General features: G+C 40.5%; 39 protein-coding genes, 2 pseudogenes and 2 riboswitches (1 of these 43 running past the window's edge). Of the genes and pseudogenes, 34 read left to right on the top strand and 7 right to left on the bottom strand.

The annotated features are described in order from the left end of the window. The 10 genes from ACIQYG_RS23090 to gnd all read left to right on the top strand — a co-directional run. On the top strand, positions 1-31 hold the end of the coding sequence (locus ACIQYG_RS23090; RefSeq protein ID WP_402842973.1) for a hypothetical protein. It extends 269 nt beyond the left edge of the window; only the last 31 of its 300 coding nucleotides appear in the window; its start codon lies beyond the left edge, outside the window; the stop codon is at positions 29-31. A 239-nt stretch (positions 32-270) separates the two neighbouring features. Continuing rightward, positions 271-1266: a LacI family DNA-binding transcriptional regulator gene (locus ACIQYG_RS23085; protein ID WP_402842970.1), complete on the top strand. Its 996-nt coding sequence runs from the start codon at positions 271-273 to the stop codon at positions 1264-1266. A gap of 192 nt (positions 1267-1458) precedes the next feature. Beyond that, on the top strand, positions 1459-2907 hold the full coding sequence (locus ACIQYG_RS23080) for a sucrose-specific PTS transporter subunit IIBC (RefSeq protein ID WP_402842967.1): 1449 nt from the start codon (positions 1459-1461) through the stop codon (positions 2905-2907). 68 nt (positions 2908-2975) lie between these two features. Next, positions 2976-4448 carry a sucrose-6-phosphate hydrolase gene (locus ACIQYG_RS23075; RefSeq protein WP_402842964.1) on the top strand — a complete coding sequence of 491 codons (1473 nt, stop codon included), beginning with the start codon at positions 2976-2978 and terminating at the stop codon, positions 4446-4448. A gap of 16 nt (positions 4449-4464) precedes the next feature. Further along, positions 4465-5439 (top strand): carbohydrate kinase family protein, encoded by a 975-nt coding sequence (locus ACIQYG_RS23070; RefSeq protein WP_057277268.1) that lies wholly within the window; start codon positions 4465-4467, stop codon positions 5437-5439. 219 nt (positions 5440-5658) lie between these two features. After that, positions 5659-6156, top strand: coding sequence for a PTS sugar transporter subunit IIA (locus tag ACIQYG_RS23065; protein WP_054397421.1), 498 nt, complete (start codon positions 5659-5661; stop codon positions 6154-6156). A gap of 807 nt (positions 6157-6963) precedes the next feature. Continuing rightward, a complete protein-coding gene (locus ACIQYG_RS23060) occupies positions 6964-7695 on the top strand; it encodes a GntR family transcriptional regulator (RefSeq protein ID WP_402842958.1) in 732 nt (243 codons plus the stop codon). Further along, the gene (gene gntK / locus ACIQYG_RS23055; protein ID WP_402842955.1) at positions 7688-9232 is read left to right on the top strand and encodes a gluconokinase; all 1545 of its coding nucleotides are present in this window, start codon (positions 7688-7690) and stop codon (positions 9230-9232) included. Before ACIQYG_RS23060 ends, gntK begins: the two co-directional genes overlap by 8 nt. 18 nt (positions 9233-9250) lie before the next feature. Next, on the top strand, positions 9251-10597 hold the full coding sequence (locus tag ACIQYG_RS23050) for a GntP family permease (RefSeq protein ID WP_402842952.1): 1347 nt from the start codon (positions 9251-9253) through the stop codon (positions 10595-10597). Between the two features lie 78 nt (positions 10598-10675). Further along, the gene (gnd, locus tag ACIQYG_RS23045) at positions 10676-12079 is read left to right on the top strand and encodes a decarboxylating NADP(+)-dependent phosphogluconate dehydrogenase (RefSeq protein ID WP_402842950.1); all 1404 of its coding nucleotides are present in this window, start codon (positions 10676-10678) and stop codon (positions 12077-12079) included. Between the two features lie 406 nt (positions 12080-12485). Here gnd and ACIQYG_RS23040 read toward each other — a convergent pair whose 3' ends face one another. Then, positions 12486-12833: a hypothetical protein gene (locus tag ACIQYG_RS23040; RefSeq protein WP_402842947.1), complete on the bottom strand. Its 348-nt coding sequence runs from the start codon at positions 12831-12833 to the stop codon at positions 12486-12488. A 1361-nt stretch (positions 12834-14194) separates the two neighbouring features. Here ACIQYG_RS23040 and ACIQYG_RS23035 point away from each other — a divergent pair. Both ACIQYG_RS23035 and ACIQYG_RS23030 read left to right on the top strand, forming a co-directional pair. After that, positions 14195-14887 (top strand): hypothetical protein, encoded by a 693-nt coding sequence (locus tag ACIQYG_RS23035; RefSeq protein ID WP_402842944.1) that lies wholly within the window; start codon positions 14195-14197, stop codon positions 14885-14887. A gap of 38 nt (positions 14888-14925) precedes the next feature. Continuing rightward, a complete protein-coding gene (locus ACIQYG_RS23030) occupies positions 14926-18111 on the top strand; it encodes a biotin/lipoyl-containing protein (protein WP_402842941.1) in 3186 nt (1061 codons plus the stop codon). A 137-nt stretch (positions 18112-18248) separates the two neighbouring features. Here ACIQYG_RS23030 and ACIQYG_RS23025 read toward each other — a convergent pair whose 3' ends face one another. The 3 genes from ACIQYG_RS23025 to ACIQYG_RS23015 are packed head-to-tail and all read right to left on the bottom strand — an operon-like array spanning position 18249 to position 22146. Beyond that, positions 18249-19463 carry a Ger(x)C family spore germination protein gene (locus tag ACIQYG_RS23025; protein ID WP_402842938.1) on the bottom strand — a complete coding sequence of 405 codons (1215 nt, stop codon included), beginning with the start codon at positions 19461-19463 and terminating at the stop codon, positions 18249-18251. Continuing rightward, positions 19447-20550: a spore germination protein gene (locus tag ACIQYG_RS23020; protein WP_402842935.1), complete on the bottom strand. Its 1104-nt coding sequence runs from the start codon at positions 20548-20550 to the stop codon at positions 19447-19449. Before ACIQYG_RS23020 ends, ACIQYG_RS23025 begins: the two co-directional genes overlap by 17 nt. Before the next feature lie 27 nt (positions 20551-20577). After that, on the bottom strand, positions 20578-22146 hold the full coding sequence (locus ACIQYG_RS23015) for a spore germination protein (RefSeq protein WP_402842991.1): 1569 nt from the start codon (positions 22144-22146) through the stop codon (positions 20578-20580). A 619-nt stretch (positions 22147-22765) separates the two neighbouring features. Between ACIQYG_RS23015 and pbp4b the strand changes: the two genes are divergently transcribed. Then, a complete protein-coding gene (pbp4b, locus tag ACIQYG_RS23010) occupies positions 22766-24136 on the top strand; it encodes a penicillin binding protein PBP4B (protein ID WP_402842990.1) in 1371 nt (456 codons plus the stop codon). A 159-nt stretch (positions 24137-24295) separates the two neighbouring features. Here pbp4b and ACIQYG_RS23005 read toward each other — a convergent pair. Both ACIQYG_RS23005 and ACIQYG_RS23000 read right to left on the bottom strand, forming a co-directional pair. Then, a pseudogene (locus ACIQYG_RS23005) lies at positions 24296-24805 on the bottom strand (ABC transporter transmembrane domain-containing protein); the annotation flags it as partial. Positions 24806-24857: 52 nt separating this feature from the next. Next, the gene (locus ACIQYG_RS23000; RefSeq protein ID WP_402842933.1) at positions 24858-25040 is read right to left on the bottom strand and encodes a hypothetical protein; all 183 of its coding nucleotides are present in this window, start codon (positions 25038-25040) and stop codon (positions 24858-24860) included. Between ACIQYG_RS23000 and ACIQYG_RS22995 the strand changes: the two genes are divergently transcribed. The 6 genes from ACIQYG_RS22995 (at position 25023) to ACIQYG_RS22970 (ending at position 33279) form a co-directional block, all read left to right on the top strand. Next, a complete protein-coding gene (locus tag ACIQYG_RS22995; protein WP_402842931.1) occupies positions 25023-25274 on the top strand; it encodes an iron chelate uptake ABC transporter family permease subunit in 252 nt (83 codons plus the stop codon). The two genes, ACIQYG_RS23000 and ACIQYG_RS22995, sit on opposite strands and share 18 nt — an antisense overlap. 233 nt (positions 25275-25507) lie before the next feature. Next, positions 25508-25957, top strand: a complete 450-nt coding sequence (hutP, locus tag ACIQYG_RS22990) for a histidine utilization transcription antiterminator HutP (protein WP_309077638.1) — start codon at positions 25508-25510, stop codon at positions 25955-25957. A gap of 114 nt (positions 25958-26071) precedes the next feature. Further along, positions 26072-27589: a histidine ammonia-lyase gene (hutH, locus tag ACIQYG_RS22985; RefSeq protein ID WP_402842928.1), complete on the top strand. Its 1518-nt coding sequence runs from the start codon at positions 26072-26074 to the stop codon at positions 27587-27589. A gap of 353 nt (positions 27590-27942) precedes the next feature. After that, positions 27943-29340, top strand: coding sequence for an amino acid permease (locus ACIQYG_RS22980; RefSeq protein ID WP_402842986.1), 1398 nt, complete (start codon positions 27943-27945; stop codon positions 29338-29340). 1001 nt (positions 29341-30341) lie between these two features. Next, positions 30342-31547, top strand: coding sequence for a quaternary amine ABC transporter ATP-binding protein (locus ACIQYG_RS22975; RefSeq protein WP_402842926.1), 1206 nt, complete (start codon positions 30342-30344; stop codon positions 31545-31547). A 4-nt stretch (positions 31548-31551) separates the two neighbouring features. Beyond that, entirely contained in the window at positions 31552-33279 is a 1728-nt protein-coding gene (locus ACIQYG_RS22970) for a glycine betaine ABC transporter substrate-binding protein (RefSeq protein ID WP_402842924.1), read from the top strand. 79 nt (positions 33280-33358) lie between these two features. On the opposite strand, the gene ACIQYG_RS22965 is transcribed toward ACIQYG_RS22970, so the two are convergent. Next, on the bottom strand, positions 33359-33541 hold the full coding sequence (locus ACIQYG_RS22965) for a hypothetical protein (RefSeq protein WP_402842922.1): 183 nt from the start codon (positions 33539-33541) through the stop codon (positions 33359-33361). A 355-nt stretch (positions 33542-33896) separates the two neighbouring features. Here ACIQYG_RS22965 and ACIQYG_RS22960 point away from each other — a divergent pair, with 355 nt between their 5' ends. The 15 genes and pseudogenes from ACIQYG_RS22960 (at position 33897) to ptsG (ending at position 57292) form a co-directional block, all read left to right on the top strand. Next, a complete protein-coding gene (locus ACIQYG_RS22960; protein ID WP_402842919.1) occupies positions 33897-34811 on the top strand; it encodes a nucleoside hydrolase in 915 nt (304 codons plus the stop codon). A 556-nt stretch (positions 34812-35367) separates the two neighbouring features. Further along, on the top strand, positions 35368-35658 hold the full coding sequence (locus ACIQYG_RS22955; protein ID WP_034306171.1) for a WXG100 family type VII secretion target: 291 nt from the start codon (positions 35368-35370) through the stop codon (positions 35656-35658). Between the two features lie 96 nt (positions 35659-35754). Beyond that, positions 35755-35994 carry an ESX secretion system protein YukD gene (gene yukD, locus ACIQYG_RS22950; RefSeq protein WP_053537134.1) on the top strand — a complete coding sequence of 80 codons (240 nt, stop codon included), beginning with the start codon at positions 35755-35757 and terminating at the stop codon, positions 35992-35994. A 71-nt stretch (positions 35995-36065) separates the two neighbouring features. After that, a complete protein-coding gene (essB, locus tag ACIQYG_RS22945; protein ID WP_402842915.1) occupies positions 36066-37415 on the top strand; it encodes a type VII secretion protein EssB in 1350 nt (449 codons plus the stop codon). A 30-nt stretch (positions 37416-37445) separates the two neighbouring features. After that, entirely contained in the window at positions 37446-41927 is a 4482-nt protein-coding gene (essC, locus tag ACIQYG_RS22940) for a type VII secretion protein EssC (RefSeq protein ID WP_402842912.1), read from the top strand. Then, positions 41920-44847: a type VII secretion protein EsaA gene (esaA, locus tag ACIQYG_RS22935; protein WP_402842909.1), complete on the top strand. Its 2928-nt coding sequence runs from the start codon at positions 41920-41922 to the stop codon at positions 44845-44847. The genes essC and esaA overlap by 8 nt, the downstream gene beginning before the upstream one ends. Continuing rightward, positions 44834-45316 carry a type VII secretion protein EssA gene (essA, locus tag ACIQYG_RS22930; RefSeq protein WP_402842906.1) on the top strand — a complete coding sequence of 161 codons (483 nt, stop codon included), beginning with the start codon at positions 44834-44836 and terminating at the stop codon, positions 45314-45316. Before esaA ends, essA begins: the two co-directional genes overlap by 14 nt. A gap of 369 nt (positions 45317-45685) precedes the next feature. Then, positions 45686-45915 (top strand): annotated as a pseudogene (locus tag ACIQYG_RS22925) (transposase); the annotation flags it as partial. A 151-nt stretch (positions 45916-46066) separates the two neighbouring features. Next, positions 46067-47023 (top strand): AAA family ATPase, encoded by a 957-nt coding sequence (locus tag ACIQYG_RS22920; RefSeq protein ID WP_402842903.1) that lies wholly within the window; start codon positions 46067-46069, stop codon positions 47021-47023. Between the two features lie 38 nt (positions 47024-47061). Then, on the top strand, positions 47062-48216 hold the full coding sequence (locus ACIQYG_RS22915; protein ID WP_402842900.1) for a DUF58 domain-containing protein: 1155 nt from the start codon (positions 47062-47064) through the stop codon (positions 48214-48216). Next, entirely contained in the window at positions 48213-50414 is a 2202-nt protein-coding gene (locus ACIQYG_RS22910; RefSeq protein WP_402842897.1) for a DUF4129 domain-containing transglutaminase family protein, read from the top strand. The genes ACIQYG_RS22915 and ACIQYG_RS22910 overlap by 4 nt, the downstream gene beginning before the upstream one ends. 36 nt (positions 50415-50450) lie before the next feature. Continuing rightward, positions 50451-50552: riboswitch (purine riboswitch) on the top strand. 142 nt (positions 50553-50694) lie between these two features. Continuing rightward, positions 50695-52251, top strand: coding sequence for a glutamine-hydrolyzing GMP synthase (gene guaA / locus ACIQYG_RS22905; RefSeq protein WP_283916613.1), 1557 nt, complete (start codon positions 50695-50697; stop codon positions 52249-52251). 224 nt (positions 52252-52475) lie between these two features. Beyond that, positions 52476-52577: riboswitch (purine riboswitch) on the top strand. Between the two features lie 103 nt (positions 52578-52680). Then, positions 52681-54012: an NCS2 family permease gene (locus ACIQYG_RS22900; protein WP_402842893.1), complete on the top strand. Its 1332-nt coding sequence runs from the start codon at positions 52681-52683 to the stop codon at positions 54010-54012. A 153-nt stretch (positions 54013-54165) separates the two neighbouring features. After that, positions 54166-55008, top strand: a complete 843-nt coding sequence (gene glcT, locus ACIQYG_RS22895) for a glucose PTS transporter transcription antiterminator GlcT (RefSeq protein WP_402842890.1) — start codon at positions 54166-54168, stop codon at positions 55006-55008. 214 nt (positions 55009-55222) lie between these two features. Continuing rightward, the gene (ptsG, locus tag ACIQYG_RS22890) at positions 55223-57292 is read left to right on the top strand and encodes a glucose-specific PTS transporter subunit IIBC (protein WP_402842887.1); all 2070 of its coding nucleotides are present in this window, start codon (positions 55223-55225) and stop codon (positions 57290-57292) included. Positions 57293-57671: the final 379 nt, after the last annotated feature.

Here is a 57671-nt window from a genome sequence, read left to right as displayed (position 1 = left end):
GCTATACCCATTTAGGAAGAGAGCTAAATAGAAAAGAAAGGATTTTTTCTCTCTTAATTGTTAGTTCTATTTATCATTGTATAAATGTAACCTCTTTACTAATTTCCATATTTTTCACCTCCTGCTTGGACGTGAATGCGTTTACATTTAAATTTGCCATGATAACGTTGTAAAATTTCCTGTTTAAATAATCAACTATATTCACCTCTTAATTTACTCAATATATTGGTGTATAATAAATAAATCCATATAAAGACGGAGATGAATGCTTTGGTTACAATTACTGATATCGCGAAGCTTGCCGGAGTTGCTAAGAGTACAGTTTCACGTTATCTAAATAATGGTTCTGTTAGTGAGGCAACGAAAAATAAAATCGAACGTGTGATAAATGAAACCAGCTATGCTCCTAATGCCTTCGCTCAAAGTTTAAAAGCAAAGAAAACTAATATAATCGGTACCATTGTACCGAGACTTGATTCATATGCTTCTTCTCATACGTTAATTGGCATTGATGAACAATTAAGAGAACTAAATTATCAAATGCTGATCTCAAATTCCGGTCAGGATTTAGATCAGGAAATTGAAAATATTTACACACTGGCTAAGCAAAAGGTTGCGGGAATGATTTTGCTTCCATCCCAAGTTACAGACGCCCATTTAGAGGCCTTCAAAGAGCTGCACTTGCCCGTTTTACTGGTTGGTCAGCAGCATGAAACAATTCACAGCATCATACACAATGATTATGAAGCAGCATATGATCTCGGAAAACATGTGCTGGAAAAAGGTCACCGTAAGATTGCTTTTTTGGGCGTAACAGGAAAAGATATTGCTGTAGGAGTCATGCGGAAAAAAGGATTTCAGCAGGCGATAGATGAAAAATCAGACTGTGAAGTAAGGTATTATGAAACAAGCTTCAGCATAACAGATGCATTAATCAATGTCCCCTCCATTATTGAGGAATTCACTCCCTCAATTATCGTATGTGCAACTGATAATATAGCGATTGGTGCTTTGAAAGCAGCCTATTTAAGAGGTTTAAAAATCCCAGAAGACTTGTCGATCACTGGATTTGGAGGTTATGAAGTAACAGAGATGATTCACCCAGGCATAACTACAGCGAAATTTTACTACAAAGAAGCAGGACAAATGGCAGCTAAAAGTATCGTAAAGCTTGTTAACGGGGAAGAATTACCAAAATTATCTCTATCAAAATATAAAATTATTGAAAGAGAAAGCGTTGACAATCGTTTACTACACCGATTATAATCAAAATGAAATCGGTTACCAAATATTTCCCTTCTAAAATGTAACCGGTTTCTGTGAATCAACTTGTTGATATTATATTTTTTGGTTTATTCTGGAACCGGTTCCGTTGCTTAATATATTCATATATTTTTTTGAATTCAAACGGAACCGGTTCCAAGTCAGCGTTTATAAACGTTTAAAAGGAGGATCATTATGAATTATAAAGAAGTATCCCAGGAAATATTGGAGGCAATCGGCGGGAAAGAAAATGTGGCAGCTGCAGCACACTGTGCGACTCGGCTCCGCTTAGCTTTACATGATGAAGACAAAGTCGATCAAGTAAAACTAGATGAGATGGATGCAGTAAAGGGAACATATTCAACTGGAGGACAATACCAGATTATTATCGGTGCGGGAACTGTTAATGAAGTATACAAAGAGTTTTCAAAGCTAACTGGACTTACTGAAATGTCGACGAAAGATGTAAAAGATGCTGGTTCGAAGAAAATGAATCCGCTTCAGCGCTTTGTAAAAATGCTTTCTGATATTTTTGTTCCTATTATTCCTGCAATTGTTGCCGGCGGTCTATTGATGGGGATTAACAACTTGCTCACAGCACCTGACTTATTTATCGCAGGGCAATCCATTGTCGATGCTAACCCGGGATTCGCAGATTTAGCAGCTCTAATTAATACATTTGCCAACGCAGCATTTGTATTCCTTCCAATCTTAATCGGTTTCTCTGCCACACAGCGGTTTGGCGGAAATCCTTATCTGGGTGCTACACTTGGAATGCTAATGGTTCACCCTGACTTATTGAATGGTTGGGGATACGGAGGAGCCTTAGTAAGCGGTGAAATTCAGGTCTGGAATATTCTCGGATTTGAAATTGAAAAAATCGGATATCAAGGCACTGTGTTGCCAGTACTTGTTGCTTCCTTTATTTTAGCAAAAATAGAAACGTATTTGCGAAAAGTCATTCCTTCTGCACTAGACAATATTCTAACACCATTATTGACAATTTTTATTACTGGTATCTTAACGTTCACAGTAGTAGGACCGATTACTCGTGCTACAGGGAACTTATTAACAGACGGTCTCATCTTCTTATATGATGGAACTGGTTTTATCGGAGGAGCTATATTTGGACTTCTTTACGCACCTATCGTTATCACAGGTATGCATCATAGCTTTATTGCTGTAGAAACACAATTACTTTCTGATATTTCAAAAACTGGGGGCTCTTTTATTTTCGTAATTGCAGCAATGTCCAATATTGCTCAAGGTGCAGCAACCCTTGCAGTTACTTTCATTACGAAAGATAAAAAAACAAAAGGTACGGCATCTGCAGCGGGTATTTCGGCTCTTTTAGGGATTTCAGAACCTGCAATGTTCGGTGTTAACTTAAAACTGAAGTATCCATTTATTGGAGCAATCATAGGTTCAGGAGTGGCTTCTGCTTTCGTCACCTTCTTCAAAGTAAAGGCGATTGCACTTGGCGCTGCAGGTCTACCAGGGATTATTTCCATAAAAACAGATACAATTATCTTTTATATAATTGGTATGGCCATTTCCTTTGCTGTTGCCTTTATCGCAACATTCAGTTTAGCAAATCGGACAGATAAAAAAGTTGCTGCCCTTTCTCGAAAAGAAGCAGCCTAATTTATTAATATGAAAAGGGCTGTTCGAAACAAGGAACAGTCTCTGATTTTTTAAAGGAGTCTGATCACATGGGATGGACAAAAGAACAGCGTTATCGCCGCGTTGAAGATGTTAATCAGGTAGAGCTGCAAAATTTGCAAACAAGAGTAAATGAATGCACATGGCGACAAACCTTTCATATACAGCCTTTATCCGGCCTACTTAATGACCCTAATGGCTTCTCTTTTTATCATGGCGAGTACCATTTATTCTACCAATGGTTTCCACTTGGTCCTGTACATGGGTTGAAGTATTGGTATCATACGAAATCAAAAGATCTTGTTTCTTGGGAAAATGCGGGCATCGGGATTGCACCGGATGATTATTATGACAGCCATGGAGCCTATTCCGGAAGTGCTATTGAATATGAAGGAAAACTATATTTATTTTATACCGGCAACACTCGTGATGAGAATTGGCAAAGACATCCCTATCAATGTATCGCCATCATGGAGAAAACGGGACAAATTGAAAAATTGACCCAACCATTCATTCGGGACGTACCAGAAGGATATACTAATCATTTCCGCGACCCGAAAGTTTGGAGAGAAAATGATACCTTTTATGCAGTAATCGGTGCACAGCGGAAAGACAAAACAGGATGTGTCGTCCTATATCGTTCCTCCAATCTAGTAAACTGGACATTTGTAGGAGAGTTACAAACTGACCTTGGAACTTTTGGATATATGTGGGAATGTCCGGATTATTTTGAACTGCAAAACTATGGTGTGCTGATGTTTTCTCCACAAGGTTTGGAGCCCAAGGGAGACCTTTACCACAATATTTATCAATCCGGTTATGTTATTGGCAGCAAGCTAGATACATTAACCCACTCATTATCACATGGCTCTTTTCAGGAGCTTGACAGAGGCTTTGATTTTTATGCGCCGCAAACAATGGTTAATCCTGACGGAAGGCGTATCCTTGTCGGATGGATGGGCTTGCCTGAAATCGACCTACCCACAGATAAAAATGGCTGGGCGCATTGTTTAACACTGCCAAGAGAATTATCTGTTCGAAACGGCAAACTGATTCAGCGGCCAGTGCAGGAACTTCAAGCGCTACGCAAGCAGGAAACTGAAGTAAAAGGTGTTTTGAAGAACACCAAGAACATGTATGAAGAGTTCAAAGGAGTATCCTATGAAATGGTATGTGAATTTGAAAACAACGATGCCGTTGAATTTGGTATTGAATTCAGGGCCGGTGATGATGAAAAAACGGTCATTAAATATGATACTGTAGAGAAAAAAGTCATTCTTGACCGCTCTTCTTCAGGTGAGACCGTTGGAGAAGCTTATGGAACAATCCGAAAATGCTTTGTGAATACCAAAAAAATTAAGTTTCATTTATTTGTAGATACCTCTTCTGTTGAGATTTTCATCAATGACGGTGAAGAAGTATTCACGAGCCGGATTTTCCCTCGTGAAAACAGAAATGAAATTCGTTTCTTTGCATTATCTGGAAGCACCACTTTTCAAGCAAAAAAATGGAGTTATGTATGAAAGCGAGAGGTAAGGTATGAGAAATTTATATGCAATCGGTGAAGTATTAATTGATTTTATCCCCCTTCAAAAAGGAATCGCACTAAAAGATGTAATGGAATTCGAGCGTGCACCAGGAGGCGCTCCAGCGAATGTTGCTGTATCAGTTGCCAGAAATGGCGGCAATGCATCGATAATTACTAAGCTCGGAATGGATTCATTTGGGGACTTTCTTTTAGAACAATTGCAGCAAGCCGGCGTGAAAATAGATAAAATTACGAGAACGAATGAAGCCAACACAGGCCTTGCTTTTGTATCTTTGCTTGAAAATGGTGAACGTGATTTCTCTTTCTACCGCAATCCTTCTGCAGATTTGCTGCTTCATGAGACTGAAATTAACGATAGCTGGTTTGCAAACGGAGACCTCCTCCACTTCTGTTCAGTCGATTTAGTGGAAAGTCCTATGAAGCATGCGCATGTGAAAGCCATTACTTCTGTAAAAGCAAAAGGCGGAATCATCAGCTTTGACCCAAATGTCCGCCTTCCGCTTTGGACTGATCCTGAAGAATGCCGGAAAACGATTTTAGAGTTTGTTCCAATGGTTCATATTGTGAAAATTTCTGATGAAGAGCTTGAGTTTATTACCGGGATTACTGACAAAGAAAAAGCAGTTTCTTCGTTATTTACTGGTGCTGTTAAAGCAGTAATTTATACAAAAGGAGCTCAAGGTGCCGAATTATATGTAAGAGGTAAAAAATACGAATCAACCGGGTATCGCGTGGGCGTACAGGATACAACAGGGGCTGGGGATGCATTTATCGGAGGCTTGCTGTATCAGTTATTGGAAAAAGACGTTCGGCAAGGAAATCTGGAAGAAGTTCTTGAACTTCATCACCAAGAAATTCTAAGCTTTGCAAACGCTAGTGGCGCTCTTACTACGACTGGAAAAGGAGCAATCTCTTCCATTCCGGCCAAAGAAGCGATTTATCAACTGCAGCAAATCGATCAATAATGGCGCCTGCCCTAAACGGAAAAGTACCGACCGATTGGCTTGCTTAGTTGATAAGGACCGATTAAAAGGCCTTGGAGCTGAGGGCGTTTTGGAGATAGGAAATAACATCCAGTCAATTTTTGGACCGAAATCAGACCAGCTAAAAGAACAAATCAAAAAAGTGATTGCTTAGAAATTTGCTGTTCAGCCAGAATATTAAAAATAATTGGAGGTATTACCTTGTTAAAAAACTTATTTGGAAAAAAAACAAAAATTTCGGAAATAAAATTAGTATCGCCAATTGAAGGAGAAATTTTAAAGCTTGAAGATGTACCGGATCCAGTTTTTTCACAGAAAATGATGGGAGATGGTATTGCTTTCTTTCCTATCGAAGGGAAGGTAGTGGCGCCGGCTGATGCAAAAGTCATCAATGTCTTCCCGACGAAGCATGCCATTGCATTGGAAACGGCAGAAGGGCTGGAAATATTGATTCATATTGGATTGGACACGGTTAACATGAAAGGAGAAGGGTTTTCCGTTTGTGTGGCAGAAGGGGACCAGGTTAAAGCAGGAGACATATTGGTCACCTACAGCCTTGAACTGGTAAAGGAAAAAGCATCAAGTACTATTACACCGATGATCATTACCAATGGAGACATTGTGACACATTTAGAGTATCACTATAGTGGACAATCTGTAGCCGGTAAAACGACCGTTCTGGTAGTTACCTTAAAATAGGAGAATGAGTAAAATAGAAGATTCTCGTTAAAGAACTAAAGTACATATGACCAAGAGATGTCCACCCCAGAAATGGGGTGTTTTTATTTTGACTAAGTTGGTATCATAACTTAACGGAATTGTGTTACTTTAGGTGATAATTTGCACTTACTTTAAGTGCTATTTTGCACGTATATTATTACTGCAGTTTTCCGGGGCTGCCATTTGGTGACCTTTTTGCTTAATGAACTAAAGGGGCAGGTAAGTTCGGAGCTGTCTTTAAGGCAGCTTTTTTTCTTTATGCAACTATCGGGCAGGTTATTTGCATAACGATTTGGATTTTTATGGTATGATTTTAAATGTTTAATCAAAAACACGAAAAACACTCTGGATGCTTCCAGGGGGTTTTTCGTGTTTTTGATGAAGTTCTTCATTAGTCATTTTGGTACGTACAAGCGCCGTATTGGCATTCACAAATATAATTTTATATTTCCCATCCCCATGATTTCTCAAACTGAAAGGATTATAAACTATAACCCTTTTTATTAAGAAGAGCATGTTTAATACATGCTCTTACTTCTTTTCTTAATGTTATAGATTGTCATTCTTGTGAGTTAATTGATTCGTTCGTAAAAGTACACATTTATGAACGGGGATTTTTTTTATGAAAAAGATTTCAACATTCGCTAAAGACAGATACTTCTAAACGTTCGACTTTGATTATATTGACGAGAATCCAGTTGAATTCAAAAAGCTTGCATTATTCATTATTATTATTATAAAATACTTGTATACAAGTGTACTTGAACTCTATAAGAAGGTGAATTTATGGCTGAATCAAAGGAATTTCTTTATCCTGTAAAATGGCTTTCAAAAGCTTCAGCTGGTGATCGCGTAACATCCGAGCTTAGAATGCGTATTATTTCGGGGATGATTGAAAGCGGTGCCATCCTTTCTGAAAATAAATTAGCTGCTGATTTCGGTGTAAGCCGCTCACCAGTTCGTGAAGCCTTAAAAATACTGGCCTCTGAAAATATCATCCGATTAGAACGTATGGGTGCGGTTGTCATTGGTTTAACAGAAAAAAAGTATGCAGAGATTTATGACGTACGTATACTCATTGAAACGTTTGTATTTGAACGTCTAGTGAGGATGAACACGAATGAATTAGTAATGGAACTAAGTAAAATATTGGAAATGATGAAGGTGTCCATAAAATACCTGGATGCTGATGAGTTTTCCTATCAGGATGTTCTATTCCACGAAACGATCATTCGATCCATCGATCATTCCTACATCCATATGATCTGGGATAATTTAAAACCCGTGATGGAAAGTTTGATTCTTCTATCCATGCGCAGCCGTTTTAAAGAAAAGTATGAAGACTTTACACGGATCATAAATAATCATCAACTTTATATTGATGCGATCAAAACAAAAGATCGAGACATCATGATTAAGTCGTTACATGAAAACTTTGATGATGTCCAAGGGAAAGTTGAAGACTTATGGATGGCCCAGCAGATGCTTTCAAAAGGAGTCGAACAAGAAAATGACTAGCTATATGTTAGGTGTAGACATCGGTACAACAAGTACAAAAGCTGTATTATTCACGATAAAAGGCGATGTCATTCAGCAAGAGAATATTGGTTATCCTCTTTACACACCGGATATGACAACAGCGGAACAAGACCCTGAGGAGATTTTCCAGGCTGTTCTGAAAGCCTTTTCAAATATAACGAAGCAGCATCCAGATAAAAAACCATCATTTATTTCATTTAGCAGTGCGATGCATAGTGTTATAGCTATGGATGAAAATGACCAGCCGCTAACCCCTTGTATCACTTGGGCAGATAATCGCAGTGAAGCTTGGGCCCATAAAATTAAAGATGAATTAGATGGACATGAAGTTTACAAACGAACCGGAACACCGATTCACCCGATGTCACCATTATCCAAAATCGCCTGGATCGTGAATGATCGCCCGGAAATCGCAACCAATGTTAAAAAGTATATCGGGATTAAAGAATATATCTTTAAAAAGTTCTTTGACCAATATGTTGTCGATTATTCCCTTGCTTCGTCGATGGGCATGTTGAATCTCAAAAACTTGGATTGGGATGAGGAAGCCCTAAGAATTGCTGGAATAACGCATGATCAATTATCTGAACTCGTACCAACAACAAAGATCTTTAACAACTGTGACGCGGATTTAGCCAAACAGATCGGGATTGACCCACAAACCCCATTTGTCATTGGGGCAAGTGATGGTGTCCTTTCAAATCTAGGTGTAAACGCTATCCGAAAAGGTGAAATCGCTGTCACGATTGGGACAAGCGGTGCGATTCGGACAATTATTGACGAGCCGAAAACAGACGAAAAAGGAAGAATCTTTTGCTATGCCTTAACGGAAAAGCATTGGGTGATTGGCGGGCCGGTAAACAATGGCGGAATGGTCCTTCGCTGGATTCGCGATGAATTTGCTTCTTCCGAGGTGGAAACAGCTAAAAGACTCGGAATCGACGCTTATGAAGTCTTGACCAAGATTGCCGAACGCGTAAGACCTGGCGCTGATGGATTGTTATTCCATCCATATCTTGCAGGTGAACGTGCACCATTATGGAATCCGGACGTAAGGGGTTCATTTTTCGGATTAACACTGTCGCATAAGAAAGAACATATGATTCGAGCGGCTCTGGAAGGAGTCATTTACAATCTATACACCGTATTTTTGGCCTTAACCGAGTGCATGGACGGTCCCGTGACCCGAATTCAAGCTACGGGAGGTTTCGCAAGGTCGGCTGTTTGGCGGCAAATGATGTCCGATATCTTCGAATCGGAAGTCGTGGTTCCGGAAAGCTACGAAAGTTCGTGCCTGGGTGCTTGTATATTAGGGTTATATGCCACTGGGGAAATTGATTCCTTCGAAGTGGTTTCTGAAATGATAGGCAATACCCACAAGCACACACCGAAAGCTGATTCTGTAAATGAATATAGGCAGCTGCTGCCGATTTTCATTAACCTTTCAAGGGTATTGGAAAATGAATATACTCAGATTGCGAATTATCAAAGAAACTTAATAAATGCTGCAAAGTAAAGACATGGAGGGATTACAATGCCATTAATTATTGTCGCTTTAGGAATTGTCGCTTTATTAATTTTAATAATGGGCTTAAAATTAAACACTTTTATTTCCTTGATCATTGTATCGTTTGGAGTGGGTTTAGCACTTGGGATGCCGCTTGACGGTATTGTCAAAACCATTGAAGCTGGATTAGGCGGAACACTTGGTCACTTAGCGTTAATCTTTGGACTTGGGGCGATGTTGGGTAAGTTGATTGCAGATTCAGGCGGAGCGCAACGCATTGCCATGACCCTTGTTAAAAAATTCGGTGAAAAGAATATTCAATGGGCAGTCGTTGCAGCATCATTTATTATCGGTGTCGCATTATTTTTTGAAGTGGGATTAGTATTATTGATTCCAATCGTATTTGCGATTTCAAGGGAATTAAAAGTTTCGATATTGTATCTTGGTATCCCAATGGTAGCGGCATTATCCGTAACTCACGGTTTCTTACCGCCGCACCCAGGGCCAACCGTCATCGCTGGTGAATATGGCGCAGACATTGGTCAGGTTTTACTTTACGGCTTCATCATTGCCGTTCCAACCGTTATTTTAGCTGGACCAGTATTTACGAAGATAGCTAAAAGATTAGTGCCTTCATCATTTACGAAAACAGGCAGCATTGCCTCTTTAGGGGAACAAAAATCTTTTAAACTTGAAGATACACCTGGATTTGGAATCAGTGTATTTACCGCGTTACTTCCGGTTATATTAATGTCAATTGCTACGATTATCACTTTGATGCAAAAAACGATGGGATTTGAAGATAATGGTTTACTGGCAGCTATCCGTTTCATTGGTGAAGCCGGTACTTCCATGTTGCTTTCCTTATTGTTTGCGGTCTATTCAATGGGATTGGCAAGAAAGATTCCAATGAAAGATATTATGGAATCTTGTACATCAGCAATCCTGCATATCGGAATGATGCTCTTGATCATTGGGGGCGGCGGAGCCTTCAAGCAAGTATTGATTGACGGCGGTGTAGGTGACTATGTAGCTGAATTATTCAAAGGAACATCATTATCACCAATCTTGCTTGCCTGGATCATCGCGGCAATCCTGCGCATTTCATTGGGATCTGCTACAGTTGCTGCGTTGACGACAGCTGGTTTGGTCATTCCGATGTTAGGTCAGACGGACGTTAACCTTGCTTTGGTCGTACTTGCTACAGGAGCGGGAAGTTTAATCGCTTCACACGTTAACGATGCCGGTTTCTGGATGTTTAAAGAGTATTTTGGCTTAAGCATGAAAGAAACATTTGCAACATGGACATTGCTTGAGACGATCATTTCAGTAGCTGGATTAGGATTCATTCTATTACTAAGCTTATTCGTATAGGCTTTCCCGGCAGTAAATCCCCGACTTATGGCAGGGATTTACTGCCTATTATTCTTACATAAAAGGAGCAGAAATAAAATGAACAATACAATTGGTGTCATTGGTTTAGGGGTAATGGGCAGTAATATCGCTTTAAATATGGCTAGTAAAGGGGAACAAGTAGCTGTCTATAACTATACCAGAGATTTAACGGATCAGCTTGTTGCTGAATTGGACGGTCAGTCGCTCCATCCGTATTACGAAATCCAGGACTTTGTTCAGTCACTGGAAACTCCAAGAAAGATTTTTCTAATGGTGACTGCGGGTAAACCGATCGATTCGGTGATCAATTCATTACTACCTCATCTTGAATCAGGTGATATTATCATGGACGGAGGTAACTCCCATTACGAAGATACAGAACGCAGATATGATGAATTGAAATCTAAAGAAATCAGTTATATAGGAATCGGTATTTCCGGTGGAGAAGTCGGGGCGTTAAAAGGACCTTCAATCATGCCAGGCGGAGATAAAGACGCCTATGAAAAAGTAGCTCCGATCCTGACTAAAATCGCAGCCAAAGTAAATGAGGACCCTTGTTGTACCTATATCGGCCCAAAAGGGGCAGGTCATTTTGTGAAAATGGTACATAACGGGATTGAGTATGCAGATATGCAATTAATTGCAGAGTCCTATACGTTTTTAAGAGAAAAGCTGCATTTAGAAGTTAATGAAATTGCTGACATCTTTGAAACATGGAATCAAGGCGAACTGAAAAGTTATTTAATCGAAATCACGGCTGATATCTTAAGGAAAAAAGATGACGTAACGGGCTTACCCTTGATCGATGTGATTCTTGATAAAGCAGGACAAAAAGGCACAGGTAAATGGACCAGCATGCAAGCGATTGATAACGGAATCCCAGCATCCATTATTACAGAGTCTTTGTTTGCTCGTTACATTTCCGCCTTAAAAGAAGAACGTGTTACTGCAGAAAACATTCTGACAGGCCCTGGGAACGTTGGGCAAAAATTAGATAAAAATGAGTGGATTGACTATATTAGACAAGCATTATATATGGGGAAAGTTTGTGCATACGCGCAAGGTTTCACTCAATATAAAATGACTTCTGAACTTAATGGCTGGGATTTGCCTTTAAAGGATATTGCGTTGATTTTCCGCGGTGGCTGCATCATTCGTGCAGAGTTTTTAAATGTCATTAGCGAAGCCTATCAAAAGCAGCCGAATCTGGCTAATTTATTGATCTCACCATACTTTGCTGAAAAGGTTACAGATTACCAAGTAGGATTGCGAAAGGTTGTCTGTGAGGGAATAAATTCCGGTATCTCGTTTCCAGCTTTAAGCGCTTCACTTTCTTATTACGATAGTTATCGTACAGGAATCTCAAATGCTAACCTCCTGCAAGCACAACGTGATTATTTTGGGGCACATACCTATGAGCGACGTGATTTAGCAGGAGTCTTTCACACAAACTGGCAGTGATGGAAAGTGATAAAAGAAACAGTCATTTTTCAATGACCGTTCATGAATTTAAAACATGTACCTTACTATAAGAGAGTTGCTTTGGCAGCTCTTTTTCTTAGGCTGTTTTCACATTCTTTGTTGCTATTTACCAAGTAGTGCGGTGTGGTTGATTTCCCCTCCAGATGCTCGCTTTCCGCGGGGCGGGCGGTGAGCCTCCTCGGCGTAAACGCCTGTGGGGTCTCACCTGTCCCGCTGCTCCCGCAGGAGTCTCACACTTCCGCTCCAATCAACCTTAAATAGTTTCGTTTTAAAAACAACAATCTTTACGAAAAGAGCCTTTTCTTATGTAAATAAAGGGGCAGGGCAGTTAAAAATTAAAAACAATAGAAATAATGCCTCTAATTAAAGAGGCTGAAAATTTTAGTTATGGCATTTTAATCGGTGTGTTTAATTGATCATAATCCCTATATGATCGATAGCATACCATTTTTTTATTCTTATCATACCCATCCAATTGCAAAATTTTGGATGGGTTGGTTTCTAAATAATAATGATACCCTTCCGTTTCTAAACTATAGAAGGCATAGGAAATTCCAAGCATTTGTTTGTTGGTGACTTTTGTATCAGGGTGATGTTGTATAAAATCAGCCAGTTGCTGTACAGATGTTGATGGAATGTCTGCGATATTAAATAATGTTTCCTTAATATTAGTCTTTACTTTATTCAAAGTAGTTTTTGCTTTATGTTTGATTTTGTTGGAACGTCTTGTCATAAATATCACTCCTACTCTGATTATAGTTAAAAGATTTATTATGTTATTTCCAATCAGCAAACGGAGTAAACACAAATTTGAACTTGGGAGAACTTCTAGTAAAAGAAAAAAACTGGTGGTAAAAATTGATAGGTGACAAATAATGTTTTTTGGAGAGGTTTAATACTCAGGTGAAGTGGTATATAAATGGTATCGGTTTATATCAGTTTCCCCTGCTGCCTTAACTTTTTTGATGATTGGGGTTCTTTACGAAAGAGTATCGTTTCATGAATAATGTCGACAGGCATCACATATTCTTCTTTTGATTATTACTAATTACTTTTGGATGAAAAAGGAGTGATATATCATGAGGCAAATGTGTATTTACTGTTTTAAATGGGCTGACATAGATACGATGACACCAATTTTTGACCAAGGTCGGGAGTTCGTCAATTATTATTGTGAAGATTGCGTTACTGCTGTTATGGATAATTTGTTTAAGCTCCCATCCAAACATGTATGCGAACAATCAAGAATCCACTAGCATCAAGCAATGCGATTTAAAAGTTAAGCGATTGCGCTGAAACAGCATAACTAGAGGCCATCTCAACCGAGAAGGGCTTTTTTTGTTCGGATTTGTCATCTTCTTAATAAAACCGCATTTTTAAAATTAATCTAGTCGACCCTTGTGGAACTTTGGTATATAGTCCTTTTTTCTTCTTTTTTATTTAAAGATGAATGGAAGGCATTAAATCTCCCTGTTATAGGGAGACCCTAACATGTGAAAGATTTAAATTGAAGGCCTCCCGCAGTTTACTGATGGGAGGCCTTTTCTTATCAAGTAATCCGGAGGTTTAACCCTAGTTATTTCAACCCACTTAAACAATATGAACATACCGAATATTATTAAGTGGTACTCATGAGGTAGTATATCGGATTGAGGAAAAGTATGAATTTGGATTAGCTATAAACAATAAAAACAGTTACGAAACTAAGCATTTAAGGGGAAGATTAACCTGTTAAAGGAATTCAATGTTTGTTATACTCTTGACGCTGATGTTAAGTGGGAGAAAATAAAAAAGGGATTGAGCAGTAAAAAAGAGGATGTTTTACAAGAAGTCTTAAAAAGGATGGAGCACTGTGAGTATTTTATTGTAAAAAGTGATAGTAAGAATCATATTATCAATACATCATTAATACGTTATATACGTATTTTTGAAAATAAGTAATCTCATTGCTGCTTTCTTGGAATATAAGTTATGGTTGTATTCTCCTAACAGTCTATCTGGGAGGGGATTTTTCTATGGCAAAAAAGGGGTAAACCTTTTCATTCATATACAGAGCGAGTCAGGTTGATTGACACTTTTGAAAGGAGTGTAAAGATGAATAAAGAATTGGATGATGGTTTTACTGAGGCATTAATGGTTTCCCTTCAAGACGAAAGAGTCATTGAAAAGATAAAAGCTATAGCAGAAGCGGGTCCGTATAGTCAATTGGGGGAACAAAAGGAACTGCTGAAAGAAAAAGAAAAAGAAATAGCAAAACTCCGACAAGAGATTGAGTCGAAGAAAGAAGAAATTAGTGAATACCAAATAAAGATTACCCATCTAAATGAGAAAATGGAATCCTATTATAATGAATTGCAAAAGAGAAGAGCAGACTATCGGGAAGCAGAAGAACTTCACGAAGCTGTTCAACAATTATCCGAAACCACGAAAAGTTCCTTAAAAGGAATCTTCAAGGGCGGTTCAGTGCAGGAATTCATTGTCTGTGGTGTACAATATGAAAACATTTCATCACTGTGGGATTTTATTAAAAACGAGATTATGGAAGGACGGGAGCAGGAAAGAGAGATTTTGCTCGCCCTTTTTCTGTATTTCTTTCAAGAATACAGTAAAACATACGATACCCCTTTATATAAAATCCAGGAAGTGAAAATGAATGAGGTCTTCAGAGAAGACTTGTACATAAGGACCATCAATAGCAAAATATCCGGGAACATTACGGACATCCTGCTGCCAGGATATATAAGCATTAATGGTAAAACCATTAAAAAATCCGTTGTGAGAATCTAGCAGGCGAAAAAGAGAATGATATAAAAGGAGAAATAACAATGACATCGATTATTATCCCAGAGATTGAAGAGGGCATTGAAAAAATCCTTCTTGTACAATGGTATAAGCAGCCAGGCGATTATATTACGGTGGGCGAAAGCTTGGCCCAATTCAGCTGTGAGGGCATCGAATTTGACCTTTTTTCAGAGAAAGAAGGCACCCTTAAAGAATTGAATGTAGCGGAGGACACTATAGTCAAGATTGGTGATCTGATATGTTATTTGGATTCTGGTGAAGATCTTTCAGAAGAATTATTAAAAGAAGTTGAAAAACAAGAAACGATAGAAGATAAAGAGCCGTTTGAGAACGTAACAAGTTTAGCTGAAAAAAATAACATAGACAGTTCCATTTACTTAATGAATAAGAGCGAAGAGCAGGTTCCATTTTCACCTGATTCCCAAACCGTTCCGGTCTCTGCCATTTCAATGACTTATGAAGAAGTGAGATCGCTAATCAGCCATTTATATCAGCGTGCCGAAGAAACCCTTTTTAAGGATGAAGCGAGCTTCTTTCAAGACATTAAAAAGATGCTCCGTTCCAGATGGGTTTACATGAATGACGGGAATGTTATATATGATCACAATATTGCGGCTTTATTCCCTTATAGAAAATACTATGAATTAATGGATGAAGATTTTGACTACAAAAAGCATCTGGACGTTTCCGGTTTTATAGGTGATGCCATGACGCGTGAAGAAACTGCCAAAAGTTTCAATACACCCGATCACCCTGTATATAAGAAAATAATAGCTCTGGATGATTACTCCGCGAGTAAAAATCCTTCCATTTCAAGGATATTTGCCAATCAAACGGCGAACTCTTCTAAATCAATAGCGTTTAAATCAAACGGGTACGACATTCAAAGCTTCGATGTAATAAATCAAAAAACGAATTTGCTGGGAAAAGGATTTTTCGTTCCTGTTTTCCGTTTGAATGGGGAAAATGCTTTTGAAATCAATGACCGAATGGCTCTCCATCTCTGGCTGGAAAACCGGTTAGTACCAAGTGGATTAAGCGCAGAAAGCCAGAAGGAGTATGATTATTTACTGGAATTGTATCAATTAAAGGGCTTAGATCATGAAAGTTTTCTTAAAGAATTGCCATCGATCGCTATCGATTCCAAAACGTTTTATGAGAAGCTTTTAAACTCTGAAAAAGTAAGAGCTGATATTGATACATATGATGAAAAGATGTTAACAGATCCAAACCGGGGACATTGGGATTTATGGCCTGTCCTCTCTGATGAAAAACCTTTAACGATAAAACTGAACGAAGAAATAATGGCCAGAAACCCTAAAATGGATATTAGGGAGGACGGCATAGTTGGCATTGATTTTGGAACGAAAAGTACAGTTGTCGTTCATCAAGAAGAAAGTGATTTTACCCTTCCCATGCGTATTGGGGTTGGCTACCTTAACACGGAAGTACAAGACTGGCATTATGAAAATCCAACCGTGATTGAATTTATTGACTTAGAACATTTCCTGGAGCTTTATCAAGGAAAAGAAGGAAGACCAGATACAAGGTGGCAGGATGTGACGGTTTCCCACAATGCTCTTAACAACTTGATGAATGGGAAGAGTGACCATTATTATTCCATATTGAATAATCTAAAGCAGTGGGCTGGAGAAAAGAATAACGAACTCCGATTAAAAGACAAGAAGGGATATGCGGTTGTACTGCGTTCCTTTTTGGACTTAACCGATCAGGAAATCAACCCAATCGAGTTATACGCCTACTACCTTGGTTTGTATATCAATAACCAGAACAATGGAATTTACCTCGATTACACCTTATCTTTCCCGGTGACGTATGAAAAAGAGGTAAGGGAAAAAATTCTAAAGTGTTTTGAGCGTGGGTTAAAAAAGACGCTGCCTATGCCGATTCAGCAGGATGAAGAATTAATGAAAAAGTTTCGTGTCACCGCTGGGGCGAGTGAACCTGCTGCCTATGCCGTCTGTGCGTTACAGGAATACGGGTTTGAACCGGAAGAGAATGAAAAAACATACTATGGTGTGTTTGATTTTGGTGGAGGAACGACAGATTTTGATTTTGGGATTTGGCGTGAAGCGGGCTTGAAAGAAGGCAGATATGATTATGTCATTGAGCATTTTGCAGCGGGCGGGGACCGTTATTTAGGTGGAGAGAACCTGCTGGAGCTTTTGGCGTTCCAAGTGTTTAAAAACAACCAAAGAACAATGCGTGAGCTAAACATTCCTTTTACCCTCCCGGCAGAATGTGTGAAATTTCCCGGAAGTGAAACACTGATTAATGAGTCACAAGAATCCTATTTAAATACGAAACAATTGGTGGAAAAATTAAGGCCGCTTTGGGAAAGGCATGAACGGTATGAAGAACAGTTTGGAAAAGGCATGATCCGGGCAGACTTGTTTAACAAAGCCGGCCACGCAAAACTCAATGTGGAACTTTTGATCGATCAAGATGAAATGGAACATCTGATTGAGGAGAGAATCGACAAAGGCATTAAAAATTTCTTTGAGTCTTTACGGCGCGCTTTTGCCCGGTCAGAACACAGCAAAATTAATAAAGTGAATATACTGCTTGCGGGTAATTCAAGTAAATCCCCGGTCGTTATGAATCTATTTAATAAATGGATTGAAAGGGAAGCACAGAACACTCAGAACTGGGGAGAAGTGTCTAGCGATCTTTTTGAGATTCTCCCGCCACTCGGGACAGCGGGCGCTTATATAAAGCAAGAAGAGAGAAACAGAGTGGTTAACCGAGATATAATAACTGCTCCTACAGGAAAAACAGGCGTTGCCTTCGGACTTGTACAAAGCAGGAAAGGCGGAAGTATAAAAGTTATTGACCGCGATATGGTGAATGGTGAATCGAAGTTCAAGTATTTTCTTGGCATCGGGAGAAAAGGGAAATTAAAAACAATGATTGATCAAGAAGAAGAGTATAACAAGTGGCATCTTTTCATTGATGCGTCAGAAGAGGATTTTGAAATTTATTACACAAGCCTGCCGGAAGCTAGTACCAACCAGCTTGATATTAAACAGGCACAGAGGAAAAAACTTCGAATTGAGCATGTGGATGATTCAGCTTTTGTTTATATTCGAACCATAAGCCCGACTGTTATCGAATATGTTGTTGCAGACGAAGGCTCGATTTTAAATGGGGGTTATTTATCTGAAATTAATAAAGTGGAATTAAGCTGATCTTTCGATGTGAAAATTCACGAAAAGGCCTCCCGAGTAATCTATGGGAGGCCTTTTCGCGCTCATCGCATTTGACCGTTTAATAGCTTCCCGTGGCACTTTATATGTCCTGGGGCTCTATGTGTATATCAGGAGGTTCACTTCTTTGATCCTCCTGATGTTCCATAATCATTAATGGTTATTTTTACATTGTAGTTGACCGGAGTTTCACTAAATGTTTGGTCCCAATCCTTTTTGACCTTATTCCATACTTTGGGGTGCTCAATTCTCAATCGATTTCCAAAACCAGCGACGTCCACTTGGTATTCATGTTGCATTTTTTCCAATACATTCCCCACCAGGCGTTTCACTTCTTTTTCAGATGATTTTTCTGCTTTTTTGAGAAATTCATTTTTAAAAGTATTTCCTGGAACTACCCAGTCTTCAGACAGTCTTCCCACTGATTCAATGTTTACATCAAAAGAGATGCTGTCTCCTTTAACTCGAGGAATGATATTGCTTTTCATGGACTCTATTTCATAAACGATCAGTTGGCCGGTTTCTTTGTCAAAGCTTTTCACTACACCTCCTTTTCCCTTACCTGTTATCCAAGTTACGCCCTCCAGTTCCTCTTCATTCAAAGTACCAGTCATTTTGTGTGTCTTTCCTTTGATCACGGCAGCTCCCGCAAATTTGACTTCCCCTTTCACTGATAGTACATTTTGCAAAAGAAAACTTGATTCTGAATTGAGCTTGCTCTCTATTTTAATAAGCGACATAGGAGGTAAAATCCTTGTTGTTCGAAAGGTATTTTCTACAATGCCAACAAGACGAAACGCGGGAATTTCTCCTGCAGTCTTTGTTTCCAGTGTTTTGCTTGCTCTTCCATTACTGATGAGCACAATACAGCTTGGTCTAAAATCATTATCACGAAAATTAAGATCAAGTAATTGTTCCAAACCATGTGATTTTGCAAGCTTTTCACTAATAACAATCACTTTCATATGGTGAGCGGTTAAAGGTTGTTCGCTTCTCAATGGTAATTCACGAGTCATCTGAAGGATAGAATCTCCCGTTTCAGAAACATTCAGATAAGATTTTTGTTGTGGCCCGGCTTGTTTCGTTGTTGAACTTGCTACTTGTGGAGTGATAAGTTGATAGGTTGAAGTAATCAGGTCTTTTTTTAAATATCCCTCCCCTTGTTCATTAAACTCTTTCTCAATGAAGGACTTCTTGCCTGTATCAAATGCCAAACCTATACCTAAACTTTGCTCTTCAATTTCATGACTGCTCCAGCATCCTGTAAGGGATAAGAACAAAAGAACGGAGAGGGAAACGAAGAGAGGCCGTATATTTTTATGTGTTTGTTTCATATTTTCCTCCCTTTACTCTTGAGATAATAAGCAGGAGAAGCGGGAGTAAACCAAATAAAAACAATGCAATATTGCCGACGAAATCTCCTAGTTTAAAGAGGTCATTGATATTTTTGGGAATCATGGCAATGATGTAAAGAATCGGAAGCAAGCCAAACATGAATGGGTGAATGCTCTTTTTCGAAAGTTGTGCCAGCCCTAAAGCAGCTGCATAGTAGGTGATTGAAAACGTGGCAAATATTTGCATGATCCAAACTACGAGCAATAAAGATTCAAACCGTTCAAAGATCAAACCGGCGACCTCAAAACTTCGGATAAGATCAAGTGTCGGCCATGTTCTCGTGACCACTCCATCAATAGATAATGCCCCGATAACCATTACGACCGTTATCACGTAAAAAATCAATGGAATGGAAACTCCAACAAGAACGGCTTTTACTGCTTTTTTTGGCGAATTCATAAACGGAATAAGCACTAACATGATTTCAGACCCTGTAAAAGCGAGAGCCGTTGTTTTTACTCCTTTAAGTACAGGGATAACTCCTTCTCCTAATACCGGACGCAGATTATCGATCTCAAATATTTTAAAGCTCATAAAGGCAACAACCAAAAAAAGGATAACTGTCAAAGGTAATATAATTTCAAAAAGACGGGCAATCGGGTTAATGCCGCCGATGATCAGATAGAGGCCCACCCACATAAACATTATAATAATTGCCCAGTTAGGCGTACCTTCAAGAAGTAAATACCTTATAACCTCGGCCATTGAACGGAGCTGAAAACTGGAAGTTGTAAGGAAATAACAGATTATAACTAAACTGAGTAACCCACCCACCCATTTTCCAACAATATCATTGATGTATTGATAAAAGGTTTTTTCGGGAAACCGTTGGCTTAATTTGACCATGATCACCCCCGCGATTATCGCGATAACTCCGCCTAAAATAACGCTTATCCATGCATCTGGTGTATGTACCTTTTCCGTAGATGCTCTGGGTAGGGTGAGTAATCCTGTACCGAGTATGAAGTTGATGACAATGACAGCTGCTTGAGGAGTTGTAATTCTGTCTTTCGGACTGAGAATCATTTTTTTAACCACCCTTTCACCGATAGGTTATCCTTTACGCATAGGGTTTTTTGTATGCATCATCTTTGGACGGCGTTTCATCATCATAAGCGGCATGCGAACCATCAGGTCTTTCCATTCACTTAAGCGATAAGGAACGGCTGGACTCAAATAGGGTACACCAAAGCTTTTTAATTTAACTAAATGGCTGGTCATTAAAAGAAAAAAGAGAATGACTCCGTATAATCCAAATGTGGCAGCACAAATCATAGCTGGAAAACGCAGAATCCGTAATGTAATCCCAATACTATAGTGCGGAATGGAAAATGATGAAATGGCTGTTAAGGCTACTACAATGACCAAAACAGGGCTAACGATCCCTGCCTGTACAGCAGCTTCCCCAATGATTAAACCGCCGACGATACCCATTGCGGGACCGATTGGCTTAGGTAATCTCAGTCCTGCTTCCCGCAAAATTTCGATGGATATTTCCATGAATAATGCTTCGATAAGTGCCGGAAACGGAACCCCGGACCTGGTTCCTATAATGGAGATGGCCAGTTTGGTCGGAATCAACCCTGAATGAAAAGAGATGAAAGCTATATACAAAGACGGTGTAAAGAGAGCCAGAATAGCTGCGAGGTAACGAAGCATACGTATGAATGTGCCAGGAATCCACCTTTCATAATAATCTTCTGGCGATTGTAGCATCATGCTTAATGTAACTGGAACGATCAAAGCGAATGGCGTCCCGTCTAATAAGATGGCCACTCGGCCTTCCATCAACGCAGCGATCACGCGATCAGGGCGCTCTGTATTCTGTACCTGTGGAAAAGGACTAAGGTAATTATCTTCGATAAGTTGCTCTACATAACCCGATTCCGGCACACTATCAATATCAATTCTCTTAATTCGATTTTCCACCTCTTGAACTAATTCGGGGTCAACAATATCTTTTATGTATGCGACTACCAAGTCTTTTTTCGAACGCTTTCCAACTTGGAATTTTACTAACGATAAATTCTCATTTTCACCGCTACCTCTTAAAAAAGAGGTATTGTCACTCAATGATTCAGTGAAACCGACCCGTGGACCTCTGACTAATGCCTCTGATACCGGCTCTTCAACCGTCCTTGTTTTAAGTTTTGCAGTTCCAAGGATCAGCGCATCCAATGATCCATCAATTAAAAGGGCGGTAGAACCTGTTAGCACTTTAGATGCTAATTCTTTAATGGAACGAACAGCTTCAATTTCACTAATGGATAACACTTCATTTTTTATAAATTCTTTTGAAATGCTTCCTTTGAGGTAGGGAAGGTCCTGTTTATATTCTGCTGAAAAATCAACCATCAATGATGGCATAATATGTTTATCAATGAGATCTTTATCCGATAGTCCATCCACAAAAATGATAATTGACCGTATACCGGTACGCCCTAGATTAAATTCCCGAAAATGCACATCCCAATTATGTCCAATTTCTTGCCTAACCATTTCTAGATTTAAATTAAAATTATCTGTAAACTGATACGTTGTATCTTGGGAGGCGTTTGCTTGTTGTTTGTCCTTATCGGTACCTTTTCCTTTATTACCAATCCTTGATAGCCATTCTTTCATCATCATCACTCATCCTTTGAGGTGCGAAGCAAATTAAACAATTTGCTGATTAAATACGGAATAACAAACACAATGAAAGCTTGTATAAAAACCTGCCATTCTGGAAGGTAGGAAACAATCGTTTTCCACATTTTCATCACCCTATACTTGTCTCAGATAGCACCCAAAATTCCTTTATTTCTCATATAGTATTAATATCTTCTGTGTTTCTTATGCAATGAAGTTAAAAGTCATTTATACTTCACGTTGCTTTGTGGGAAAATTGATTTTGAATATAGTAGAGGAGAGAAAGAGGAGAATTGTGAACGTTGCTTTTACTGGGGCGATGAAATGATGGAAAGATTATTGGGATGACTTAACCTCAGATTTGAAAATATAAAAAATAAATATCAAATTGAAATGATGTTAGTAATGATATATACTGAAAATTGAGAATTATTGGTAAATATTATCTTTTAATCCGCATTTATCAACATAATGTTAAAATATCCCAATCGTAATTCCGGGACGGAAAAGGATACTCCATTAGCGCTTTTAGTGATTCCTGGTGAAAAAAGAACCGAACTTTCGGTAAAGTTGTTCTTTATTTTCTAAAGTGATTTCAAAGGGGTGGAAAATGATGAATATATGGACAAGCTGCACACTGAGTTCAATTCTGGCACTTTCCTTATTAGCACCATCCGTGTCTTTTGCTAATGAAAATCAAAATCATGAAGCCGCTGTGCGTAAGGAAACTTCCAGCCAGTATCCAATATTAAAGAAAGTAAATAAACCGGAAGAAGCGGGCTTTTCGTCTGAAAGGCTGGAAAAAGTGGATCAGCTTATTGAAATGGAAGTGGCTGCCGGTTTCCCCGGTGCTGCCCTGATTGTCATAAAGGACGGAAAGATCGTTAAAAATGAAAGCTACGGGTACAAACAGAAGTTTAATGAACATACACCTCTTAAGAAGTTCCGGAAAATGGAAAATGACACGTTATTTGACCTTGCTTCAAACACTAAGATGTATGCAACCAATTTTGCCATTCAGAAATTAGTCAGCGAAGGCAAGCTGAATATCCAGGCAAGAGTCCAGCAATACATTCCTGAATTCAAAGACACGGAGGAGGATGTGATCAAAGGAAAGGACAATCTGAGAATTATTGATGTACTTCACCATACAGCAGGGTTTAGACCCGATCCGCAATACCATAATCCAAAGGTTTCGAAAGAACTTTATTCCCAGGAGCGGGATAAAACCATCGAGTTCATTTCCAAAACACCGCTCACATATGTACCTGGAACACAGAATGTCTACAGTGATGTCGATTATATGCTGCTTGGTGCCATTGTTGAAGAAATAACGGGTCAGCAGCTTGATGTCTATGTTGAAAACGAATTGTACAAGCCGCTTGGGTTGAAAAATACTAAGTTCAATCCTCTTAAAAAGGGCTTTAAGCCAAAGGATTTTGCCGCAACTGAATTGCTTGGCAACACGCGGGATGGCGTGATAGATTTCCCTAACATTCGCACATATACACTTCAAGGGGAAGTGCATGATGAAAAAGCCTTTTATTCGATGGGGGGCGTTTCAGGGCATGCGGGCCTTTTCTCCAATACGGAAGATATGGCTGTCCTTCTGCAGGTGATGCTGAATGGCGGGGGATACGGTAAACATACGTTGTTTGATCAAGAAACAATCGATGAATTCGTCGCACCTTCCGAGATGAATCCTACATATGGACTTGGGTGGAGACGAAATGGCGATGCTAGCATGGAGTGGATGTTCAGTCCTTATGCAAGCGATAGTGCCTACGGTCATACTGGATGGACCGGGACGGTCACGATCATTGATCCGGAAATTGGTTTAGGGATTGTTTTACTTACAAATAAAAAGCACTCTCCGCTCGTCAATCCTGTAGCCAATTCCAATCAGTTTTTTGGCGACCTCTTCAAAACAGGAAGCTATGGAAGTGTTGTAACTGCGATTTATGAAGCATTGGAAAACGAATGAATAAATGTATATCTCCATAAAGTTTAAGGCCTCCCATTAATGTCGGGAAGCCTTTTTTTTGTTCTATCAGAATGGCTGGAAGCTTTATTCTAAACAGTTTGGGCAAGGATCAGATTTTTTATATGCTCCGTCTTGATGGAGCAAATTATCATGGGCACCTTGTTCGGTAAAGGATTGGACAACGCGGATGCCGCTAATATTATTTTTGATACGGGCATTATAATTTGCGATATCACCAAACATCCTTTTGAAAGCCCTTGTCATTTTACGGCTGAAATAAACGGATAAGACTATCAAAAAGGGAACAACCGTAAATACGATAATGGTGAATTGCCAATTAATTTGGAACATGACGAAGAAAGCGCCCAAAATGGTCATGAACGCTATGAATAAATCCTCTGGGCCATGGTGTGCGATTTCCCCGATGTCCATTAAATCATTCGTCATCCTGGATACTAAATGCCCTGTTTTATTATTGTCAAAAAATTTAAAGGATTGCTTTTGCAGCTTGGAGAAAAGATTTTCCCTATGGTCCATTTCGATGTTTATACCAAGTTTATGTCCGTAATAATAAACGATGAAGTTTAATAGAGTACTCAATAAGTAGATGACAAGAAGCGCTACGCATGCTATTACATGATTCAAAATAGTGTCCCATAGGGGAAACAGGGAGAAGCCATCACTGCCTGTGATAGCCTTGGTTATTATTTCACTAAAATTTTTAAAACATTATCAATGATTTATTCATTATTGCCCCGGTGTATAACCAGCTTTCATCAGCAGAAAACTCATGAACATTTCCGGGTTTCAAAGCTGGTGCACTTTTCCATAAAGACTCATTCAATGCTTTAGAGCCAGTGGATTCATCACTATTGATCAAGAAAAGGTGATCGGTATTCATCATGCCTTTCACTGCTTTAGTGGGTTCATTCCTTGCCGTTTAATTTATGCACTATCTTGGAAAAAAGGGCAGGTGACGCCTGCTAGACTATTATTGGTAGGCATAGGAATTAATGCAGCTTTCGGTGCAGGTCTGGTCATCTTCCAGATGAAAATGGAACCGAACAATTTCATGATGGCATTAATCTGGTTATCCGGGACGATCTGGGGGACGAATCGTGAAAAACATTTTATATAAAGTTACAGAAAAAAGCCCATTTTCCAGGACGCTAATGAGGATGGGCTTTTTTGCATGAATGGTTGATTGATAAATATTGATGATGGCTGTAAGGGTAAAAAGCAACTTTCGGGAGTGATGAATCATCCCCTAAAAGAACTATTTTAAAAAATATATTGACCGAATAGCTTGTATCCGCTTACAATGATATTTAGTTATTAGTGTATTTAGAAAATTGTAAAAGAGGTACCTGCATGACAAAGGAATTCGACAGAAGAATCGGGCGCCATGCAATCATGTACGCGTTTGCGGACGAAGAGGAAGAAGTCATATTGACGAATGAGCTTAAGCGGATGGATTGGCTTTATGGAAAAGGTAAAGTCGGTTCAATGGAGCTGCAGAAAATAGTTGCGGCCATTGAGACATCAGCGAAAAGACTTGGATTGGTCAATCCCGATATGTATCGTGAAATGCATGCGCTGTATCATGCGATCATCGAAGCACTCCAAGGAGTGACACGCGGCCAAGTCGAGCTTGGCGGTCTTTTGAGGACTGCGGGCCTTCGGTTTGCAATCGTTCGGGGCAGGCCGTTTAAAAACGGGGACGAAGGTGAATGGATTGCTGTCGCCGTGTATGGAACGATTGGGGCACCGGTTCGGGGATTTGAACATGAAGCCGTTGGCTTGGGAATTAACCACATTTAAATAATTAAAAGCCTATAGTTATTTAGTGAAATAGGGGGCTGTATTGAAAGACTGGATAAGTCTGTCAATATGGCCTCCTTTTGTTTGTTTAAAAAAAGAATAGGGGTGCAGGAAATGATTATGTTAACAGGCCAAACTTTAACGATTGAAGAAGCGAAAAAAGTATTGTATGGAGAGGCATTTGTCTCTGCTTCCGCCGAGAGTGTTAAGAAAGTGGAAAAAAGCCGGGAAGCGGTTGAAAATATCGTGAAACAAAAGAAAGTCGTCTATGGCATCACAACAGGTTTTGGAAAGTTCAGCGATGTTTTGATTGATGCAGAGGACGCAGAGCAGCTACAGTGGAATTTGATCCATTCCCATGCGTGCGGAGTCGGGGAACCATTTCCAGAGGTGGTTTCGAGAGCTATGGTCCTTCTCCGTGCCAATGCGCTATTAAAAGGGTTTTCCGGCGTCCGTCCTGTCGTCATTGAACGTTTGATCGATCTTTTGAATGCTCATATCCACCCGGTCATCCCTCAGCAAGGTTCTCTTGGGGCAAGTGGGGACTTGGCGCCGCTTTCGCATTTGGCGCTAGTATTGATGGGAGAAGGGGAAGTGTTTTATAAAGGAGAGCGAATGGAGGCCATCGTAGCCTTATCGAAAGAAGGCATTCTTCCAGTGACGCTTAAAGCAAAAGAAGGCCTTGCATTAATTAACGGAACACAGGCCATGACGGGGATGGGCCTCGTAAATTACATTGAAGCCGAACAGCTGGCCCATCAAACTGAAGCGATTGCTTCACTGACTTTAGAGGGATTACGCGGCATTGAAGATGCCTTTGATCCGGATGTTCATCTTGCACGCGGTTACCGCCAGCAAACAGAGGTCGCGGAACGGATTAGCCGCATGATCAGCGGCAGCCAGCTCATCACCAAGCAAGGAGAACTGCGGGTTCAGGATGCTTATTCCCTCCGCTGCATCCCGCAAGTGCATGGGGCATCATGGCAAACGCTTGATTATGTAAAAGAAAAATTGGAAATTGAAATGAATGCTGCGACGGATAATCCGCTTATTTTTGACGATGGGGAAAAGGTTATTTCAGGGGGGAACTTCCATGGCCAGCCGATAGCATTTGCGATGGACTTCATGAAAATCGCTGTTGCCGAGCTTGCAAATATATCAGAGCGCCGGATTGAGCGACTCGTCAATCCTCAGCTAAATGATTTACCGCCATTCTTAAGTCCGTCACCTGGCTTACAGTCGGGAGCGATGATCATGCAATATTGTGCAGCTTCACTCGTCTCTGAGAATAAAACGCTCGCACATCCTGCAAGTGTTGATTCCATTCCATCTTCAGCGAACCAGGAAGATCATGTAAGCATGGGAACGATTGGATCCCGGCACGCACATCAAATCATTCAAAACGTTCGCCGCGTTTTGGCGATTGAGCTCATTTGTGCCTTACAAGCGGTGGAATACCGTGGAATAGAAAAGATGGCTCCGTTTACAAAAGAGTTTTATACGGAAGCAAGAAAGCTCATTCCAAGCATTACACAAGATCGTATCTTTTCAAAGGATATTGAAGCGACGGCAAGCTGGTTACAGCAAATCGATTGGAATTCATTTATTCATAGGAGTTTGCCTACGACATAATATGAAGCTCGGAATATCCGAATCTTAAAAAACGGTGTTTCCTTTTTCAATAAACGTTAGGCTTATAGCCCTTTGACTTGGGCTTTTAAGCCTAACTTCGTTATGTAAATGCTACATAGATCCCTGAAATCCAAAAAGGTCCCGGCATTAGAGAAAATGACCTTGAAATAGTAATAAATGCAGGAAATGACTATTGATGGAATGATCGACTTTACCTATTCGTGCTAGATTAAAAATGCATTTTTGGAGGGGAATCTAATTTGGAAAATCGGCAATTGCAACCACCTGTCATAAATGAACAAAACCAGCCGTCAAATACTTTACAAAGAAAGCTAAAAGCGCGCCACCTTACGATGATTTCGCTGGGCGGTGCAATTGGAACAGGGCTGTTTCTCGGAAGCGGTCCAGCCATTCACTCTGCAGGGCCTGGCGGTGCTTTGGTCGCTTACACCGTAATTGGTATAATGGTTTATTTTATTATGACAAGCCTTGGAGAACTGGCATCGTTTATGCCGGTCAGCGGCGCTTTCAGTACCTATGCTACGCGTTTCATCGATCCGGCATTAGGGTTTGCGCTTGGTTGGAACTATTGGTTCACTTGGGCGATGACTCTTGCCGCGGAACTGTCTGCCGCAACGATGGTAATGAAGTTTTGGTTTCCTGACAGCTCGTCTTTTTTATGGAGTTCTTTGTTTTTAGTTTTGATATTCTTATTGAATTACGTATCTGTTAAAGGGTATGGCGAAGGGGAATATTGGTTTTCCCTCATCAAAGTGGCGACCATCATCATTTTTATCGTTGTCGGAATATTGATGATATTCGGGATCATGAACGGAGAGGCGATTGGTTTTGAAAATTTCACAGTTGGTGACGCTCCGTTTGCCGGTGGTTTTTTGGCAACTTTGGGTATTTTCATTGCTGCTGGATTTTCTTTTCAAGGTACAGAAATAGTCGGTGTGGCAGCCGGTGAAAGTGAAGACCCTGCAAAAAATGTACCTCGTGCAGTTCGCAGCATTTTTTGGAGAATCTTCCTCTTTTACATCCTGGCCATACTTGTTATCGGATTGATCGTTCCTTATACGAATGGCAGTCTGCAGGGACACACGATCATGGTTAGCCCGTTTACGATGGTGTTTGAAAAAGTGGGACTGGCATTCGCTGCTTCCGTGATGAATGCAATCATTTTGACAGCTGTATTATCCGCTGGTAATTCGAGTCTTTACGTGACAAGCAGAATGTTGTACTCAATGGCAAAAGAAGGACTGGCACCGCGTATTTTTGGGAAGCTTAACAAACGCGGTGTTCCCATTTGGGGACTGGTCGTCACTTCACTTGTAGGGATGCTGGCATTTTTTGCTTCCATTTTCGGTGATGGAGTTATTTATATTTGGCTTATGAATGCGGTTGGAGTCACTGGATTTATATTTTGGCTCGGTATAGCGGCAAGCCATTACCGGTTTAGAAAAGCTTATATTGCCCAAGGCCATTCACTAGACGATCTTCCCTATAAGTCAAAATGGTTTCCTTTCGGTCCGATATTTTCCTTTGCTCTTTGTTTTTTCGTTTTATTGGCGCAAAACTATCAAGCCTTTATTGGCGATCATATTAACTGGGCCAGTGTGTTCGCTGCCTATCTTGGCATCCCATTCTTTCTGGTAATGTGGCTTGGTTATAAGTTCATTAAGAAAACAAAAGTAATTCCGCTAGAGGAATGCCAAATTGATTTTGATGAACATAGGAATGCTAATTAGTATGTACCGATAATATGCATTAACCTTGAAATGAAATTGTTGTTTCAAGGTTTTTTTTCTGTATATATGACACATTTCCATGTATGTCTGCATAAAAAATAACCAATAAAAAAATGTGTGAAATCCCAATCTTGCCATGTCATTTTTAAGCGGGAAATTATATTTTCCACTTTTTGGATGACTTTAGATTTTAAAAAAACTGAAAAAAAATTGTGGCGGATGATGGGCGTTTATGATTATAGGAAGTCGAAGTGTTGGTATATCAAGGTTTTTAGAGCCTTCCGTAACCTTTAGAATCGATGGTTTAAATGGGCTTTTTAGGCAAGAATTCCGTCCCACATCATTTGAACTTATATTCATTCTTTGTTAAGGTAATTAAGTACTTTAGGGATACAGGTTCATTCCTTGTGCTGGGACTGAACATAACTCTAAAAAAAAAACCATTATATTTCAGTTGGTATATGCTGTGCCTGTTAGTTTCCTCAGTTGTATTGCACCTCTTTTCCCTGCAAAGCTCAAATTAGACATATTGGGAATCCCATAATCATATTTCTATGCGTTTTGGTGTTATACTGCACTGCAAGTATCATTCCACCTGGTAAAGGAAATGAAGTACTTTTAGAGGGTAGTCGTAAGTCCATCATCCGGACAAAACTCTAAGTGGAAATCGTTTATATTACAGTTGGTATATGTTGTGCCTGCTAGTTTCCTCAGTTGTGATTGCACCTCTTTTTTCCTACGTGAAATGCTCAATTTATCACACAAAATATAATCCAAGTAAAGAATTTTTTCTTGGGAATAATAAATATAGATTATTTTTCTACGCACGTATGCCCTGTGCCGCTTAATAAGTGTCACTTCCGCTTTTTTGAAGAAAAAGTAATGGGTAGAATTTCGGTTATTTCAAGATACTTGTGCATTAATAATCATCACTCGCATAAAACGGGGGAATTCAGCAAAACTGAATATCATATGGGCAACTATTAGAATGAGGTGACTTGATGAAGCCGAATGTAGAAGTCAGAAATGTCTCGAAAATTTTTGGCAAATCTCCAAAAGCAGCAACAGACTTATTGAAGCAAGGCAAAACGAAAAAAGAGATCTTGAAAGAAACGGGACAAACGGTCGGAGTGAATAATGTTAATTTCGAGATTTATCCCGGTGAGATTTTTGTCATCATGGGCCTATCCGGAAGCGGGAAATCCACTTTGATCCGCATGTTCAATCGTTTGATCGATCCCACCTTGGGTGAAATCTTAATTGATGATGAAGATATCGTGAAGATGAACGCTGCCCGGTTAAGGGAAGTCAGACAAAAGAAAATAAGCATGGTATTTCAGAACTTCGCTTTATTTCCGCATAAAACGATATTGGAAAACGCTGAATTCGGGCTCGAAATTAAAAAAATGGATCCAGCAAAACGTCATGAAAATGCGATGAAGGCTCTTGAGGCCGTTGGATTGAAAGGCTACGAAAATCAGCTGCCATCACAGCTTAGCGGTGGTATGCAGCAAAGGGTTGGGTTAGCCCGGGCACTCGCAAGTGATACGGATATCCTACTGATGGATGAAGCCTTCAGTGCCCTCGATCCATTAATTCGTAAGGATATGCAGGATGAACTGATTCAAATCCAAGATCAGTACAAAAAAACGATCATTTTCATTACCCATGATCTTGATGAAGCATTAAGAATCGGGGATAGAATTGCCCTTATGAAAGATGGAAGTGTCATTCAATTGGGAACCCCTGAACAAATCATGATGAATCCAGCCAATGAGTTTGTCGAGAAGTTTGTGGAAGATGTTGATCTATCAAAAGTATTGACAGCGTCTCATGTGATGATACGCCCAGAGAAGATCGCTGTGGACAGAGGTCCGAGGGTTGCCCTCGAAATCATGCGCAAACAAGGGTATTCCAGCATTTTTGTTGTGGATAGAAAGCAGAAGTTATTGGGGGCCGTGACTGCTGAACAGGCTCGTCAGGCAATGAGCAATAACCAATCGATTTCTGAGGTGATGTCAACAGATATCCCAACTGTAAAAGAGGATGAATTACTTGGAAACCTCATGGATGTGATGGCGACTTCAAGCTTGCCGATTTCAGTCATCGATGATCAGAACAGAATTAAAGGAATTCTTCTTCGCGGTGCCGTCATCGGTGCTTTGGCCGGAAATAAAGATTCCTTGAATGAAATGGAGAGTGAATAATTCAATGAATATGCCGAAAATCCCACTAGGAGCTTGGGTCGATTCTTTAGTGGATTGGATAACTATTGTATTTGCTGGATTATTTACATTTATAACGAATGTGATCGAGGGTCTATTGAATATCTTGGTCGATGTAATGAGTGCAGGACCTTCGCTTGTGTTAATTATCGTCCTGACCCTCCTGGTTACCTATACAAGCAAATGGCCATTAGGAATTTTTGCATTCATCAGCTTAATTTTGATTGATAATCTGGGTTATTGGGAATCAAGCATCCAAACACTGGCGATCGTTATTTTGTCAGGAGTCTTAACGATCGTGATCGGGATACCGATCGGAATATGGTGTGCCCAAAATAAAACCGTACGCAATATCGTTACCCCGATCTTGGACTTCATGCAAACAATGCCTGCATTCGTTTATTTGATTCCTTCGATCTTATTCTTTGGAATAGGGGTAGTGCCTGGAATCATTGCGTCATTCATTTTCGCAATCGCACCGACAATCCGTATGACCAATCTTGGGATTCAGGAAGTGCCTAATGATCTGATCGAAGCATCGGATGCTTTTGGTTCAACCAGCAGCCAAAAGTTATTCAAGGTACAAATACCATTGGCTACTCCAACGATTATGGCAGGAGTTAACCAAAGCATCATGCTGGCACTATCCATGGTTGTTACAGCCTCATTGGTTGGAGCACCCGGACTTGGGGCGGATGTCTACAGGGCAGTCAGCCAAATTAATGTGGGGCAAGGATTTGAAGCAGGATTATCCATTGTAATCATTGCAATCATACTCGATCGTATCACGCAAAACCTTCGTAAACCAGCTTACGAACATATCGTTAGCAGGAAAATCATTTTTACGATTTTGGCCTTACTAGTTGTGGGTACTGCGCTATTCGGTACTTTTACAAAAGAAAAAGCCATGAATGGGGATGAAAACAGTCTTGCTGCAAAAACCAATTATGAAATCATCGGAATTGAACCTGGCGCAGGATTGATGAAGCTGACTAAAACGGCTATAGATGATTATAAGCTGGATGATTGGAAGTTGGTTGAAGGGTCATCGGCAGCGATGGTTGCAGAATTGAAAAAAGCAATCGATAAAAAAGAACCGATCATCGTTACTGGATGGTCACCGCATTGGATGTTCTCGAAATATGACTTGAAATATCTTGAAGATCCTAATGAGTCATTCGGCGGAGCTGAAAACATCAATTCGATTGCCAGAAAAGGACTTGAACAGGATGCACCTGGTGCCTATAAGATTCTTGATCAATTCAACTGGGAAACAAAAGATATGGAAGACGTAATGGTCGAAATTTCCGATGGAATGTCTCCTAAAGAAGCTTCGGAAAAATGGATAAAGGAAAATCAGGACAAAGTATCCAAGTGGACCCAAGGTGCACAATCAGGAAATGGTGAAAAAATCAAACTGGTTTATGTTGCTTGGGACACTGAAATTGCCAGCACGAATGTGATTGGCAAGGTCCTGGAGCAGAATGGCTATGATGTAACATTAAGTCAGGTTGAAGTCGGACCAATGTTTGCCGGCGTTGCAAACGGAAGTGCGGACGCAATGGTGGCTGCATGGCTCCCGGGAACACATCTTGAATACTATAATAAGTATAAAGATGATATGGTTAACCTTGGACCAAACTTAAAAGGAACAAAGAATGGTCTGGTCGTACCGGATTACGTCGAAATTGATTCGATTGAAGACTTGAAATAAGAAAAAAGAGGGGATTTCAGAAATGAAATCCCCTCTTTTTTTAGTTTTGATGGGCTGCTGGGCTTTTGAGTCCTGAAGATCAATGGATGTTAACGAATTTATTCCTCAATTCCTCTTCCGTTACTTCGATCTTGCCTTTCAAATCTTCAGCCAGCAATACATAACTTTTCACGCCAATGAACTCTGAATGTGATATTAAAAAGAATTTTGTTCCTTTTTTATACGCAGAAGGAACATCTTCAATCAACTTAAACATTTTCATCCTTTTTCCACCTTGGATATCATAAATTCGTAACACATGTATTCATAACTACATCGTAATAGCATTGAACAAGTTGAAAAGGAATTAGGTCACTTCTAAGAGACGACTTCTTCTTTTCACTTTTTATATCATTGATATTTATGAGCGGTCAACTATTTTTACTGGTAGATACAAGAACCAGCCGTACTTGTCATTTGTTTGTAAATTATGATTATTCCTAACTTTCTGTGGAACTGGCTATCGTTGAATGTTAAAATTCAGTTGGAAAACAGTGTTCTTTATATATAAGAAAGAGAAAAGAGAGGCAATGAGTTGTTAAAAGGGTCTCAAAAAGTGTTTGGAAGGTGTGGAAATATTGAAACCAATTATATTCGATGTAGATACTGGGATTGATGATGCCATGGCGATGGCATATGCTTTAAATTCCCCTGAATTGGAAGTGCTCGGATTCACCACTTGCTTTGGTAACGTGCCCGTTGTTGAATCGACCCGTAATACGCTTGCCGTCTTGGAGAAATTAAATAGGCGCATACCGGTTTATGAAGGTGCTGGCCAAACTTTGGTACGCGGAAGGAAGAAGAGGTATCCCAAGCATGTCCATGGGGAAGACGGGTTAGGAAATACCCTTCGGTTTGAACCAACCATCAAAGCATCACAAGGAAATGCAGCAGATTTCATTATCGATCAAGTGAAAAGCAGACCGCATGAAATTACGATCATTGCAGTTGGACCACTGACTAACATCGCATTGGCGATTAATAAAGCGCCACTGATCATGTCGCTTGTAAAAGAGGTCATAATTATGGGCGGTGCCGTAAACGTACCTGGAAATGTAAGCTCTTATGCTGAAGCAAACATTATTTCAGATCCTGAAGCAGCCGATCAGGTATTAACTTCTGGACTGCCAATCACACTAGTGGGGCTTGATGTGACACTGCAAACATACCTACTGAAATCGAAGCTTGATGATTGGCGTGCCACTGGTAAGGAAAGCGCCAAATTTTTAGCGGAAATGACGGATTATTATATGGAAGCATATGAAAACTCCCATCCAGGTTTAGGCGGTTGCGCCCTTCACGATCCGCTTGCTGTCGGGGTTGCGATTGATTCAAGTTTTGTGAGTACAGAGTTGATGACCGTCAAGGTGGTGACCGAGGGTGAAGAAACAGGCAGGACAATCGGTCAAAAGGATGGCGAACCTAGAATCCGTGTCTGTACGAATGTGGAAAGTGAGCGGTTTTTGAAAGATTTTTTGGAACGGGTTATATGACTTAGCAACTTAATTGAATCATGGATTAAACATAAAGGCTATCACTTTTCCAAAAACCATTGGGAAGAGATGGCCTGTTTCTGTTGGGAATATCGATTCTCGCTATATGACACGGATTCCTGCTGCGGCTGATTGTAAAAATAGGTCTTCCATTCATTCTGATGTCCTTTTTAAATGGTTTGGATTCGATCAATAATAAAGGTGAACAGTCTGAAAAGAATCATTTTCAGACTTTTAATCAAACGTTTGATTAATTTTCTAAAAAAGAAAGTCTAAAGTCACTATTATTATGGTGAAAATCATATTATAGGATGACGATTCAGAAATATTGGGTATAAGGAACTTTTTTTACCATAAAAATGTAAAATATTAAAAAATAATTAGAAAATGGGTTTAAAGGTTTGGGAAAACAGGTACATAGACTTTCGTAATGCCATATTTAGGTTTTTTTGTATAATCATAATTTACCATTTTTCGACTTTGCGCTTATTTATATGGCAGAAAATGTATGGTTCCATTAAAATGTACTATATAAGATAAAAGGAGGATTTTTTCTATGTCACAAATTCGCGTAACACCTTCGGAACTGAAAGATGTAGCTAGACAATATGATAATGAGAGCCAACAAGTAACGGATATGATTGGTCGTTTAGATAGAATGAGAGATCATTTAACTGGTATTTGGGAAGGTTCCTCCAGCGAAGCTTTCGTAGGTCAGTATGAAGAATTGAAGCCTTCATTCATGGATATGGCCCGCTTGTTGAATGAAGTTTCTCAACAATTGAATAAATCAGCTCAAATCCTTGAAGACACAGATAATCAGATTGCTAGTCAAATTCGCGGATAATCATTAGGTCAATGAGATAAAGAAATTTCTAGGAAAAAGCGCCGCGACTCTTTATGAAGATCGTGGTGCTTTTTTGCTTTAAAAGAGGTGGTTTCCATATATATTCAACTAACGATCGATTTAAACAGATATACAGGGGAAGTATTTGATTTGCAAGTTTCGAATTACCGTTCCATCAAGAAAGTTGTGGAAATAATTTGGCAGGTAAAGGATATTGCCAGTGCACCTAAAGAAGGCTATTGGGTGCGGGTCCAGAATAAAGAGTTCGTATGTTCAGGATATGAAACCCTGCTTGATAGCGGCATTACGACGGGGGACCGCCTTGAGATCCTCTAATGGATTAAGTGTGGACTCTATATAGGAAAAAAGTCTAAAGCCCTTTAGCAGGGGTAAAGGAGTTACATAAAATGGATGAGAAAAAATCCTCATATTTGGAGAAAAAAACAGAAGCTGTAATGATGAAGGATGATAAGGGGCATTCGTTCGTTTTCCAACGGGCAAAACTTTCTATGCAGGACCCACTGGAATTACAGATTATTCATGAAGCGGATGATGCTCTCCAGAAACATATAGAAGTTACAGAGGACGAGGTGCAGATCAGAGTAAATCCACCAGCCTCTTTTTTTGTTTTTTCCAAAGCTAAAGATAAAAATTCATTGAGTAGATGGTTATCGTCTTATCAAATCTTGAAGAAAATCAGGACTCATGAATTGAGTCGCCTGCAACTAGTCGTCTGTCCAGAAAATATCGTTTTTGATTCGAGCTTGGCCCCATATTTCCTGCATTATGGCGTAAAAGACAGTTTGCCTCCTTATGAGCATAATCAAGATGAGCTATTTAAAGAAACGAAGGCAACGATTTCGGCACTTGTGGATGGGCAGTATACATTCGAAGAGTATTTACTTTATCATAAGACACTGAAACTATCGAACGAAACACAAAGTATATTGGCATCGGGGACTTGGGATGAACTTTCCACGGTCATTCAAGATCGGATAGATGTTTTAGAGAAGGAAGAAAAAGCATTTGTGCATATCCCTGAAAAGAAATGGAAAACGGGCCGTTATACACTTTGGGGTACGATGATCGTTCTGGTGCCGCTGCTGTTGTTTACGATTTACACACTATTCTTCTACCAACCTAAGCAGGAAGCATATGTAGAAAGCGGTGAAAGCTTCTTAAAACAAAAATACAGTGAAGTCATTGACCGTTTGGAAAACTACGATCCAAAAAATATGCCGTATGTCGTTCAATATGAACTGGCTATGGCCTATGTCGCTTATGAGCCGTTAGATGATGTCAGGAAGAAGAATGTAGTAAATGCAATCACTTTGCAGACCGATAGTCAGTATCTCCTATATTGGATTTATATAGGCAGGGGCATGAGTGAGGACGCGATCGATTTGGCGAGAATCATGGAGGATCGCGAATTGATAATGTATGGGCTGGTAAACCAGAAAGAACAGATTAAGTTGGACGATAAACTTTCTGGGGAAGAAAAGGAAACGCAAATTAAAGAAATCGATACAGAGCTGTCCCAATATGAAAAGGAAAAAAAGGAATTGGATGAGCAAATGAAGGAACAGCAAGATCAAAACCAGTCAGCAACAGAGTCCAATATAGAGGATAAAAGCGCAGCGGAAGCAAAACCTGCTGTAAAAGAAAAAGCGGAAAACGAACCTGCTTCTGTGGGGAAAGAAGAAAGTAAGGATTCCTCCAAAAAATCAACTGAAGAAAAAGAGAAAAGCAAAGAGTGAGCAATGGGCCTTTTGCGGAGGTGAGATTTAATGAGTTTATTATGGATTTATTATAAGGGGACCTACCAATCCTATACGATCAAGGATAATCATAACGGTCCAATTACGATTGGGCCATCAAGACAGGATACGATCACCGTTTATTCCATTCCCTTTGAACAAGGTTCCATCAAGCTGAAAAAACATGAGGGACTTGATGAATATGAGGTGTTTAGGGAGGACAAGAAGCTTGGCGATGTAAAGCCATTCCATAGCTTCACCTTTCATGAAGGAGAAGAAACGGTCGAGATTTTTTATACGGCAGGGGAATTGGAAGAAAGCCTCTATTATATAGGCAACTTGAAAGAAATCACTTTATCGGCCAAGGCGGGAGCGACTTTCCGTAAAGAAGGACCGGTTTCCGGCACTGGCTTTTCCCTTGTGGTGCATAAAGAAAAGTGGCACCTCATGCCAAATGAAAATAGCAGGATTTTCTTGAATGGTGAAAGGGTAACGAAGGCTGTTCCCATTCAAAATGGTGATCTGATTTGCTGGCCGAATATGGTGCTGAGGTTGGTTGAAGGCGACTTATTGATGATTCATAGTGCCGAAAGTTATGAAACATCTTTATCTAAAATGAAGAAACCAATCTCTGAAATGAAAAAAAGCTATCCACAGTATCGCCGGACACCAAGGATGATCTACGAATTGCCGGATGAAAAAGTGACGATATCTTTTCCGAGCCAAGAATCGGAAGATAATAATAGAGGGTTATGGCTAATCCTTATGCCGCCTTTAATGATGCTAATCGTCATGGGGGTCATCACGGTCATTCAGCCTCGAGGAATTTTCATCATCATATCGATTGTGATGTTCACAACGACTTTAGTTACCTCGACGGTACAATATTTTAAAGACAAAAAGAAGCAAAAATTCAGAGAAGAAAAACGTCAACGTGTATATACCAGGTATCTAGAGCAGAAGAGGGAAGAACTGCAAGAGCTGTCTGAAAAACAAAAGAATGTGCTGTTCTATCATTACCCCTCCTTTGAAAGGATGAAGCTGCTGACTGACAGTATTAGCGATCGTATATGGGAGCGAACTTTGGAAAGTGAAGATGCTCTGCACTTTAAGATCGGAACTGCGACCATACCCTCAAGTTATCAGGTGTCGGTAAATAGCAGCGATATGTCCAATCGGGATATAGATGATTTACTTGAGCAGTCGCAGGAACTTGTGGATGTATACAAAAACCTGGATGATCTTCCATTATCGATCGATTTATCAAATGGATCGATGGGCCTGGTCGGAAAGGAATCGATCGTTAAACGGGAGCTGCAGCAACTGATTGGGCAACTGGCCTTTTTTCATAGTTATCATGATGTTCGATTTGTGGCCATTTTTCCGGAAAAGGATTACCAAGAATGGGAATGGATGAAATGGCTCCCTCATTTTCAATTGCCGCATGCCTATGCAAAAGGCTTTATATATAATGAGCAATCACGTGACCAGCTGCTGACCTCGATTTATCAGCTATTGAGGGAAAGAGATTTGGACGAGAACAAAGGGAAAGTGAGATTCACTCCCCACTTTGTCTTTATTGTCACGGATCGTAATTTAATTGCGGAGCATGTCATATTGGAATATTTAGAAGGTAAAACAGACGATTTGGGTATCTCGACGATTTTTGCAGCGGATGCAAAAGAAAGTTTGACCGAAAATGTCCATACGCTTGTGAAGTATATCAATGATTTTGAAGGTGAAATTCTCATCCAGCAAACGAAGGCCGTTCATACTCCTTTTAAACTTGATGCACATTCAAAAGAAGGGAATGAGCGTTTTGCACGTACGCTGCGTTCGCTAGATCATCAAAAAGGCATGAACAATTCCATACCAGAAACGGTATCATTTCTGGAATTATTGAAAGCTCGTGAAGTGGAAGATCTGCCTATCAGCCAAAACTGGCGGACCAATCAGTCTTCCAAATCCTTGGCAGTTCCGATTGGATTGAAAGGGAAAACGGATAGGGTTGAATTGAACTTGCACGAAAAGGCGCATGGCCCCCATGGATTGGTTGCTGGAACGACAGGATCGGGGAAAAGTGAATTACTGCAAACATACATCCTATCATTAGCCGTTCATTATCATCCACATGAAGTTGCCTTTTTGCTCATTGATTATAAAGGCGGGGGAATGGCACAGCCATTCAGGCAGATTCCGCACCTGCTGGGAGTCATTACGAATATTGAGGGAAGCAAGAACTTCAGTGCCAGGGCACTAGCCTCCATCAATAGTGAATTGAAGAAACGCCAGCGTATGTTTGATCGATACGAAGTCAATCATATCAACGATTACACGGACTTATACAAAGAAGGCAAAGCGGATGAACCGTTACCGCACTTATTTTTGATATCAGATGAGTTTGCGGAACTTAAAAACGAAGAACCCGATTTCATCCGCGAATTAGTGAGTACGGCGCGAATTGGACGGAGCTTGGGAGTTCATTTAATTCTTGCTACACAAAAGCCGGGCGGTGTAATTGATAACCAGATTTGGAGCAATGCCCGTTTTAAAATTTCCTTGAAAGTGCAGGATGCCAGTGATAGTAAGGAAATTCTTAAAAATAGCGATGCGGCAAATATTACTGTCACCGGACGGGGATATTTGCAGGTAGGAAATAACGAGGTTTATGAATTGTTCCAGTCTGCGTGGAGCGGTGCCCCATATTTAGAGGATACGGTTGGATCTGAGGACGAAGTGGCACTTGTCACAGACCTCGGTCTTGTTCAAATCTCAAATGTATCGGAACAGATCACTAATAAGAGGAAAGAAAAGATTAGTGAAATTGAAGCTGTGGCGGATCGAATTGTTGCGATGCAGGAAGAAATGGAGATTAAGAAGTTGGCAAGCCCATGGCTGCCGCCTCTTTCAGATCGTTTATCGAGAAACACTGAAAGAAGCCTGACGAGGAATCAATTCCACCTGGGAATGAAGGATGAGCCTGAATTGCAAAGCCAGACAAATTATGTCTATAACTGGATTGAAGATGGGAATATTGGGGTTTTTGGTTCTTCCGGGTACGGCAAGTCCACTACCGTTTTGACACTTCTCTTTAGTTTTGCAGATCAATTCAGTCCTGAAGAACTGCATTATTATATTTTCGACTTCGGGAATAGCGCTTTACTGCCAATGCGCCAGCTGCCTCATACTGGGGAATACTTTAGGTTCGATGAGTTAAGGAAAATAGAAAAATTCATGTTATTCATGAAGGCGGAAATGGAAAGGCGTAAGCAGCTTTTTTCAGAAAAGGAGCTTAGTAACATAAAGCTTTATAATGCATTAGTGGAAGATAAATTGCCGATTATTTATATCGTGGTCGACAATTTTGACTTAGTGAAGGATGAGATGCAGGATCAGGAAGCCCAATTCGTTCAGTTTGCACGTGATGGACAATCACTTGGGATATTCATGATTTTAACGGCAACGAGAATCAATGCGATTCGCCAGCCGTTAATGAATAGCCTTAAGACGAAGGTCGTCCATTACTTAATGGACAGTTCGGAAAAATATTCAGTTTTGGGGCGAACCCCTTATGAAAATGAACCTGTTCCTGGCAGGGCGTTGGTGAAAAAGGATCAAACCTATCTCACGCAGGTTTATTTACCAGCCGATGGAGCGGATGATATAGCCGTTTTGGAAGAAATGAAACAAGTCGTGGCAGAACATAAGGCTAAATATAAGGAAATGGACAAACCACCGGCGATTCGGATGTTACCGGTACGTCTTGATTCCAGCAGCTTCAAGAGTTACTGCTCACAAGCCATAAAGAAGGGTACCATTCCAATCGGGCTTTCAGAGGAAAGCGTTACACCTGTATTCGTGGAGTTGAATTCCAATCCATTCCTGCTTGTCGTAGGACAGTCACGTAAAGGGAAAACGAATGTCCTTAAAGTGCTACTGGAATCGTTGCTTAAACAGGCAATCGGGGAAATTGGATTATTTGACGGAGTGGATCGCGGCTTATCTTCTTATGCTTTTGAGGAGAAGGTGAGCTATGTGGAAACAAAAGAGCAGATAACCGAATGGCTCGATCATATCACTGGAATATTTGAAGAACGTGAGCGAAGTTATCTTGCGGCATTGGAAATGAAACCGATGAAGCAACTGGAATTCCCACCGGTCATATTTGTCATAGATAGCATTTCAAGGATCCAACAAACGATAGACGGCAGGATTCAGGATAGGATCAGCAGTTTGATGAAACAATACAGCCATCTCGGGTTTAGTCTGATTGTCGCGGGAAATGCCAACGACTTCACGAAGGGGTATGATTCGTTGACAACCGAATTGAAACAAGTCAGGCAGGCTGTTTTGCTTCTTAAAAAATCGGACCAAAGCTTGTACACCCTCTCCTATTCCAGAAAAGAAGAAGAAATACAGCCGGGTTACGGATACTTTGTGCTGAATGGCCAGGAGAGTAAAATCCAAATTCCGCTAAGTGAAGAAAGAAGGAGAGTGCAAGAGAGTGTCTGAAAAAATAAAACCGATGCTGTTAATCGGTAAAATCCTGGTGATCATTGCGCTGCCAATCTTGTTTTTTTCTTATATTGGCCAAAATCCAATGAAAAAGACAGAAACGGCTTCTCGTGAAATCGCCATTGTAAATGAAGATAATGGGACTGAATTTAACAATAATCCCATTTACATGGGCTCAGAGCTTGTTACTACACTTGACAAGGATTCTGAATATGAGTGGTTTGTGGTTAATAGAAGTACGGCGGAAAGTGGACTTGCTAATGAAAAGTATGATGCAGTCATATATTTTCCATCCGATTTTTCAGAGAATATTTATACATTCGATGATGAACAGCCTGTTAAGGCGGGGATAAAGTACAAGGTACAACCCAGTTTGAATGCAGAGAACATGGAAAAGGTACAAAAGGAATTAGAGAAGACAAAGAGCAAAATGAATAAGCATATTTCAACACAGTATTGGAGCTATGTTTCCCAATCAGTCGAGGACATCCGTAAGAAGTTCGATAATGTCCTTGCTAAAGAAATCGCTTTTCAAAACACGATGTATAAGTTTTATACTCCGAGCTCGGAAAGTCTTGCCGGCGAAATCAAGCAGCATAAGGACATGCTTGAAGGAGTCTTTGCCGAGACGAAGGATGCTGGCAAAACAAGTACTGAAACAATGGATGAAATAGGGAACACGAAGGCTCAAATGGCTTCATTTGTGAAAGATGTTGTTTCTTTTGAGGAATATCAAAAGGCTCAAAGTATCCTTTTTGAGAAGGCCTCTGCCCAAAATCAGCAGCTTGTCATGGAGAGTGTACAATCATATGACAAGGTGCTGAATGAGGGGAATCAAGCTATACCGGAGATTCAGCAAGGAATGAATACGAAATACAGCCTTAATGATCAAGGCATTAGTGAAAATGTTGGAATCATGCAGCAGAAACTTGATTCCAGCAGTAATGAGTTGGAACAATTTTCAACAAGCATGAAAGACAAACAAGTAGAACAAATTACGAAAATCACCCAAGATCAACAAAGCTCGATTGAACAATTGAAGCAATCGGAAGAGGCGGGTCTTGATAACCTTCAGTCCACCTTGCTTGTGCAAAGAGGGAATCTTGCAAGCAGCTCTGGTGATGGGGAGGATATTGGTGAAGGAACGACGCCTATAGAAGATATTGAAACGGAAACGGGAAAAGGTGAATCGGTTGCTGCACCTGAAAAGAAGGACCCGATAGATGAACTGTCGCTGCAGGTTCTGCTGGATCAAATCAATGGGATCAACACGGCACTTGAAAGTTTGGTGCCGGCAGAAGGAAGTGAAGGAGCTGCTGAACAAATCAACATCCTAACAGCGGATCTCCAAACGGAAATCAATAATCTCAGCGGAACGGTAAGCGGCAGAACGGGGAATCATAACCAAGTGATAACGGAGTTTAATACACTGGTAGATTCATATAATGATCTGCTGGCGCAGTTTACGCAATTGCAAGCTGATTATAATGAACTCGGCACGAATTATAAGGATTTAGGTGACAAATGGAAAAAGTCACAAGAAGATATTCAAAAATTACATGACATCCAGAGTATGACAATCGATGAGGCCATTGCAGAAATCAAGACCCTCGAACAGTCACTTCTTGAAAAAGTGGGGGGAGAAAGGCGAGCAGTGCTTGTGAAGGCCTTTGAGAATCCTATCACCAATCGGGATTCAAATACCCTCCTTGCCTATTACGGTTCACTCTCATCTTATGGTGAATTGGCTGAAAGAGTCACGGAAGCAAATGTAGATAAGATATTTGCAGCCAATATAAAAGAATTGGAAAACTTGAAAAATGGGGTTTCCGGAAACGTGGATGAAGAAGCGAAACTCGTTAAAGCCAGTTTAGCAGGAGTCAATGAGAACTTTCAGATGTTCTCGGATTCCATTATGGGTTATATGAAAGAATATGATGCTAATGTTGAAACGGGGCAGAAAGCTACTTTAGCTGAATTAGCGGCAATTACCGGCAAGGCTCAAGAAGTGTCTGCCAATTTGTCGGATCATATGGAAGTTCCTGAGATGGAGGCCGAACCGCCAGTTAACCTTGATGGAGAAATGTTTGTATCACTTCAAGACAATACGGCAACAACTGTCGGCTTCATTTCCGAGCTTGTCAATTCTGTAGCGGAACGACAGGACACGGTCACGAAGGATACAGCAGACCTGCAAGCAAAAGTGGGGTCAGTGCAGGAAAGGGCCGATCAGCTTAATGATAATTGGTCCCAAAATGTAGACTCAACCGAAAAAATCAAGACGGACGTATATAGCGTCTTGAACAACACTCTAGTCGATGATCAGGAGAACGGGTATGTGTACGAATATTTAGCGAATCCCGTACAAATCAGCGGGGAAGTCCTTCATCAGGAAAAGGTTAATATCCCGCCGATCGTCATGTTGGTGATCATACTCATTTCCGGGTTATTGATCGGTTTCTTCCTGCATCATTATGAAACCATTCCAATGATGGTCCATGCGGCCTTGTTTACCTTATTGAATCTGATCGTAGGTTTAATCATCAGCATATATGGTTTGAAGATCTATCCACTGGGAGATATGCAGGAGATTAAATGGACCGTCTTCACCGTCCTGCTTTTATTCTTCTGTTCAGCGTTTACCAGACTTGCCTTCTCGATTGGGCCGTTTGTCGGTTCTATCCTGGTGATTGGTTTAATCAGTTTCTTTACCATACCATTATTGGATTTAATCATGCCTAATTTCAATGTAGACCACCCTGTTGCAGACGTATACATGTCCATTCAATTCGGTAATCAGTCGGCATTCATTCCGGCTAGTATCATCTTGATTGTGCTGACGCTTATCGCAACGATCATTCCATATGTAGTGAAGCGTCTTGCAGAAAGAAGAGCAATGGCCCATGAAGTGGAATAAATACGTAATGCCTGTCTTGCTCATCCTGTTTTTTAGCCATGCACCTCATGGCGGGGCGGAAGAGGAACCGATGGTGGAGCCCAATGAATATCAAGAAAAGGATATTGATATTCAAACGGAGTATTTCCATGAAGAAGGATTGTTGGAACAAAAGCGGAAACTGCCTGAAGAACAAAAGGATCTCACTTTTGAAAGAGGGAAGTATGATGCCATTGACTCGGTGAAGGACTCGCTGTTTCTGTCACCTGTGACGGAGAATCAAAATAATACCATCGCTTCGAAGTCAGAACAGCTTGGATTATTCTCGGAGGTACGCATTCCAACGAGAAACGAAGAAGAAACAGAGCCTTCACTTAATTTTGACCTGACGATATTGCTCGGCATCGTTTTGGCGCTTTTGGTCGTTTGTTTGTTTTTTATCCTTATCCCGAAAATGGGGAAGCTGAATGGAGAGGTTAAGCGAAAATGAAAACAGCCCGATTCCTGTCAGGAATCGGGCTGTTTTTGGCTACATATCCATAATGGTTTTAATAAGCCCTAAAAGAAGGGCGGCTGCGAAGATCAAAATGAAGAATTTTTTATACATCATCAGTACCTCTTAATATCTTATGAGTGGATTGCATTCATTTTAGCATAAACAAGACAGAAAAGAAGTTTACTTAAGAATATACAGATCGGAAGGGGGTGGCTTCATTGCCCTGATGACCGGGGCGGGAAATTATGAAAAGGTGGACAATTTATTGGAGTTTGCCTGCCGTTTTTTATGGCTTGTACATTTTGGACGTTCATTTCCCGCAGGAGTCTCGTACCTTTCTCTTCAATCAACTTGTTAGAGGACTGGCGGGCATATGAAGCATATCATCTGCGTAATCATCAAGATGTAAAAAATAGATATCCGAAATACAAAAAACGATTGAGCATGTATCCGCAGATGCAAATGAAAAGCATGGTATTCGTTGGACTACATTAAGGGGACTTAAAAAACAGTCTATACAAACGATGCTTATTTCGCTTTCAATAATTAAAAGAAGATGGCTTAGCAACAGTTTACCATACCTTTTTCATTAAGCAGCATTTATATTTTTAGACAAATTCGTTTATGGTTTACTTATTATCTAGTAAACTTACAATGTAAGGTTTAATTGGAGCTTAATGTAAAATGCGTGATATAGAAAAGACGTGAAATAATAATGATAATGTGAATCCCGGGAGGTAGCGAATGATTTACAAGAAGTTGAACCAAAAACTAGAAATGATTTTGGAGAATATCGAAAAGGTGATTATCGGAAAACGGGATATAGCAGAATTAAGCATCGTGGCGCTCCTTTCCGGCGGGCATGTCTTATTGGAGGATGTTCCGGGTGTGGGAAAGACAGTCATGGTAAGGGCATTGGCAAAATCAATAGGTGCAAGCTTTAAGCGAATTCAATTCACACCTGATTTACTTCCTTCGGATGTTACTGGCGTTTCGATCTTCAATCCTAAGGAACAGGAATTCATCTTTAGGCCAGGTCCGATAATGGGCCATATTATTTTAGCCGATGAAATAAACCGGACCTCGCCGAAAACCCAGTCTGCATTGCTTGAAGCCATGGAAGAGGCAAGTGTGACGATTGATGGTGTCACAAGAGGATTGGAGAAGCCCTTCTTCGTAATGGCGACACAAAATCCAATCGAGTACGAGGGAACATATCCGCTTCCGGAGGCTCAATTGGATAGATTCCTATTAAAAATGAAAATGGGCTATCCAGGTGTGGAAGAAGAGATAGAGGTTCTTCATAGGGTTCAATACACGGCACCGCTAGAGGAGCTGGAATCCGTCATCACCTTGGATGAATTGATAGAATTACAGGCTGAGGTAAAGGCGGTGATAGTGGATGACACAATAAAACGATACATTGTTGAATTGGCGAATCAAACACGTTCACATGAAGGGGTCTATTTAGGGGTGAGCCCGCGTGGATCGATAGCATTGATGAAGGCAGCCCAGGCCTACGCGCTGATCCAGGGAAGGGACTATGTTCTGCCGGACGATGTTCAATATTTAGTGCCATTCGTATTTTCCCACCGGCTTATTTTGAAACCTGAAGCGAATTATGAGGGCTTCGATGCTGGAATGGTGATACATGAAATTGTCGCAACAACAAAAGTGCCTGTGAAGCGGGCTGTGACCTAATGCGCAGATTCATCAACACTCTAAGGGGAAATGTGAGTGTGATCGGACTTGTATTACTTATGACCGTTTCCTTTTGCTATGCAATGTTTCAAGGTGGTTTTGTCAGTTGGTTCATTTTTTATTCATTTTTGCCGTTTTCTGTGTACGCTTCGATCCTGCTGTTTTATCCGCTGCATGATTTTACCGTTGAGAGAAAGGTCAATAAAAGGGAATGCCAGGCTGGTGAATCTGTTGAGATAGCATTGATGTTTACCCGTAAAAACCGGTTGCCCCTATTATTTATGGTGGTAGAGGAGGAATTGCCACAGGAAATGGAAGATAGGGGACTCCAAAGGAAAATGATTATCTTTCCTGGATTCAAGCGTACCTTCAGCATGTCATATACCTTGGAAAACTTGCAGCGTGGAGAGCATTCGTTTCAATCGATCCGCTTTTGGATTGGGGACTTTTTCGGGCTGGTCGAAAAGGAAGCGATATATAGTTCACCTTTGAAAATAACTGTTTTTCCTCGTTATCACGAACTTGCCTACAGTGATCTTGATCGAGTGTTCAATAAGGGGGCAGTGGTTTCAACAAAGAAAACACAACGGGAACATTCAGTGGTCTCCGGGGTAAGGGAATATCAGCCAGGCGATCAGTTGTCATGGATTAACTGGAAGGCGACTGCCAGAACGAGTGAAATCATGACGAAGGAATTCGAGGTGCAGAAAAACCGGGATGTATTCATCATGCTTGATGAAAAGCCATCGGATTTATTCGAAGAATCCATTGAAATGGCAGCTACCATTGCCCACGCCATGTTAAAGAAAGGCATGGAAATTGGGTATGTGAGTAGGGGATCGAGGTTAATCATACCGGCAGCAGCAGGCAATAAACAGAAACGAAAGATTTTTTACCGACTTGTTAAAGAAGAGCCGAGTGTTGGAAACGCATTGAACGAAAATGGCAGGAAGGGAATTCTTCCGGCAAACGCTGCTGTGATATTCATCGTTTCAGACTTAAACTTAGAAAAGGTGGACATATTGAATGCTTTCCGGCCTAATCAGGGATTAATTTTATGTGTGAAGAAACAGGGGGATCTTACTGATGAGGAAAGGTTGTCAAGTTCTGCAGCTGTTTCGAGGGGGATAAAGGTTAGCTTTTTTGAACATGGTCAACTGAAGTTTGACAGATCGGAGGTGATGGCGAAATGAATGTCACTACCGAAAAATTGGAAAGGTTCATGCACGTCCTCATGTATGTATTTGGTCTGTTGTTGATTACTGAATGGTTAAGGCCTGTCGATAAACTCACTGATACAGGTAATATCATCATTTTTATCTTATTTTTGCTCTATTCCCTGCTACTGCATTATTTCCGCATACATTGGTCTATCCGATTTATTCTCATTAGTGCTTATATAATGGTTTCATTACAGTTCCTCCATTCAAAAGACGATTTATATCAATTGTCATGGCTGAAAGGGTTTCTAGCGGATTTTAAGGGCAATCTTGGTTTTATATATGATGGGAATTGGGAGTTGATCACAAATCCATTTCGAACGTTTCTATTTTTTGTGCTTCTTTGGCTTGTGACATATTTGATCCATTACTGGGTGATGGTGAGGCAAAGCATCTTTTTCTTTTTTATGTTAACGGTGATTTTTATATCTGTACTTGACACATTTACTCCTTATGTGGGGGATAAGGCAATGATAAGAATCATCATCATCGGGTTCTTGATGCTCGGCTTGCTGTCCCTTCTGAGGCTAACGGTACAGGAGAGGATTAAGTTTCCGTTGGCTTCCATCAATAAGTGGATCTTGATGCTGACAGGCATGATATTGGGAAGTGTCCTTGTCGGTTTCGCTGCCCCCAAGCTCTCTCCGCAGTGGCCGGACCCGGTGCCTTATATTACTTCCTATTCCGATAAAGCTGTGAAAGAAGACGGTGATTCGAAGCGTAAAAGTGTCGGATATGATGAAGACGATTCGGATCTTGGCGGTTCGATAGAGCCGGATAGTTCCATCGTTTTTTATAATAATGCTCCCGCAGGACATTACTGGAAAGTAGAGAACAAGAATATTTATACCGGTAAAGGGTGGGTTTCCATACCGGAAACGGAATTTCACACTTTTTCCAACGGTCAGGATATGGAAACTTTAGATATTTACGACGTTCCTGAATTGGTGAGGACAGAAGAAATGACGGCAAAAGTGTCCATGACGGAATCCTATTCACATATCCTTCATCCGCAGTCCGGGTATTTAAAAAAGGTTGAGGGCAAAAACGGAAAGGGTTTTAAATATTATCAGGATATGGACAAAGTTATTTCTGAACAGGGTAATGGCGAACGGCTGTCCATGAAAGAGTATGAGCTGGTTTATGATATGCCAAGTTTTGATATGGCTGAGTTAAGGAAGGTAACGGAACCCGACGAATCCATGGATTTATTAATGGAAAAAAACACTCAGCTTCCAGAAGGATTGCCAAACCGGATATTTGAATTGGCATCCCGGCTAACAAGGAATGAAACGAATTGGTACGATAAAGCAAAAGCCATTGAGAATTATTTTGACGGACCTGAATTCATTTATTCTAAGGACGATATTCCGTATCCAGAGAGCAATCAAGATTATGTCGATCAATTTTTATTTGAGACACAGATAGGGTATTGCGATAATTATTCAACTGCAATGGTCGTTTTACTAAGGGCCGCCAATATACCTGCAAGGTGGGTAAAGGGCTATACCGAAGGGGAAAAATCAATCCTTGACGGCGAATCCGTTTATAAGGTGACCAATAATAATGCACATTCCTGGGTCGAGGTCTATTTTTCAGGGATAGGCTGGATTCCCTTCGAGCCGACAAAGGGTTTCGATGGGGAAGTTGAATTTTACGATTCGGAATTGAAACAGGAAGCGATAAAGAACCTTGAAGAACCCCCGACTAATGAAGAGCAAACAAAGAAAGAGACCAAAGAGCGCCAAGATACACCCGATAGGGAAACTCAATCATCCGTGAATACTGGTATTGCAAACATGGAAGGGTTCTTAAAATGGACTGCCATCACGCTGTCGGGTGCTTTGATTTTCGCTTCTATCGGCTATTTCCTCAGAAGGAAGTGGATTCCTCATCTGCAGATTCTTCGTTATAGAAAGAAAACCGGTGCACATTTCTCGACAGCTTATTTAATATTATTGAAACAATTAAAACGAGCTGGTTTAGTTCGGCCGGAGGGGCAAACTTTAAGGGAGTACGCCGCCTATGTGGATGCAGTGTACGAAACGGATGAGATGAGTGAATTGACTGCTGGATACGAGTTAATGATATATCGTGGAGACGCGGAAGATGGGGAATGGAAACACTTTCAAAAGGGTTGGGAAAGCTTAATGAGAAAAACTAGCTCTTGACCAGGTTTTTATTATATTGATACAATAACAAAAACTAACTTAAACTAATATATCCTTCATATATCCTCGATAATATGGATCGAAAGTTTCTACCGAATCACCGTAAATGATTTGACTATGAAGGCGGATTTTAACAGGAAAGCTGAAAATCTGCCTTCGTCTGTACTTTTTCTGTATTTTTGAGGGTGGATTTTTAGTTTTTCTTTTTTTATGATAATATTTTTTATAAGAAGTTATCACTCGATTTTATGAGTGAATTACATTGATAGAGGTGACGTTTGTGCCGGGGAAAACAGAATTGCAAAAAAACCAGGAAATGATCGTAGTACTTGATTTCGGAAGCCAATATAATCAATTGATCACTCGTCGTATCCGTGAATTTGGTGTGTACAGTGAGCTTCATCCTCATACAATTACTGTAGAGGAAATCGAGAAAATGAACCCAACAGGAATCATTTTCTCAGGGGGCCCAAACAGTGTTTATGATGCAAATGCTTTTGGTTGTGATGAACGCATATTCGAAATGGGCCTTCCTATTTTCGGTATTTGTTATGGCATGCAGCTTATGACCAAACATTTTGGCGGTAAGGTGGAACCAGCGAAAAACCGTGAATACGGAAAAGCGACACTTGCCATCCAAAATGAGTCCAAGTTATTCAGTGACCTGCCAAAAGAACAAATAGTCTGGATGAGCCATGGTGATTTAGTGGTGGAAACGCCTGAAGGTTTCCAAATTGATGGGACGAACCCGTCTTGCCCAATTTCGGCTATGAGTGACGAGTCACGTAAATTATATGCCGTGCAATTCCATCCAGAAGTCCGTCATTCCGTATACGGTAATGACATTTTGAAAAATTTCGTATTCGGTGTTTGTGGCTGTAAAGGTGACTGGTCAATGGAGAACTTCATTGAAATCGAGATGGAGAAAATCCGCCAAACGGTCGGAGATAAAAAAGTGTTATGCGCTTTGAGCGGCGGAGTGGATTCATCCGTTGTTGCTGTTTTGATCCATAAAGCGATTGGCGATCAGCTGACATGTATTTTCGTTGATCATGGATTACTTCGTAAAGGGGAAGCCGAAGGTGTAATGGAAACATTCAGTGAAGGTTTCAATATGAATGTAATCAAGGTCGATGCAAAAGAACGTTTCCTATCGAAGCTTGCTGGCGTTTCAGATCCGGAACAAAAACGGAAAATCATCGGTAACGAGTTCATCTACGTATTCGATGACGAAGCAACGAAGCTCGAAGGAATCGATTTCCTTGCACAGGGAACACTTTACACAGACATTATTGAAAGTGGTACGGCCACTGCACAAACAATTAAATCGCATCACAACGTTGGCGGTCTGCCGGAAGATATGCAATTTAAATTGATTGAGCCTTTGAACACCCTATTCAAAGATGAAGTGCGTGCACTTGGAAGTGAAATGGGTATTCCGGATGAAATCGTTTGGCGTCAACCATTCCCGGGTCCAGGTTTAGGTATTCGTGTATTAGGTGAAATTTCAGATGAAAAACTTGAAATCGTACGTGAATCTGACCATATTTTACGTGAAGAAATTAAAAAGAATGGTTTGGAACGCGAAATTTGGCAGTACTTTACGGTGCTTCCTAACATTCGAAGCGTAGGGGTAATGGGCGATGCGCGTACGTATGACTATACAATCGGGATCCGTGCGGTTACGTCCATTGACGGAATGACGTCCGATTGGGCAAGAATCCCATGGGATGTACTTGAAATCATCTCAACGAGAATCGTTAATGAGGTAAACCATGTAAACCGCGTAGTGTATGACATTACATCTAAGCCGCCTGCAACGATCGAGTGGGAATAGTAGATTAAAATCATCCAATCAGTGAAGGAATTAACCTTCACTGATTTTTTTGTTTAAATAGTATTTGAATATGTAGATTACTTACATTTTACGTGATTTGGCGAATATATAGCCATGATAAGTAAGGAATATATAGCGAAACGCGAACATTGCCTAAAATTACATAAAAAATATTCGTTTGATATATTGACGATTTTTTTGGTGACTGATACACTATACCTATAATAATAAAAAAACATAATTGTCGTATAATATTGGGGATATGGCCCAAAAGTTTCTACCAAGCTGCCGTGAACGGCTTGACTACGATGTGGAAGGATTGGCGGTATGGATAAACCGCCACTTCTTTACATGACCGCAGTCAAGCCCCGTTCGTAAGCGAACGGGGCATTTTCTGTTGGCACGATCTTATGATAGGGGAGACTCATAATGAAAAATTATTTTCGGTTTAACGAGCTGGGAACTAATTATCGCCGTGAAATACTTGGTGGACTAACTACTTTCCTTTCAATGGCATATATCCTGGTTGTTAACCCTGTGATGCTGACTTTACAAAGCATCGAGGACTATCCGGATGAATTGAGAATGGATTACGGAGCGGTTTTTGCAGCGACCGCCTTGGCAGCTGCAATCGGCTCGATATTGATGGGGATCATAGCCAGGTATCCAATCTCGCTCGCGCCGGGTATGGGATTGAATGCTTTCTTCGCTTTTACCGTTGTGCTTGGTTTTGGAATTCCTTGGCAGACGGCTTTGTCAGGAGTATTAATTTCAGGTATTATCTTCGTTTTGCTTTCCCTATCGGGAATACGTGAGAAAATCATTAATGCAATTCCGGTCGAATTGAAATACGCAGTTGGAGCCGGTATCGGTTTATTCATTACTTTTGTTGGGTTTCAGAATGCTGGAATCATCACGAATGATGACAGTGTTCTTGTCGGTCTGGGCGACTTGACATCGGGGAATACTTTATTGGCTGTGTTTGGAATTGTCGTAACCGTCATTTTGATGACGAGAGGCGTCAAAAGCGGCGTGTTCATAGGAATGGTCATTACAGCCATTGCAGGAATGATCTTTGGACAAGTTCCGGTGCCGGAGAAAATTATCGGTGCAGTTCCTAGCATAGCGCCTACATTCGGGGTTGCGTTCGATGCCTTTGGAAATCCCGGTGATCTCTTCACTGGTCAAATGTTAATCGTGATACTAACCTTCTTGTTCGTAGCATTCTTTGATACAGCCGGCACGTTGGTGGCTGTCGCGCAACAAGCTGGATTGATGAAGGATAATGTTCTTCCTAGAGTGGGAAAAGGATTGCTTGCTGATTCATTATCCATCGTTTCAGGTGCAATTCTTGGTACATCCACCACGACGTCTTATGTAGAGTCCACATCAGGTGTTGCTGCTGGTGCCCGAAGCGGTTTTGCAGCTGTAGTGACTGGGTTGCTGTTTGTTCTATCCCTTTTCTTTTTCCCGCTTCTTTCAGTGGTGACATCTGCGGTGACTGCGCCGGCATTGGTTATAGTCGGAGTATTAATGGCATCATCACTTAAAAATATTGACTGGCAAAAGTTCGAAATTGCGGTTCCGGCCTTCTTTACGGTCATCATGATGCCTATGACATATTCAATTGCGACAGGTATAGCTTGCGGATTCATCTTCTATCCGATCACTATGTCGATGAAAGGAAGAGCTAAAGAGGTTCACCCGATCATGTGGGGTCTTGGGGTCGTCTTCCTGCTATATTTCATTTTCTTGAAGTGATAATGCAAGTGTGTAAGGAGAGTCCTGATTTCGGGGCTCTTCTTTCATGTTGTAAGAGAAAGCTCATATCGTGTATAGTAAAAGTACTAAGTACTAAGTACTTTATCCTGTATGGGGGCATAGGATGACTTTGAGAAAAGAAGAGGGAGAAAAATGAATGGTTTTATCGTTGAAAAGGTTTTGAACAATAATGTGGTGATTGCCACGCATCCGTTGTATGGAGAAGTCGTTACTATTGGAAAGGGCTTAGGCTTCAACCGGAAGAGAGGCGAAGAGTTGAGTCCGGAACTAGCGGAGAAAACGTTTGTCCTGAAAAATGTTAAGGAACAGGAAAGTTACAAAAAACTTTTGCCGCAAATCGATCAAAATCTTCAAGCTGCCATTATAGAATCCATTCATCTCATTAATGACCGAGTAACTGGAAAGTTAAATGAACATATACATGTCGGTTTAACAGATCATTTATTGTTCGCCCTTCAGCGTGTTTCACAAGGAATGACTATCAAAAACCCATTCTTGAAAGAAACGATAACCCTTTATCCTTTTGAACATGATATTGCTGTTGATGTAGTAGAATTGATTCAAGATAAGACAGGCATAGGCCTGCCCCAAGGGGAAATCGGTTTTATTACGCTTCATATTCATAGCGCAATATCAAACAAAGACTTATCTGAAGTCAATCAGCATTCGCAGTTAATCTATCACCTTATCCATGTTGTTGAAGAACAGCTCAACGTAAAAATTAATAAGGATAGCATAGACTATTCACGTTTGGTCCGTCATTTAAGATTCATGATAGACAGGGTGTTGGCTGGGGAAAAAGTAGAGGAACCTGAAAAAATAGCAATGCTATTGAAAGAAGAATATCCTTTGTGTTACAATATCTCTTGGAAGCTAATAAAAATTATGCAGCAAAAATTAGGCAAACCGGTTTGTGATGCGGAAGCTGTCTATCTAACGATGCATATCCAACGATTACAAAAGAAAATTAAATAAACATACATTAACTTACGTGTTACTGATTCGATCAGGCATAAGTGAGGAGAATGATTGTCTTGAAAGAGGGTATTATATACCTGAATTTTCATTTCAATCCTATCTTTGCTTATGCCTTTTTTGTATTTCAATACTGATGCGTGGGAAGATGAATACCAGCGTTGAATGTAACCGTTTTATTAGCATGGAAAAACAGTAAAGAGGAGGAAAACCTATGTTTAAGAAGTTGTTTGGTGTTTTGCAAAAAATCGGAAAAGCTTTGATGCTTCCTGTAGCCATTTTACCAGCGGCCGGAATTTTGCTTGCGTTTGGTAATGCATTGCAAAATGAAACTTTGTTGGATATCGCCCCGTTTCTTGCGAGTGGCGGAGTGGAAATGGTCGCATCGGTAATGGAGAATGCCGGAAATATTATTTTTGGGAATCTTCCCTTGTTGTTTGCTGTGGGGGTCGCAATTGGGTTAGCTGGTGGAGATGGTGTTGCCGGCCTTGCGGCGATTATCGGTTTCTTGATTATGAATGTAACGATGGGAACTGTTCTTGGCATTGACGCTGCCGACATTGAGAACAATAGTGCGGTGTATACAAATGTTCTGGGAATCCCGACGTTGGGAACAGGTGTGTTCGGCGGTATTATTGTCGGTGTCATGGCTGCTGTTATGTATAATAAGTTTTATGAAATCGAACTGCCTTCTTATTTAGGATTCTTTGCAGGTAAACGTTTTGTTCCCATTGTAACAGCTGCAAGCGCAGTTATTCTTGGGTTGCTGATGATTTTGGTTTGGCCGACGATTCAATCGGGGTTAAATTCATTTTCCGAAAATATGTTGGGTGCTAACCTGACACTTGGGGCTTTCGTTTTTGGGGTTGTAGAACGTGCGCTGATTCCTTTTGGATTGCACCATATCTTCTATTCTCCATTCTGGTTCGAATTTGGCAGTTATATCCCTCAAGGAGGGGGAACGCCAGTCAGAGGGGACCAGGCCATCTTCATGGCACAAATTAAAGATGGCGTACAGAATTTAACGGCCGGTACCTTCATGACTGGTAAATATCCATTCATGATGTTCGGGTTACCAGCTGCGGCTTTGGCCATTTATCATGAAGCAAGACCGGAAAGAAAGAAAATAGTCGGGGGATTGATGGCTTCTGCAGCACTTACATCTTTCTTGACAGGGATTACTGAGCCACTTGAATTTGCATTCTTATTTGTTGCACCGATACTTTTCGGGATTCACTGTCTGTTTGCAGGTCTATCATTCATGACCATGCATTTACTGGACGTGAAAATAGGGATGACGTTCTCGGGTGGTTTGATCGATTACGTACTGTTCGGGTTAATCAATCCGCAAACCAATGCATGGATTGTTATTCCCGTTGGTTTAGTTCTTGCGGTTATCTATTACTTTGGATTCCGATTTGCGATAAGGAAGTTTAACCTTAAAACTCCTGGCCGTGAAGTGGAAGAGAATGAGGAAACGGACGCATCTACAAGTTCTGCTGGAAGTCTGCCTGGGGAAATCTTGGATGCCATGGGCGGAAAAGAAAACATCTCTCACTTGGATGCTTGCATTACCCGTCTTCGTGTGTCAGTCAAAGACATCGGTGACGTTGATAAAAACAGGCTGAAGAAACTTGGTGCCGCTGGAGTTCTGGAAGTGGGCAATAACATCCAGGCGATCTTCGGACCTCGTTCAGAAACGATCAAGGGGCAAATGAAGGATATCATTGATGGAAAAAGGCCTCGTAAAGTAGAAGCGTCTCCTGAAGAAGGTGTGGAAAAGCAAATCGAGGATGTCGTCCCGAAACCTTTACGGACGGATGAAGTTTCCGAGCGCTTTGTTTCTCCTATTAAAGGGGAATTAAAACCGATCACGGAAGTGCCTGATGCAGTTTTTGCTGAAAAAATGATGGGTGATGGATTTGCAATTGTACCCGAGGAAGGGTTGGTTGTTTCTCCTGTGGACGGTACGATCGTTAACTTATTCCCGACTAAACATGCAATAGGTATCGTTTCCGAAGCTGGACGTGAAATCTTGATACATGTCGGGATCGATACAGTTAAGTTAGAAGGCAAAGGTTTCGAAGCACTTGTCGCTCAAGGAGATAAAGTGACAAGCGGACAGCCATTGCTTAAAGTTGATATAGAGTATGTCAAAAACAATGCCAGCTCTATCATTACGCCAATCGTCTTTACTAACCTTTCCGAAGGTGAAAGTGTCAAGATTGAAAAGGCCGGAAATGTAGATAGGGAAGAAGCGGATGTAATCTCCATCAATAAATAATCATTAATAAAGGGGGGTGGCTATAATCAGCTGCCCTCCCTGTTTTGTTTGGATGATTCATTGGCAGGGGCCGCATTTATAGAAAGAAAGTGGTGCATATATAGAAGAATAGAAAAAATGAAGGGAATTTAAAAGATTAAATTGACTTATCTATATGCAAGTGCTAATATATTAAATACACCGCTTGAGACAAACAAGATAAACAAGTAAATGATAACTTGCTGTTGACTTTGTGTTTGGAGGGTGTTATACTAATAAAGTCGCTAAACGAAGCGATGGAAAATATTGCTCTTTGAAAACTGAACAAAACAAAGCGCCAACGTTAAATTTTAAGTGAGCACACACTATCAAAAAAGCAAATGAGCAAGTCAAACATTTC

Origin of the sequence: Peribacillus sp. NPDC096622, from assembly GCF_044762665.1 — a bacterium.
In the GTDB taxonomy this organism is placed as follows: Bacteria; Bacillota; Bacilli; order Bacillales; family DSM-1321; genus Peribacillus; species Peribacillus frigoritolerans_B.
Note: the sequence above shows the minus strand (reverse complement) of the source record. Positions and strands in the feature narration are given on the sequence as shown.

What these genes read in the sequence shown, in the direction of transcription:
- ACIQYG_RS23080 (WP_402842967.1), top strand. Translation starts at nt 1,459, where the DNA reads ATGAATTATAAAGAAGTATCCCAGGAAATATTGGAGGCAATCGGCGGG.
- ACIQYG_RS23075 (WP_402842964.1), top strand. Translation starts at nt 2,976, where the DNA reads ATGGGATGGACAAAAGAACAGCGTTATCGCCGCGTTGAAGATGTTAAT.
- ACIQYG_RS23070 (WP_057277268.1), top strand. Translation starts at nt 4,465, where the DNA reads ATGAGAAATTTATATGCAATCGGTGAAGTATTAATTGATTTTATCCCC.
- ACIQYG_RS23060 (WP_402842958.1), top strand. Translation starts at nt 6,964, where the DNA reads ATGGCTGAATCAAAGGAATTTCTTTATCCTGTAAAATGGCTTTCAAAA.
- gntK (WP_402842955.1), top strand. Translation starts at nt 7,688, where the DNA reads ATGACTAGCTATATGTTAGGTGTAGACATCGGTACAACAAGTACAAAA.
- ACIQYG_RS23050 (WP_402842952.1), top strand. Translation starts at nt 9,251, where the DNA reads ATGCCATTAATTATTGTCGCTTTAGGAATTGTCGCTTTATTAATTTTA.
- gnd (WP_402842950.1), top strand. Translation starts at nt 10,676, where the DNA reads ATGAACAATACAATTGGTGTCATTGGTTTAGGGGTAATGGGCAGTAAT.
- ACIQYG_RS23040 (WP_402842947.1), bottom strand. Translation starts at nt 12,833, where the DNA reads ATGACAAGACGTTCCAACAAAATCAAACATAAAGCAAAAACTACTTTG.
- ACIQYG_RS23035 (WP_402842944.1), top strand. Translation starts at nt 14,195, where the DNA reads ATGAATAAAGAATTGGATGATGGTTTTACTGAGGCATTAATGGTTTCC.
- ACIQYG_RS23030 (WP_402842941.1), top strand. Translation starts at nt 14,926, where the DNA reads ATGACATCGATTATTATCCCAGAGATTGAAGAGGGCATTGAAAAAATC.
- ACIQYG_RS23025 (WP_402842938.1), bottom strand. Translation starts at nt 19,463, where the DNA reads ATGAAACAAACACATAAAAATATACGGCCTCTCTTCGTTTCCCTCTCC.
- ACIQYG_RS23020 (WP_402842935.1), bottom strand. Translation starts at nt 20,550, where the DNA reads ATGATTCTCAGTCCGAAAGACAGAATTACAACTCCTCAAGCAGCTGTC.
- ACIQYG_RS23015 (WP_402842991.1), bottom strand. Translation starts at nt 22,146, where the DNA reads ATGAAAGAATGGCTATCAAGGATTGGTAATAAAGGAAAAGGTACCGAT.
- pbp4b (WP_402842990.1), top strand. Translation starts at nt 22,766, where the DNA reads ATGAATATATGGACAAGCTGCACACTGAGTTCAATTCTGGCACTTTCC.
- ACIQYG_RS23000 (WP_402842933.1), bottom strand. Translation starts at nt 25,040, where the DNA reads ATGATGAATACCGATCACCTTTTCTTGATCAATAGTGATGAATCCACT.
- hutP (WP_309077638.1), top strand. Translation starts at nt 25,508, where the DNA reads ATGACAAAGGAATTCGACAGAAGAATCGGGCGCCATGCAATCATGTAC.
- hutH (WP_402842928.1), top strand. Translation starts at nt 26,072, where the DNA reads ATGATTATGTTAACAGGCCAAACTTTAACGATTGAAGAAGCGAAAAAA.
- ACIQYG_RS22980 (WP_402842986.1), top strand. Translation starts at nt 27,943, where the DNA reads ATGATTTCGCTGGGCGGTGCAATTGGAACAGGGCTGTTTCTCGGAAGC.
- ACIQYG_RS22975 (WP_402842926.1), top strand. Translation starts at nt 30,342, where the DNA reads ATGAAGCCGAATGTAGAAGTCAGAAATGTCTCGAAAATTTTTGGCAAA.
- ACIQYG_RS22970 (WP_402842924.1), top strand. Translation starts at nt 31,552, where the DNA reads ATGAATATGCCGAAAATCCCACTAGGAGCTTGGGTCGATTCTTTAGTG.
- ACIQYG_RS22965 (WP_402842922.1), bottom strand. Translation starts at nt 33,541, where the DNA reads ATGAAAATGTTTAAGTTGATTGAAGATGTTCCTTCTGCGTATAAAAAA.
- ACIQYG_RS22955 (WP_034306171.1), top strand. Translation starts at nt 35,368, where the DNA reads ATGTCACAAATTCGCGTAACACCTTCGGAACTGAAAGATGTAGCTAGA.
- essB (WP_402842915.1), top strand. Translation starts at nt 36,066, where the DNA reads ATGGATGAGAAAAAATCCTCATATTTGGAGAAAAAAACAGAAGCTGTA.
- essC (WP_402842912.1), top strand. Translation starts at nt 37,446, where the DNA reads ATGAGTTTATTATGGATTTATTATAAGGGGACCTACCAATCCTATACG.
- essA (WP_402842906.1), top strand. Translation starts at nt 44,834, where the DNA reads ATGAAGTGGAATAAATACGTAATGCCTGTCTTGCTCATCCTGTTTTTT.
- ACIQYG_RS22920 (WP_402842903.1), top strand. Translation starts at nt 46,067, where the DNA reads ATGATTTACAAGAAGTTGAACCAAAAACTAGAAATGATTTTGGAGAAT.
- ACIQYG_RS22910 (WP_402842897.1), top strand. Translation starts at nt 48,213, where the DNA reads ATGAATGTCACTACCGAAAAATTGGAAAGGTTCATGCACGTCCTCATG.
- ACIQYG_RS22900 (WP_402842893.1), top strand. Translation starts at nt 52,681, where the DNA reads ATGAAAAATTATTTTCGGTTTAACGAGCTGGGAACTAATTATCGCCGT.
- glcT (WP_402842890.1), top strand. Translation starts at nt 54,166, where the DNA reads ATGAATGGTTTTATCGTTGAAAAGGTTTTGAACAATAATGTGGTGATT.
- ptsG (WP_402842887.1), top strand. Translation starts at nt 55,223, where the DNA reads ATGTTTAAGAAGTTGTTTGGTGTTTTGCAAAAAATCGGAAAAGCTTTG.